Here is a 55,044-nt window from a genome sequence, read left to right as displayed (position 1 = left end):
CCGGGGCAGCGCCCTGTCCTGGGTCCTCACCCTCGCCCACCGCCGCGCGGTCGACCGGGTGCGCAGCGCCCGTGCCGCGGGCGAGCGGGAGCAGCGCGAGGCGATGCGCGCGGGGTTCCCCGCCTTCGACCAGGTGACCGAGGAGGTCGAGGCCGGACTGGAGCGCGAGTGGGTGCGCCGCTGCCTGGACCGGCTCACCGCACTCCAGCGTCAGTCCGTCACCCTCGCCTATTACGACGGCTATACGTACCGTGAGGTGGCCGAGCGGCTCTCGCTGCCGCTGGGCACGGTCAAGACCCGTATGCGCGACGGACTCACCCAGCTGCGCAAGTGCCTGGGAGGTGTCGCATGAGTGTCCTCGGCAAGCTCTTCCACCGCGAGGATCTGCACTCGCTCGCCGCCCCCTATGCGCTGGACGCGCTCGAACCTGGTGAGCGGCGCCGCTTCGAGAAACACCTCGCGGACTGCGGCCGCTGTGCCGCCGAGGTGCGGGCGCTGTCCGAGGACGCCGTGCGCCTCGCCTGGTCCACCGCCGCCCCGCCGCCGGCCGCGATGCGCGACCGGGTCCTGGCCGCCGTACGCACGACCCGGCAGGAGCCCGGCCCCGCGCGCGAGCGCACCCCCCAACTGCCGCCGCACGTCTGGGGCACGCAGCCCCCGCCGGCACGCACCCGTACGCCCCGGGCGCGCCCCCTCTTCGTTCCGTTCGCCACGGCGACGGCCGCGGCTGCCCTCGTCGTCGCCGGGCTGTTCGCGGTCCAGGCCGACCGGACCCAGGGCAGGCTCGACGCCGAGCGGGCGCAGGCGCGTGAGATCGCCCACGTTCTGGCGGCCTCCGACGCCCGCGCGACCAGCAGCAAGGACGCGCAGGGCCGAAGTATCGGAGTGATCGCCTCCGCATCCGAGGGGCGGGCTGTCGTCACGCTCAGCGGATACGGAGAACTGCCCGGCGGACGCGTGCATCAGCTCTGGCTCATGCGCCCCCATGCGCAACCGCGCTCCCTCGGGCTCTTCGAGGGTGACACGCCCTTGGTGGCGGCCGGCCTGGGCAAGTCCTCGACGTCACTCGCAGTGACCGTCGAACCCGACGGAGGGTCAGCTCGGCCCACAACTCAGCCAGTTGTCCAACTCGCCCTGAAATCAGTTGGATTCGGAGAGTAATCGTCAACCCCTTTACGGGGAAGGTGAATCCTGTGACCGCGATACACGCGTGCCCGGTTGGGGCGATAGGGTTACCCTGCCCGGGCCGGGTGGACTCGTACGGGTGGGGAGTGACATGGAGCAGATAACAGTGCGCAGCAGGGCGAGGGTCCCTGCGATCACCTGCGGGAGCAGCGCGACCAGTTCGCGCCTCGACCGCCATCTGTCGGTGCTGGCGGGTCCCGCCATACCGCAGCAGAAGACGGCCGAGGCGACCTCGCTGATGCGTGAGCTGACCGCGCGTGAGCCCGCCAAGCGCAGTGACCGGGGCACGCGGATGCGCCACGTCTCCCTGTTCGCGCCGCTGCGTCGGCTGCGTCGCTCGCTGTTCGGCGGCAACAGGCACTGAGGGCCCGCGCTCAGGCCGCCACACCGTCCCGGCGCAGGGCTGCGATCTGGTCGTCCGTCATCCCCACGGCACGCAGCAGCGCCTCGGTGTGCTGACCGAGCGCGGGCACGTCCCCCATCCGTGCGTCGTCCCCGCCCGGCATGGTGATGGGGGGCAGCAGCGCACGCAGCGGCCCCACCGGCGATCCCACCTGCCGCCACCGCTCCCGGGCCGCCAGCTGCGGATGCTCCGCCAACTCGTGCACATCCCTCAGGCGCGCGCACGCGATGCCCGCGCCCTCCAGCCTGGCCAGCGCCTCGTCGGCCTCCAGCGCGCCCAGCGCCTTGCCGACCAGCTCATCGGTGCGCCGTCGGTTCTCGACCCGCGCCGCGTTCGTCGCGAACGCCGGGTCCGTCCCCAGCTCGGGCCGTCCCATGACCTGCTCGGCCAGCCGCCGCCATTCCCGGTCGTTCTGCACCGACAGCAGCACCCGCCCTCCGTCCCCCGTCTCATAGGCGTCGTACGGCGCGATGACGGCGTGCGCGAGGCCGGTGCGCGCCGGGGGAGTTCCCCCGTGCATCGCATGGTGCAGGGGGTGGCCCATCCATTCGGCGAGGGACTCCAGCATCGACACCTCGACCGGGCCGCCCCGCCCGGTCGTCCCGCGCCGCACCAGCGCGGCCAGCACACCGGAGAAGGCGTACATGGCCGCCGCGATGTCCGCCGCCGGGATCCCCGCCTTGACCGGTTGCTCCGGCGTCCCGGTCACCGACACCAGCCCCGCCTCGCACTGCACGAGCATGTCGTAGGCCCGCTTGTCCGCGTACGGCCCGGACGCCCCGTACCCCGAGATGTCCACGGCGACCAGCCGCGGGTGCGCGGCGCACAGCGTGGCCGCGTCGAGCCCGAGCCGGGCGGCGGCCCCCTGGGCGAGGTTCTGCACGAACACGTCCGCGTCCGCGACCAGCCGCCGCACGGCGTCCAGGCCGCGCGGGTCCTTGAGGTCGAGGGCGATGGACTCCTTGCCCCGGTTGCACCACACGAAGTGCGAGGCGAGACCGCCGGCGGCGGTGTCGTAGCCGCGCGCGAAGTCGCCGCCGTCGATCCGCTCGACCTTGATGACGCGGGCGCCCAGGTCGGCGAGCTGCCGGGTCGCGAAAGGCGCGGCCACGGCCTGCTCGACGGCGACGACGGTGATGCCCTCCAGGGGCAGGGGGAGTCGGTCCATGGGGTGGATCATGACTCGGGCGCGCTGTCTTTGTCAGTAGCCGTCCACCACATGTGACCTGGTGCTCAGTGTCCGCCGTGCGTGTAGCGGCGGACCGCGAGCGGCAGGAAGACCGCGGTCAGCACGTCGCACCGGGCGAGCGACCCGGCGACCGGGTGGGCCACTGGCCAGGCGGCGCCGTCCGGGACGGGCGCGTTGCCGAAGAGGTCCCGCAGGGCCGTGGTGACCGCGCTGATCGGGTTCCACTCGGCGAGCGTGCGCAGCCGGCCCGGCAGATTGCCGGTGGGGATGTAGGCGTTGGACAGCAGTGGCAGCACGAAGGACGAGGCGCCGAGCCGGCCTGCGGCGTCCTCGCTGCGGGTGAGCAGTCCGAGGAAGATCCCGATGCTCGTGCAGGCGAACCGGAAGAACAGCAGCAGGCCCACCGCGCCCACCGCCCCGGCCGCGGGCCCCTCGACCCGCCGGCCCACCGCGAGCCCCACCAGCAGCGGCACGGTCCCCACCGCCGTCACGACCAGGTCCGCCACCGCCTGCCCGAGCGGCACGGCCGCCCGGCTCACCGGCATCGTGCGGAAGCGGCTGTTGCGCCCTGCCCGGACAATCCGGGCAGGGCCGTGCCGGGGACGGCCGGGTCGTGGTCGCGGGTGTCCCTCGGCCGGTAGGCCATGGCCGACCGGCATGCTCGATGCCGCGCCCGGCCGCACAGGGGGTCCGGACGTGCCGATCGTCGCCCCTCGGGGCCAGACCGAGAGCAAGCGCATCAGGCCCGCCCGGGACTCCACCCGGCCCCGCCGCACGAAGGACGCCGAGGACATCGCGCCGCTGCAGGCGGCTCTCCGCGAGCGCTAGAGCAGCGTGAACTGGCCCTCCGGGCCCTCCTCGTGGTGGTCCAGGACCGAGGCGGGTCTGCGGGAGGGCTCCGGGGGCGGGAGTATGCCGGCCTTGTGCAACGACGTGGCTGTGAGCGGGGCCGTGATGCGCAACTGCTCGGCCTGTGGGGAGTGGTGTTCCGCCAGTAGTGCCAGGACCGTGATGAGCTCCAGCAGTTCCGACGTCCACGGCTGCGGCCAGGTCGTCGGGCGGATCGCGGTCAGGGTGCCCGGCTCGGGAGGCGTGGTGCGGGTCGTGAACCACTGCTCCAGGACCCGGACCCCGGCCACCTCGAAGTCCCAGGCCTCGGGCGGCACGGGGGAGATACGGCCCTCGTCGAGGTGGAGGGTCTCCTCGTCGCGGTCGTAGTGCAGGGTGAGGGGGAGGGAGGGGAGCGGTGCGCGGACGTACGGGCGGCGGCCGCCGGGGAGTTTGGGGCGCTCGCCGTCCCGCCGCATCAGCCAGAGCAGCCGGCGGCCCGACTCCACGCCCCGCGACCAGAGTTCGGCGTCCTCGGTGAGGGGCACCGTGAGGTCCGGGCGTACCGTCGCCATGACCCACGCGAGGACGTCCAGTGGAGTGGGGGACAGGTCCAGCCGGGAATTCAGGTGCTCCAGCAGGCCCGGCGCCAGATTGGGTTCCGTGCCGCCGGGGCGGCGGTACAGCGGGCGGATGCGGCCGGGGCGCAGGACGGGCAGCAGCGACGTCGCCAGCAGCGGCGGGCCCGGGGTGTCGGCGGGCGACTCCACGGCGAACACCTGGTGCTCGTCCGCCACCCGCCACAGCTCCGGGCGGGCCGTGTCCAGCAGTCGGTGGTCCGGGATCAGCCACTGCTCGTCGAAGGGGGCCGCCAGGACACGCACCGGCTCCGGGCACGGCCCGGACGCGCGCACCAGCTTCTCCGTGCCGCTGGACTGTCCCGGCAGCTGACTCACCGCCGAGTGCAGCGTGCGCGAGCGCGTGGGCTCGAACAGGGCCTCCCGGTCGGGGCCGTCGGCCTTGAGCAGGGCGTCCCAGCGGGCCTTCAGACAGGCCGCGTCGGGCGCCGTCGGCCAGGCGCGGCCCGGCCGCAGGGGTGCGACGGACCACGGCATGAGGTCCGCGAGCAGCGGAGCGTCGTCGCGCGTCACGCTGGGCATCGTACGACCTGCCGGTCCGGGGCGGGTCAGGTGGCGTCCAAGGTCACCGTGAAGGAGAAGCGGTCCCCCCGGTAGTGGATCACCGCCACGTCGAGGACACGGCCGTCGGCGTCGTACGTCACACCCGTGTAGTGCAGGATCGGGCTGAGCAGCGGGACTTGGAGCAGCCGCGCGGTGTCCGGGTCGGCCAGGCGGGCCTCGACCGTGTCCGTGATGCGGCTGATGTCCGCCCCGACGACATCCCGCAGCACCTTGGTCATCGGCCAGCGGACCAGGTCGTCCAGGTCGATGCGCGCGGCCAGTTCGGGACGGATGTGGTTGCGCGCGTGGTTGGTCGGCTCGCCGGTCTTCTCGTCGCTGCGCAGCCGGTGGTACGACGCCACCTCGGCCAGATCCGGGAAGTACTCGGCGAGTTCGGTCGGCACGGGCCCCGTTCCGTGGTCCAGCAGCTCGGTCGTCATACCGGACTGCTGGGCGACGATCGCGTCCACCGAGCCCAGCAGACGCACGGGTGCGCCCCGCTGGACACCGGGCTCGATGAACGTGCCGCGCCGCCGGTGCCGGCTGATCAGCCCCTCGTCCTCCAGCTCCTTCAGCGCCTGCCGCATGGTCAGCACACTGACGCCGTAGTGCTCCGCCAGCTGCTCCTCCGTGGGCAGGCGCAGCGGGTCCCGGGGCGAGCGGCCGAGTATCGAGGCGCGCAGCGACTGCGACACCTGATACCAGAGCGGTAGCTTGCGGTTCAGGACGATCGAGTCCGGAGCGAAGGAGGTCACGGGGTCATCCGTACCTGGAGTGAATCTTCAGTGCAAGGGGCGGAAGTGCCGCTCAAGGCCCTGCCACACGTCGTCGTACCGCTGCTGGAGGTGGTCCGCCCGGGTCGCGTGGGGCGTGAGCGTCACCGGCCAGCGCGTCTCGAACATGAACGCGAGCCCGTCGTCGACCTTCTGCGGCCGCAGCTCGGCCGCGCTCGCCCGGTCGAAGGTCTCCCGGTCCGGTCCGTGCGCCGACATCATGTTGTGCAGCGAACCCCCGCCCGGTACGAAGCCCTCCGCCTTCGCGTCGTACGCGCCCTCGATGAGCCCCATGTACTCGCTCATCACGTTCCGGTGGAAGTACGGCGGCCGGAACGTGTCCTCGCCCACCAGCCAGCGCGGCGCGAAGACCACGAAGTCGACGCCGGCCAGGCCCGGGGTGTCGGACGGGGAGGTGAGGACCGTGAAGATGGACGGGTCGGGGTGGTCGTACGAGATCGTGCCGATCACATTGAAACGGCGCAGGTCATACACGTACGGGACATAGTTCCCGTGCCAGGCGACCACGTCGAGCGGCGAGTGGTCGTACGTGGCCGTCCAGAGGTTGCCGCAGAACTTGTTCACCACCTCCACCGGGCCCTCGACGTCCTCGTAGGCGGCCACCGGCGCCCTGAAGTCCCGGGCGTTGGCGAGCCCGTTGGCGCCGATCGGGCCGAGGTCGGGCAGCCGGAAGGCCGCGCCGTAGTTCTCGCACACATAGCCCCGGGCGGAGGCGTCAAGCAGCTCCACCCGGAAGCGCACCCCGCGCGGGATCAGTGCCACATGGCCCGGCTCCGCATGCAGCAGCCCGAACTCCGTGTGCAGCAGCAGCCCGCCGCGCTCCGGGACGATCAGCAACTCCCCGTCGGCGTTGCTGAAGACGCGCTCCATCGAGGCGTTGGCGTGGAACAGGTGCACGGCCATGCCGGCGCGCTGGGTCGCGTCGCCGTTGCCGCCCAGGGTCCACAAGCCCGCGAGGAAGTCCGTCCCGGCCGGCGGCTCGGGCAGCGGGTTCCAGCGCAGGCGGTTCGGGTCCGGCTCGGTCTCGGCGAAGGGGCCCGTGCGGAGCGCGCCGTTGTCGGTGCGGGTGAACGCGGGGTGCGCGGCCGAGGGGTGGATGCGGTACAGCCAGGAGCGGCGGTTGTACGCCCTGGGCTCGGTGAAGGCCGTACCGCTGAGCTGTTCCGCGTACAGCCCGAGCGGTGCCCGCTGGGGCGAGTTGCGGCCCTCCGGCAGGGCGCCCGGCACCGCCTCCGAGGCGTGCTCGTTGCCGAATCCGGAGAGATAAACCAGTCCTTCGGCGGTCTTCCGTGCGTCCCCGCTCATGATCGCTCCCTTGCGAACCCGATTCCTATGTAACACCGTAGGATTGCGGTTTCGTCGGCGCAAGAGGGTCTTGGTCCTCCACCCCGGGACCGACCGGAACCAGACCTCAGGGGGATCCGGTGGCCCGAACGGTGTTCTAGTCTCCCCGCCATGTCATGGACGCGTGGATTTCGGGCCGCCCTCGCGGTCTGCGTCCTGCTGCTGGTCGCAACGGCGGGTTGCGGAACGGGCGAGGCGCACGAAGGCAAGGACGGGGGGTCGCCCTCGCCGGTGGGCCGAGTCCTCGACGCGACGGACGGCCAAGGGCGGCACTATCGCGAGGTCGACAAGAAAGGGGCGCCCGACGTCGACGTCGAGGTGGCCCCCGACGCCGCCGGCAACTGGGACGTCCGGCTGACCGTCCGCAACTTCCGCTTCTCACCGGCCGGCGCGCAGGCCGAGCCGACGGCCGGACGCGGCCTCGCGTACCTCTTCGTGGACGGCGGCCTGGTCACCCGGCTGCGCGCTCCCGAGTACCGCCTCGCCCCCCGTCTCGTCCCGCACGGCACCCATCACGTCACGGCCCGCCTGTACGCGGACGACGGCACGGTGTGGGCCGTGCGCGGAAAGCCGGTGGAGAGCACGGCCGACATCACGGCGTCGGGGGCGGAGGCGGGGACAGCGAAGGCGAAGGAGACGGAAGCGACGCCGACCGCGAGCGGTGCGACGGGCACGCCGGCGCGATGAGTGCAACGGCCACCTTCCTCCGTACTCAGGGGCGAGGTTCACCGGACCCCGGCGGAAAGGCATCATGAAGCCCGTGCCCCATGCGACATCGCTTCGCCGAGCGCCCGTCCAGCGGCGCAGTGCCGAACGGCTGACCAGGATCCTCGACGCCTGCGCCGACCTCCTCGACGAGGTCGGCTACGACGCCCTGAGCACCCGGGCCGTGGCGCTGCGCGCCGGTGTGCCCATCGGCTCGGTCTACCGCTTCTTCGGCAACAAACGGCAGATGGTCGACGCGCTCGCCCAGCGCAACCTGGAGCGGTACACCGAGCGCGTCACCGAGCGGCTCGGGGACGGGGGGAGCGGTGACTGGCGGGCGGCCATGGACGCCGTGCTCGACGAGTACCTGGCCATGAAGCGCACCGCACCCGGCTTCTCCCTCGTCGACTTCGGCAACCAGATCCCGGTCGGGGCCCGGCACGCCGAGCCCAACCACCGTGTCGCCGACCGCCTCACCGAGTTGCTCTCCGGCTACCTCGGCCGCACCCCCGACGACGATCTGCGCCGCACTTTCCTGATCGCCGTGGAGACCGCCGACACGCTGGTCCACCTCGCCTTCCGGGTGGATCCGCAGGGCGACGAGGCGATCATCGCGGAGACCCGGGAGCTGCTGCGGGCCTACCTGGCGCGCATGCTGGACTGAACCGTCCCTTTCCGGACCCATTCCCGAGAGGCCTCCCCATTGGGCATACCGGTCGGTATGCTCGGCCTGTCCGTGCGCCACCGCAGCCGCGCCGCCGCCACCCGGGAGGACCCGTGTCCCGCACCGCCCTGCGAATCTGCCCCCTGTGCGAGGCCACCTGCGGGCTGACCCTCACCATCGAGGGCACCCGAGTCACCGGCGCCCGCGGCGACCGCGACGACGTCTTCAGCAAGGGGTTCATCTGCCCCAAGGGCGCCTCCTTCGGTGCCGTCGACGGCGACCCGGACCGGCTGCGCGCACCCCTCGTCCGCAAGGACGGCGAACTGCGCGAGGCCACCTGGGAGGAGGCCTTCGACGCGGTGGCCGCGGGCCTGCGGCCGGTCGTCGAGCGGTACGGGCCCGACGCGGTCGGCATCGTCCTGGGCAACCCCAATGTGCACACCATGGCCGGCGCCCTCTACCCGACGGTCCTGCTCGGCGCCCTGCGCACCCGCAGCCTGTTCACCGCCTCCACGGTCGACCAGATGCCCAAGCACGTCTCCAGCGGGCTCCTGTACGGCGACGCCAACGCCATCCCCGTGCCCGACCTGGACCACACCGACCATCTGCTCCTCATCGGCGCCAACCCCCTGGAGTCCAACGGGAGTCTGTGCACCGCCCCCGACTTCCCCGGCAAGCTCAAGGCGCTCAGGGCCCGCGGCGGCACCCTCACCGTCATCGACCCGCGCCGCACCCGCACCGCCAAACTCGCCGACCGGCACCTCGCGATCCGCCCCGGCACCGACGCGCTGCTGCTCGCGGCGATGGCGCACGTGCTCTTCGAGGAAGGACTCGTCGAGCTCGGCGAGCTCGCCCCGCATGTGCAAGGGCTGGACGAACTCCGGGACGTGATGCGGGACTTCACCCCGCAGGCCGCGGCGGAGGCCTGTGGCGTCGACGCGGACACGATCCGCGCCCTCGCCCGTGAACTCGCCGCCGCCCCCACCGCCGCCGTGTACGCCCGTATAGGCAGCTGCACGGTCCCGCACGGCACCCTCGCCAGCTGGCTCGTCGACGTCCTCAACATCCTCACCGGCAACCTCGACCGGCCCGGCGGCGCCCTCTTCCCGCAGGCCGCCACCGACAAGACCCCCCGGCCCGCCGGACCCGGCCACGGCTTCGCCCTCGGCCGCTGGCACTCCCGGGTGCGCCGGCACCCCGAGGCGAAGGGCGAACTGCCGCTCTCCGCGCTCGCCGAGGAGATCGACACCGCCACCGAGGAGGGCGAGCCGGTCCGCGCCCTCATCTCCATCGCCGCCAACCCCGTGCTCTCCGCCCCGGACGGCAACCGGCTCGACAAGGCCCTGGACTCCCTCGACTTCATGGTCAGCGTCGACCCGTATCTGAACGAGACCTCGCGCCACGCCCACGTCGTGCTGCCCCCGCCGCCGCCCTCGCAGAGCCCGCACCACGACTTCGCCTTCAACACCCTCGCCGTGCGCAACCAGGTCCGCTACACCCGCCCCGCCGTCCCGCTGGAGCCCGGCCGGATGGCCGAGTCCGAGATCCTGGCCCGGCTGATCCTGGCGGCAAGTGGCATGCACGGTGCCGACCCGTCCGCCGTCGACACGATGGTGATCGACCAGACCCTCGGCAAGGCGGTGCGCGAGGAGCACTCTCCCGTGCACGGCCGGGACCCGAAGGAGCTGGCCGCGCAGCTCACCGGCGAGACCGGTCCCGAGCGCCGGCTCGACATGATGCTGCGCCTCGGCCCCTACGGCGACGGCTTCGGCGTACGGCCCGACGGGCTGACCCTGCAACAGCTGCTGGACCACCCGCACGGCATCGACCTCGGCCCGCTGGGCCCGCGGCTGCCGCAGCCGCTGAAGACCAGGAGCGGCAAGGTGGAGCTGCTTCCGCAGCCGATCGCGGACGACCTTCCCCGGCTGCGGGAGGCGCTGGCCCAGCGCCCCGACGGGCTCGTCCTCGTCGGCCGCCGCCATCTGCGCTCCAACAACAGCTGGATGCACAACGTGCCCGCCCTCACCGGCGGCACCAACCGCTGCACCCTGCACATCCACCCCGAGGACGCGGACCGCCTGGGAGTGCGCGACGGGGCGGACGTACGGGTGAAGGGGGCCGGGGGAGAAGTGGTGGCCCCCGCCGAGGTCACCGACGGCGTCCGGCCCGGCGTGGTGAGCCTGCCGCACGGCTGGGGCCACGACCGCCCCGGCACCCGGATGAACCACGCGGTCCTGGCACCCGGAGTCAACGTCAACCAGCTTCTCGACGGCAGCCTGCTGGATCCGCTGTCGGGCAACGCGGTCCTCAACGGAGTGCCGGTCGAACTCACCGCGACGTCGTGACCCGACGTCTTTGAGCCGGCGGGGTGATGTCCGAGGGGGCGCGCGGCGCCGTTCCCGTGTGGCGCGGGGCGGATGTGAAAGTGAGTCAGATGATGAGAGGCGTATGAAAAGCATCTGACGGAGGGCCGGCCATGTCGACTTCGTCCCTGCCCAGCAGAGCGGCCGCATGGACGGCGCTCACCGTCGCGGGAACCGTCCTCCTCGGCGCGCCGGCCGACGCCGCTCCCGGTGACGACGGGGACGTCGAGATCCATGTGCTGGGCACGGCCGTCGCCACGTACCTCGACGGCCCGAAGGCCTGCAGCCTCTACCTCGACGCGGTCGACTTCGACGAGGCCGAGGGGATCGACTGGACGATCGAGCCGCAGCCCGCGAGGCGGGGGGCCGTCACCCTCTCCAGTTCCCTGGCGCTCGTCGACGGTGCCGGAACCTCCGACAATCTGCTGCTGCCCGCCGCGCAGTACAAGCTGACCTGGACCGTCGCCCAGGGCAAGGGTGCGGGCGGGCGCAAGGTCTTCAAGGCCGACTGCCCGAACGCGCCCGGCGGCGCTCCCAGCAGCAGCCCGAGCGGCACACCGGGTGATGGCAGCGGCGGGCCGGGCGGCGGGCCGGGGGGCGGTAACGGCGGTCCGAAGGGCGGCTCGCCCGCCGACGGCTCCGGACCGGCCCGCGACAACCCCTTCAGCCCGGTCGCGGGTTCCGCCGCCGTGGGGCTGGCCGCGGTCGGCGGGGCGGCCTGGTTCAGGCTCCGGCGCCGCACCCGCGAGCCGCACACGACGCCCGGCACCCGCTGAATCACGCCGTCCGTTTCCCTCCCCACCTGGCGTAATCCGGGTATTCGGGCGCGTGTCTTCCCCCGGCCGCACACATTCCGTTAACTTCCGTGACTCACAGGCCCCGTTCGACCCGCGCGAGGCCTTCCACCACGGAGCACCGGCACCAGCGCTCTGGACAGCCCCCGGGGGCAGCAGCCATGACACGCGCCATCTCCCTGCACGACGTGAGCAAGTCCTACACGCGAGGCGTCCGCGTCGTGGACCGGCTGTCGCTGGACATCGCGCCGGGGGAGTTCCTCGTCCTGCTCGGACCCTCCGGCTGCGGCAAGTCCACCGTCCTGCGCATGATCGCCGGACTGGAGGAGATGGACGAGGGCGAACTGCTGCTGGACGGCGAGTACGCCAACGATCTGCAGCCGTCCGCCCGGGACATCGCGATGGTCTTCCAGAACTTCGCCCTCTACCCCAGCATGACCGGCCGGGACAACATCGGCTTCCCGCTGCGCATCGAGGCCCCCGGCGCGGACCCGCGCCCCCGGGTGGACGCCACCGCCCGGCTGCTCGGCATCGAGGACCTCCTCGACCGCTATCCCAGCCAGCTTTCCGGCGGCGAACGCCAGCGGGTCGCCATGGGCCGGGCCATCGCCCGCCATCCCTCCGCCTTCCTGATGGACGAGCCGCTGTCCAACATCGACGCCAAGCTCCGCAACCATCTGAGGGCCGAAATCTCCCAGCTCACCCGCGAGTTGGGGGTCACCACGGTGTACGTCACCCATGACCAGGCCGAGGCCATGTCGCTCGGCGACCGGGTCGCCGTACTGCGCGGCGGAGTGCTTCAGCAGGTCGGCGAACCCCGCACGGTGTACGCGCTCCCGCGCAATGTCTTCGTCGCCGCCTTCATCGGCATCCCGCGCATCAATCTGCTGCGGGGACTCGTCCGTGCGCCGCTGGACGGGGCGATGACGATCAGCCTCGGTAAGCAGGCCCTGCGGCTGCCCGAACCGCTCAGCACGGACCACCGGTTGCTGCGGGTGCAGCAGGGCCGCGAGGTGATCGTGGGTCTGCGTTCGGAGGCCGTCCGCATCGCCAAGCCCGCCTCCGCCCGGCCCGGCGAGGTGCCCATCAGCGGGCTGGTGGAGCACGTGGAGTTCCAGGGGCACGAGGTCCTCGTCCACTTCAACACCGGTTCCCGCCCGGCCGTCGTACCGGAGTTGGAGGCCCCGCGCCCGGCCGTCCGCCCCTCGCGGCGCCGCCGTCGTGAGGGTCCGACGGTTCTGGAGCGGCTCAGGGAGCGGGCCGGCGCGCTGCGCGCCGGGCCGGTGGTGGTCCTGGAGGACCCGGCGGACGCCGAGCCCGGACCGGTGCCTGCGGAGGGCCGGCAGCCCGGCGACCTGGTCGTGCGCACCACCCCCGACATCCGGCTCCGCCACGGCATGCAGGTCCCGCTCCTCGTCGACATCGCCCATCTCTTCGTCTTCGACCAGCACGGCGAACGCATCTGCCCGTCCCCGGCGCGGCTGCCCGACCTGGAGGAGTGGGCCCACTAGGGATGGGGCATGCGCAAGCGACTCACCCCCACCCGGGCCGCCCTCACCACGGCCGGTCTCCTGCTGGCCGCCGCCCCGACCGCCCACGCCACCCTCGCCGGCGCCGATGCCCACGCTCCGGCGCGCGGAAAGCCGTACATCGAGACCCGGCTCCTGTTCGGCACCGCGCGCCCGGACGGCGGCCCGGCCGTCACCGACCGGCAGTTCATGGCCTTCGTGGACAAGGAGGTCACCCCGGACTTCCCGGACGGGCTCACCGTGCGGGACGTGCGCGGGCAGTGGCGGGACGCGCACGGCACGATCGAGCGCGAGCGGTCGTACGAACTGGTCCTGCTGTATCCGGTGGGGCGGGCCGACGCGAACGACCGGAGCATCGAGGAGATCCGGCGGGCCTACGAGAAGGCTTTCGGTCAGGAGTCGGTGGGCCGGGTGGACGAAGGGGCTCGGGTCGACTTCTGATATCCCGGAGCGTCCGGTCACGTCTGGCGCTGGAAAACTAACATCGCTAGTTTGTGGGTCGGACGACGCAGCCCCGCCGGGAGGAAGCAGCATGAAGTCACACGACGGCCTGTACATCGACGGCGCCTGGCGCCCCGCCGCCGGCCGGGACGTGATCGAGGTCGTGAACCCGGTCGACGAGCAGGTCATCGGCCGGGTCCCGGCCGGTACCGCCGAGGACGTCGACACCGCCGTACGGGCCGCCCGCGCCGCCCTCCCGGCCTGGGCCGCGACCCCGCCGGCCGAGCGGGCCGCACGGCTGACCGCCCTGCGGGACCTGCTCGTGGCCCGCAAGGACGAGATCGCCGAGACGGTCACCGCGGAGCTGGGCGCACCGCTCCCGTTCTCGCAGACGGTCCACGCGGGCGTGCCGATCGCGGTCGCGGGCTCCTACGCCGAACTCGCCGCGACGCACGCCTTCGAGGAGAGGGTCGGCAACTCGACCGTCCACCACGAACCCGTGGGCGTGGTCGGCGCGATCACCCCCTGGAACTACCCCCTCCACCAGATCGTCGCCAAGGTCGCCCCGGCTCTCGCCGCGGGCTGCACCATCGTGCTGAAGCCGGCCGAGGACACCCCGCTCACCGCCCAGCTCTTCGCGGAGGCGGTTCATGAAGCGGGCGTACCCGCGGGCGTGTTCAACCTGGTCACCGGCCTCGGTCCGGTCGCCGGACAGGCCCTCGCCGAGCACCCGGACGTCGACCTGGTCTCCTTCACCGGCTCCACGGCGGTCGGCCGGAAGATCGGCGCGGTGGCGGGCGCCGCCGTCAAGAAGGTCGCCCTCGAACTCGGCGGCAAGTCCGCCAACGTCATCCTGCCCAGCGCCGACCTCGCCAAGGCGGTGAACGTCGGCGTCGCCAACGTCATGTCCAACTCCGGCCAGACGTGCAGCGCCTGGACCCGCATGCTGGTGCACACCGACCGGTACGAGGAGGCGGTGGAGCTTGCCGCGGCGGCCGCCGCCAAGTACGGCGACCGCATCGGCCCGGTCGTCAGCGCCAAGCAGCGGACCCGGGTGCGCGGTTACATCGAGCAGGGCCTCGCCGAGGGCGCGCGTCTGGTGGCGGGCGGCGCCGAATCCCCGCGCGGGACCGGTTACTTCGTCAGCCCCACCGTGTTCGCGGACGTCACCCCCGAGATGACGATCGCGCAGGAGGAGATCTTCGGCCCGGTCCTCACGATCCTCCGCTACGCGGACGAGGAGGACGCCCTGCGCATCGCCAACGGCACGGTCTACGGCCTCGCGGGCGCCGTCTGGGCCGGCGACGAGGCGGAGGCGGTGGCCTTCGCCCTCCGCATGGACACCGGCCAGGTCGACATCAACGGCGGCCGCTTCAACCCCTCCGCCCCCTTCGGCGGTTACAAGCGGTCCGGCGTGGGCCGGGAACTCGGCGCGCATGGACTCGCCGAGTACCTCCAGACCAAGTCCCTCCAGTTCTAAGGGAGTTCCGAGTCATGGCCGTACGTGCCGCCGTCCTGCCCGCCATCGGCGCCCCGCTGGAGATCACCGAGGTCGAACTGCCCGACCCGGGCCCCGGACAGGTCCGGGTCCGCCTCGCCGCCGCCGGTGTCTGCCACTCCGACCTGTCCCTGTCCGACGGCACCATGCGGGTGCCGGTCCCGGCCGTGCTCGGGCACGAGGGCGCGGGCACCGTCGTCGCCGTGGGCGAAGGGGTCGCTCACGTATCCCCAGGCTCCCAGGTCGTCCTGAACTGGGCTCCCTCGTGCGGCAGTTGCCACGCCTGCTCGCTCGGCGAGGTCTGGCTGTGCGGCAACGCGCTCAACGGCGCCGCCGACGTCTACGCCCGCACCGTCGACGGCACCGACCTCCATCCCGGCCTCAACGTCGCCGCGTTCGCCGAGGAGACGGTGGTCGCCGCCTCCTGCGTGCTGCCCCTGCCGGAGGGCGTGCCGCTCGCGGACGCCGCCCTCCTCGGCTGCGCCGTCCTCACCGGCTACGGCGCCGTCCACCACTCGGCGCGGGTTCGGCCGGGTGAGACGGTCGCGGTGTTCGGCGTGGGCGGAGTCGGCCTCGCCACCCTCCAGGCGGCCCGGATCGCGGGCGCCGCGCGGATCGTCGCGGTCGACGTCTCTCCGGCCAAGGAGGAACTGGCCCGCGCGGCCGGCGCCACCGACTTCGTCGTCGCCTCCGAGAACACGCCCAGGGAGATCCGCGCCCTCACCGGCAAGCAGGGCGTCGACGTCGCCGTGGAGTGCGTGGGCCGCGCGGTCAGCATCCGGGCCGCCTGGGATGCCACCCGCCGCGGCGGCCGGACGACCGTGGTCGGCATCGGCGGCAAGGACCAGCAGGTCACCTTCAACGCCCTGGAGATCTTCCACTGGGGCCGGACCCTGTCCGGCTGTGTGTACGGCAACTCCGACCCGGCCCGGGACCTCCCCGTGCTCGCCGAGCACGTACGGGCGGGCCGACTGGACCTGGGCACGCTGGTGACGGAACGGATCGGACTCGACGGAATCCCGGCCGCGTTCGAGAACATGCTGGCCGGAAAGGGCGGACGGGCGCTGATCGTGTTCTGACGCGGCGGTCGGCTGTTCGTGCTCCGACGAGGCGGTCGGCCGTTCGTGTTCCGACGAGGCGCTCAGGAGACGCTCTCGGGCCGCGGCTCCGCTGCCGCGGTCCGGGACGTCCGGGCGCGCGGCCTGGACCGCGACACCGCCACACCCGCCAGACACAGCACACCGCCCGCCAGGGTGAGCAGCCCCGGCACCTCGCCGAGCGCCAGCCAGGACATCGGCACGACCAGCGCGGGAACGGCGTACGTGGTCGCGCCCATCCGGCTCGCGGTCGTCCGGGCGAGGGCGTAGGCCCAGGTCGTGAAGGCCAGCGCGGTCGGAAAGACGCCCAGATACATCATGTTGAGCGTCGCGGAGAGCGGTGCGTGGGCGGCCTCGTGCACCAACTGCCCTGCGAACGGCAGACACACCACGGCTCCGACCAGACACCCGAAGGCCGTCACCTGGAGCGCGCTCGCGCGGGCGAGGGCGGGCTTCTGGGCGACCACACCGGCGGCGTACGCCACCGCCGCGAGCAGGCACAGCACCACGCCCAGCAGCGAGGAACCGTCCCCGCCCGACATCGACAGCCCCACCGTCACCGCGCCGCCGAACGACACGGCCATCCCCGCCAGCAGCCGCGGCGGCATCGGATCGCCGAGCAGCCGGGCGCCGAGCAGGGCGATGAGCAGCGGGCCGACGTTCACCACCAGGGCCGCGGTGCCGGCGTCTACCTGCTGCTCGCCCCAGTTCAGGACGACCATGTAGAAGCCGAACCACAGCAGCCCGGATATCGCGATCCCACGCCACGCCGATCTCGGCGGCCACCCTTCCCGCCGTACGACACAGAACACCCCGAGCGCCAGCGCCCCGGCCAGCAGCCGTCCGAGCGCCAGTGCGCCCGGCGAGTACGCGTCCCCCGCACTGCGGATCGACACGAAGGCGGAGGCCCACAGCACGACGCTGACGGTGGCCGCACCGGCGGCGAGCAACTGGGGGCGGGGTGCGGAGGCGTTCATCATGCTCCAGAGGCTAGGAGGGGGGAGGGACGGGGGCTCGCGAATTTCGGACGGGCAATCGAGCGCGGAGTCATGTCGGCCGACCCCCGTAGCCGGACTCAGCACAAAGCCCCCCGCTCGATCCCGAGCAACTCGGACAGCGCCCGCTCCCCCGACGGAGTCACCTTCACCGCGCGCTCGGAGCCGATCCGTACGCACCACCCCGTGTCCAGGGCATGGCGGCACAGCGCCGCGCCCGCGACCCCCGCGAGGTGGGGCCGGCGTTCGGTCCAGTCGAGGCAGGCCCGGGCCAGGGGGCGGCGCCCGCCGCGGTCGAGGGTGATGCCGGCCGAACCGAACCAGTCGAGGCCCGCCTGAGTGAGCGCGAACCCGGTGTCCTGGCTGAGCAGCCCGCGCCCGGTCAGCGCGTCCGTGAGCGCGATGCCGAGCCGCCCGGCGAGGTGGTCGTAGCAGGTGCGGCCGCGCGCCATGGCGGAGCCCGCGGTGGACTCCCGCAGGGTGCGCGGGCGCCGGGCCACGGGCGCAACATGCGTGGCCAGGTCCTCGATCAGCTGTGCCGCCCGGGCGTCGGCCAGCCGTACGTACCGGTGCCGCCCCTGCCGCTCCTCGGTGAGCAGTCCGCCCGCGACCAGCCTGCCCAGGTGCTCGCTCAGCGTGGACGCGGTGACGCCCGCGTGCCGGGCCAGCTCACCGGCCGTCCAGGCCCGCCCGTCCAGCAGCGCCAGCAGACACGCGGCCCGCGTCTCGTCCGCGATCAGCGCGGCCAGCGCCGCGAGTCCGCGGGCCTGCGGATCCTTGGTGGTCATGCACCCCAGGATGCGGCACCGACACTTCGGTGGCTGCCGAAGTGTCGTTACGCGGTCGGCCCGACCTGCGCGTACTGCTGGGCCAGCCCGTCCAGCAGCGCCGTCAGACCCGTCTCGAAGGCGCGCTCGTCGATCTTCTCCTGCTGCTCGGCGAGGAGGTGGGCCTGCCCGAGGTGCGGGTAGTCGGCGGGGTCGTACGCGCTCTCGTCGTCCACGAAGCCCCCGGCGAACGAGCCGAGCGCGGAGCCCATGATGAAGTACCGCATCAGCGCGCCGATGGACGTGGCCTGCGCGGGCGGCCAGCCGGCGCCGACCATCCCGCCGTAGACGGCGTCGGCGAGCCGCAGCCCGGCGGGGCGGCGGCCGGGCCCGGTGGCCAGGACCGGGACGATGTGCGGGTGGTCGCGCAGGGCGGACCGGTAGGAGACGGCCCAGTCGTGCAGCGCGGTCCGCCAGTCCCGGCCGTCCTCGAACATCGACAGATCGACCTGGGCGCTGACCGAGTCCGCGACCGCCTCCAGGATCTCGTCCTTGGTGCGGAAGTGGTTGTAGAGCGAGGGCCCGCTCACCCCCAGCTCGGCGGCGAGCCGGCGCGTGGAGACGGCCGCCAGGCCCTCCGCGTCCACGAGCTCGCGTGCCGTCTCGATGATCCGGTCGGTGCTGAGGAGGGGCTTGCGCGGTCGGGCCATGGCGCACATAGTAGGGCTGCACCTTGAAACTAGCAGTGCTAATTTAAATGTACGGCTTTCAAGGTCCGTCGTGCCTTCCGTCAACCGTGGGGTGATCTCGTCGTGAACCTGGAGCTCAGCGAGGAGCAGACCGCAGTCCGGCAGCTCGCCCGGGACTTCGTCGAGCGGGAGATCGTCCCCAATGTGGTGGCCTGGGACCGGGCCGAGGAGGTCGACCGGGGCATCGTGAAGAAGCTCGGCGAGGTCGGCTTCCTCGGGCTGACCGTCGACGAGGAGTACGGCGGCTCGGGCGGCGACCACCTCGCGTACTGCCTGGTCACGGAGGAGCTGGGGCGGGGCGACTCCTCGGCCCGGGGGATCGTTTCCGTCTCCCTCGGCCTTGTCGCGAAGTCCGTCGCGGCCTGGGGGAGCGAGGAGCAGAAGCGCCGCTGGCTGCCCGGCCTCACGTCCGGCGAGTACGTCGGCTGCTTCGGGCTGACCGAGCCGGGCACCGGATCCGACGCGGGCAACCTGTCCACCCGGGCCGTGCGCGACGGCGAGGACTATGTCATCAACGGCACCAAGATGTTCATCACGAACGGCACCTGGGCCGATGTCGTGCTCCTCTTCGCCCGCTCCACGGACGCCCCCGGCCACAAGGGCGTCTCGGCCTTCCTCGTGCCCACCGACACCCCGGGCCTGACCCGGCACACCATCCACGGCAAGCTCGGCCTGCGCGGCCAGACCACCGCCGAACTGGTCCTTGAGGACGTACGGGTCCCGGCCTCGGCGATGCTGGGCGAGGAGGGCAAGGGCTTCACGGTCGCCATGTCCGCGCTCGCCAAGGGCCGCATGTCGGTCGCCGCGGGCAGCGTCGGCATAGCGCAGGCCGCCCTGGACGCGGCCGTGCGGTACGCCGGTGAGCGCGAGCAGTTCGGCAAGCCCATCGCCCGTCACCAGCTGGTGCAGGAGCTGATCAGCGACATCGCGGTCGACGTGGACGCGGCCCGGCTGCTGACCTGGCGGGTCGCCGATCTGATCGACCGTGGCCTGCCCTTCGCCGTCGAGTCCTCCAAGGCCAAGCTCTTCGCCTCCGAGGCGGCCGTCCGCGCCGCGAACAACGCCTTGCAGGTCTTCGGCGGCTACGGCTACATCGACGAGTACCCGGCGGGCAAACTGCTGCGCGACGCCCGGGTGATGACCCTCTACGAGGGCACCAGCCAGATCCAGAAGCTGCTCATCGGGCGGGCGCTGACGGGAGTTTCGGCGTTCTAGTTCTGAGTACCGCTCTGAGTACGTCGGCGGATGTGCCGGGGGCCGCGCCCGAAGAGGCTGTCCCCATGAGTGACACACCGGTCAAGCAGCAGAGTACGGCCGCGTTCTACGGGCAGGCCGTCGCCTCCTTCGCCATCGCCATGGCGGCCACGTCCATCGGCATCTACCGGCTGGACACCGACGCCTGGGTCCGGGCCTTCCTGGCCATCGCGGTCCTGTACCTGGTGACCTGCCTTCACCCTGGCCAAGGTGATCAGGGACCGTCAGGAGGCCGGCCAGATCGTGAGCCGGGTCGACCAGGCACGGCTGGAGAAGCTCCTCGCCGACCACGATCCCTTCGAGAAGATCTGAGCAGGCACTCTAAGCGACCGCTCACCTTCGGCGGTATGGTGTAGCTCCTGTCACCGAGAGGGGCGAACGAGCGATGAGTACGGCCGAGGAGACGACCGGCGGCGAGGTCGAGCCGTGGGAAGAGGTCACCCCTGAGGCGGCCCGGCGCCTGCTCGTCGCGGCCGTGGAGGCCTTCGCCGAGCGGGGCTACCACGCGACGACGACCCGCGACATCGCGGGCCGCGCGGGCATGAGCCCGGCCGCGCTCTACATCCACTACAAGACCAAGGAGGAGCTGCTCCACCGGATCAGCCGGATCGGCCATGACAGGGCCCTGGACATCCTCCGTACGGCGGCCCGGCGCGAGGGCAGCGCGACGGAGCGGCTCGCCGACGCCGTGAGCTCCTTCGTCCGCTGGCACGCCGGGCGGCGCACCACCGCCCGTGTGGTGCAGTACGAGCTGGAGGCGCTCGGGCCGGACGCCCGTGCCGAGATCCTCGCGCTGCGCCGCCAGGTCGACGCCGAGGTGCGCGGCATCATCGAGGAGGGTGTCGAGGCCGGCGAGTTCGATGTGCTGGACCTCCACGGCACCACCCTCGCGGTGCTGTCGCTGTGCATCGACGTGGCCCGCTGGTTCAACGTGGAGGGTCCCCGGACACCCGAGGAGGTCGGCGCGCTCTACGCCGACCTCGTCCTGCGGATGGTCGGGGCGAAGTAGGCCCCGGCCCGTCGGGCGCCGAGGGCCGGATGCCGAGCGTCAGACGTAGTAGCGGGAGACCGACTCCGCGACGCAGACCGGCTTGTCCCCGCCCTCGCGTTCCACGCTGAAGGCGACGGTCACCTGGACGCCGCCGGTGACGTCCTCGACGCCGGTGATCTTCGCGGTGGCGCGCAGCCGGGAGCCGACCGGGACGGGCGAGGGGAAGCGGACCTTGTTCGTCCCGTAGTTGACGCCCATCTTCACGCCCTCGACCGAGATCAGCTGCGGTCCGAACAGCGGCAGCAGCGACAGGGTCAGATAGCCGTGCGCGATGGTCGTCCCGAACGGTCCCGCGGCCGCCTTCTCCGGGTCGACGTGGATCCACTGGTGGTCGCCGGTGGCCTCCGCGAAGAGGTCGATCCGCTTCTGGTCGACCTCCAGCCAGTCGGTGTATCCCAGCTGCTCGCCCACGGCCGCCTTCAGCTCGTCGGGGGAGGTGAAGATCCTCGGTTCTGCCATGTTCCCGGCCTCTCGCGTCGCGGAATCACAATCCCTAAGCAACTGCTTAGCATGGTCGGCGGCGGAACCGATGTCAACGGACGGCGCGGATGATCGGTGGGTAGGCTCTGAGAGGTGCCCCAGATTCCCGAGAAGATCCACGAGCTGACCGTCGGCCAGCTGTCCGCGCGCAGCGGCGCCGCCGTCTCCGCCCTGCATTTCTACGAGTCCAAGGGCCTGATCAGCAGCCGGCGCACCACCGGCAACCAGCGCCGCTACACCCGTGACACCCTGCGCCGCGTCGCCTTCGTGCGGGCCGCACAGCGGGTCGGCATCCCCCTCGCCACGATCCGCGAGGCCCTCGCCGAGCTCCCCGAGGAACGCACGCCCACCCGTGAGGACTGGGCGCGCCTCTCGGAGGCGTGGCGCTCCGAGCTCGACGAGCGCATCAAGCAGCTGAATCGTCTCCGCGACCACCTCACCGACTGCATCGGCTGCGGCTGTCTGTCCCTCGACACCTGCGTCCTGTCCAACCCCGACGACGCGTTCGGCGAACGGGGACCAGGCTCACGCCTGCTGCTGGAACGCCGCTGAGCCCGCCTGCATAAGCTGCGGGCAGTCGTGCCTCCCCCAAGCTCTTCGAGCAGAGGGGACCCCCAGGCGGCACGGGTGGGCGATGGGGGTCCCCTGCTCGAACGTAGTTGAGAGCTTGGGGGAGGAACCCCGCAAGCGCGGGCGAGCGCACCCACCTCCGCCCAGCCACAGCGCAGTGCAACTGTGCGACCCGCCCAGCGCGGCTCACTCGTACTCGGTCCCGCCCTTCCGGGTCAGATAGGCCGGACTGACCGCCTTCGCGATCGCCCGGCCGCCGGTCACGGGGCTGTACCGCTCGACGGCGGTCCGTACGACCACACCCTCCCGGAGGTGGAGCCCACGCCCGGAGACGGTCTCCCGCCCACTGGCGAACTCCAGCACCCGATCGATGTCGTACGGCCCCTCGTACAGCCGTGGCACCAGCGGCAGTTCCCCCTCCAGCGACTCCACCGCGTCCAGCCAGCGCACGGCACCGTCGATCTCCGCGGACACGTCGAACACCGCGTACCCGAGCGTCTCCCGGCGCCCGTCGGCCCCGTACGTCAGGTCCTGCACCCCCGCTCCGTACACCTCCCCGAAGATCCCGACGCGCCGCGCCCCGAGCCGCTCCGCGAGTCGCGCGGCCGCCTCGGCGACCCCGTGACCCCGGATCGCCCGCCAGTACAGGTTCCGCGGATCCTCTTTCAGCGCGAGGGACTTGGCGCCGAAGCCCTTGGAGGACGCGAACACCCGGCCCTCGTCGGCGACATACGTCAGCAGGCACGCCGAACCGTGCAGCTTCTCGGTCAGGACCACATCCTCGCCCGCGGTGAATATCCCGGGGTAGCGCTGGATGTTCTCGATGTCGACCCAGGGCAGCAGATCCGGCGCGGACTCGACGTCGCCGTTCATGGTCGGCGGGATCGGCGGCACCCACTTGGTGATGCCGAGCGCTTCCGCGAAGTCGGTGCCGTCGGCCGCGGCCCGCGCCAGGTCGACGTCCGCGAGCGCCTTCGGCCGGCACACGATGCCCTGCGACAGCTCCCCGCGCAGCCGCACCGCCTTGACCCGGTCCGCGTTGCCGCCCGCCAGCCGTCCGGTCAGCCCCAGCTCCTCGATCAGCCCGGCCGGGAGCACGGACTGCTCGGGGATGTAGACGGCGGCCTCACCGGTGCGATACGCGCCCTTGGCCACGACCGCCCGGTACAGGCCCACCTGGGCCAGTTCGAGCGCATCGGCGTTGGGATGCTCATGGACGGTCAGCACTTCGGCGGTGACGCGCAGCGTCGACATGTCGGACTCCTCGGACGTGGTTCCTCAGGCGTGTTTCATCGCCTCCCACTGTCCGGACGGGAAACGGATGGAGCGACCGGTTTACCCGCTGCTAGAGTCGCGCCGCCCCGCGGCCGGCGACCGGTACTGGACCAGCGCCTCAGTCACCAACTGGGCGTTGGACATGGCTGGTTGACCGTCCGGCAGGAGCAGCGTGTCCTCCAGGCCCATCCGTGTGGCCAGCCCGAGCCGCCCTGCCAGCCGCAGTACGGGCCAGGCGCCGCCCTCTTCGCCGTGCAGCAGCACGGGGCGGCCGTGGGCGTCGCCCAGCTCGGACAACAGCGCGCATGCGGACGCCTCCGCCGTGGCCGCCTCCGTGTCCGTCACCTCCGCGAGGACCCGCAGCACCTTCGGGCCGAGCGGCGAGGCGGCGAAGCGGGCCGCTCCGTCCGTGCCGGACCAGATGCCCGCCTCCACCCCGATGCCCAGGGCGATCAACTGCTCGGCGATCTCTTCGGCGCCCGGTTCATGCCAGTTGACCGAGGCGTGGTCGGGCAGCGGTACGGACCAGCCGCGTACCTGCTTGAGGCGGGTGGCCGGATCGGGCTCCGCCCAGGCACCCGTGGTCACTCCGATTGGCACCGGCACCCGTGCCCGTACGGCCTCCAGGGTTGCCGCGACCATGCGTGGGGAGAGACTGTCCCGTCCGCACGGTGTTCGCGGATGCACATGAATGTCTGTGGCTCCGGCCGCGACTGCCTGCGCCGCGGACTGTGCGAGCGCTGCCGGTGACAGAGGGACACACGCGCCATCGGCGCCCTCCCGGCGCCCGTTGAGACACACCTGTACGATGTCACGGTCCCCTTCGGTAGGGGGTGCGGCATCCCCGGCGCACCCCCGGCATGCCTCAGGCCGACACGAGCAGCCTGCCGCGCCTGGCGTAGGCCAGCGCCTCGGGGGTGAGTACGGGCCGGGGTACCAGAATCCCGCAGTCCGCGCAGACCGGACCCGCCGAGGGTTCGTGGTCCAGGTCGTACTTCCAGATGAGGCGCTCCCCGTCGCACACCGGGCAGGACGAGCCCGGTTCGCGTTCCAGGGCGGCGATCAGCCGTCGCAGCACCTCGGCCAGTGGTTCATGGGGGTGGACACGCGGGTCGTCGCACCAGGCGACACCGAAGCCGCCCCAGGTCAGCCGGTGCCAGTCGTCCACGCTGCCCGGCCGACGCAGCCCGCCGTGCTTCTCCTTCTTGCGGCGCTCGGCGAACTCGACCTCATAGGCGAGCCAGACCGCCCGCGCTTCCTCCAGTTCATCCAACGCGGCCACGAGACGCGCCGGATCGGGGGACCGGTCCTCGGGGCCGAACCCGGCCCGCGAGCACAGATGGTCCCAGGTCGCCCTGTGTCCGTAAGGAGCGAACCTCTCCAGGCACTTGCGCAGTGAGTAGCGCCGCAGCGCCAGGTCGCACCGCGGATCTCGCACCTGTCTCGCCAGACTCCGGAAACCGGCCATCGCCCTGCACCTCCGTCACACCTGCACCTGTTCTTCGGTCACTTCGGCGTCGCCGTAGGGACTTCACTCGACGTCGCCGAATAGACGTATCGACACACGATTCGGCTCCATTCGATTTCCGATGCCGTCCATAAGGCGGCCCGGGTTGACCCGCCGGGGCAACGCCTCGGGTGACTTTAAAAAGTGACGCATGTTCATCTTCAATCTCGGGGATACCGGCGGTAACGTCCCGCCAACACCCGTTCCCCAGGAGCTGCCATGGCACGGCGCACCCCACGCAACGCGTTGTTCACCAGACTGAGAACTCCCCGCAGGCTCACCGGGTTCCTGAAAACGGCATCCGTATGCGCGCTGATCGCGGGTCTGCTCTCCCCGCTGACCCAGGCGACCGCCACCGCGGCCACGGCCTCCAACGACTACTGCGGCGGCCAGTGCTCGGACATCCTGCCGCCCGGTGAGAACGGCAACGCGACCCTCGCCCAGATCCTCCTCAACCAGATCTTCGGCACCCAGCCCGACCATGCCGAGGACCAGCTCGGCCCCTATGCCAACCTGGCCACGGGCTACTCCGGGCTCACCGACGCGAAGATCAACACGTTCTTCAACGACGCGTCGTTCGGGGTCGCTTCCGACCAAGTCGCGTCCACCGAGAAGCCGGCCAACCGCGGCGACGTGACGATCGTCCGCGACAAGAAGGCCGGTGTGCCGCACATCACCGGTACCACCAGATACGGCACGGAGTTCGGCGCCGGGTATGCCGCCGCTGAGGACCGGCTGTGGCTGATGGACGTCTTCCGGCACGTCGGGCGCGGCCAGCTGACCACGTTCGCCGGCGGCGCGCCCGCCAACCAGGGCCTTGAGCAGGAGTTCTACCGCAACGCCCCCTACACAGAGGCCGACCTGCAGGCCCAGATCGACAACGCCGTCGCCAACAACGGCGCACGCGGCCGGCAGGCCCTCTCCGACGCCAATGCCTACCTGGACGGCATCAACGCCTATATCGACGCCTCGGACAGCGGCCGTTACTTTCCGGGCGAATACGTACTGACGGGACACAAGGACTCGATCACCAACGCAGGCACCATCGACCACTTCAAGATCACCGACCTGGTGGCGCTGGGCTCGGTCATCGGCTCGCTCTTCGGCTCGGGCGGAGGCGGTGAGGTCAACAACGCGATCTCCCTGATCGCCGCCCAGTCCAAGTACGGCGTGGAGGAGGGCACCAAGGTCTGGGAGTCCTTCCGCGAGCGCAACGACCCCGAGGCCGTTCTGACCGTCCACAACGGCGAGAGCTTCCCGTATGCGACCAAGCCGGACAGCCCCCAGGGCGAGGCGCTGCCCGACGCCGGTTCGGTGAACCAGGAACCGCTGGTGTACGACCGTACGGGCAGCGCGGGCACAACGAGCGCGACCAGCGCCTCGGCGACGGCGGCGGCCACGACCCTGAGCTCCGCCAAGCGCGGTATGTCCAACGCCCTCGTGGTGAGCGGCAAGTACACCGCGAGCGGCCACCCGGTCGCCGTCTTCGGACCGCAGACCGGCTACTTCGCCCCGCAGCTGCTCATGCTCCAGGAGATCCAGGGCCCGGGCATCAGCGCCCGCGGCGCCTCCTTCGCGGGGCTGAGCATGTATGTCGAACTCGGCCGGGGCCAGGACTACTCCTGGAGCGCGACGACCTCCGGTCAGGACATCATCGACAGCTACGCCGTCGAGCTGTGCCAGGACGACTACCACTACCTGTACCACGGCACCTGCACGGCCATGGACAAGGTCGAACAGAAGAACGCGTGGAAGCCGACGACCGCCGACGGGACCGCGGCGGGGTCGTACACGATGCGGGTGTGGCGGACGAAATACGGACCGGTGGAGTACCGGGCGACCGTCGGCGGCAAGAAGGTCGCCTACACCACCCTGCGCTCCTCCTACATGCACGAGGCCGACTCGATCATCGGCTTCCAGATGCTGAACGACCCCGACTATGTCAAGGGCCCCAAGGACTTCCAGAGCGCGGCGCAGCACATCAACTACACCTTCAACTGGTTCTACGCCGACTCCCAGCACACCGCGTACTACAACAGCGGTGACAACCCGGTGCGGGCGAGCGGTGTGGACGCCGAGTTCCCGGTGTGGGGGCAGGCGGCCTACGAGTGGAAGAACTGGAACCCGGCCACCAACACGGCCGACTACACCCCGGCCTCCGCGCACCCCAACTCCGTCGACCAGGACTACTACGTCTCCTGGAACAACAAGCAGGCCAAGGACTACACGACCGCGCCCTGGGGCGACGGGTCGGTGCATCGCGGCAACCTGCTGGAGGACCGGGTGAAGAAGCTGGTCGCGGCCGGCGGGGTGACGCGGACGTCCCTGGTGAAGGCGATGGCGGACGCGGCCCTTGCCGACCTGCGGGCCGAGGATGTGCTGCCGAAGCTGCTGAAGGTCGTCAACAGCTCGCCGGTGACCGACTCCACGGCCGCCGCTGCGGTGAGCAAGCTGCAGGCGTGGGTGACAGCGGGCGCCAAGCGCACGGAGACGTCGGCAGGTTCGAAGACCTACGCCAACGCGGACGCGATCCGGATCCTGGACGCGTGGTGGCCGCTGCTGGTGAAGGCCGAGTTCGAACCCGGCCTGGGCAGCGACCTGTACACCGCCCTCTCCGACAACCTGCCGATCGACGAGGCCCCGTCGGCCGGACACGGCCCGACCGGCTCGCACGCCGGCAGCTCCTTCCAGTACGGCTGGTGGAGCTATGTCGACAAGGACATCCGGGCGGTGCTCGGTGAGCCCGTGCAGGGCGGCCTGGAGCAGAAGTACTGCGGCGCGGGGAACTTGAGCTCCTGCCGGGACATCCTGATCAGCACGCTCAAGTCGGCGGCCGGCCTCACTGCGGCCCAGGTCTACCCCGGCGACGACCAGTGCTCGGCGGGCGACCAGTGGTGCGCCGACTCGATCGTCCAGCGCACCCTGGGCGGCATCAAACACGGCAAGATCAGCTGGCAGAACCGCCCGACCTTCCAGCAGGTAGTGGAGTACACCTCACACCGGTGACACCCGCACGGCGGCGGGTCAGGCGATACGGCCCGCCGCGTACCGGTCTCCGACCAGGGCCTTGGCCTCTGTGCCCGGCCGCTTCCGCACGGGTCGGGGCGGGCGCGGCCTGGAACGACCGGTGATGCCCGTCCGGGGGCAGGTCACGTGATGCGGCCCGCCGCACACCCGTCCCCGTCCGGAGCCTTCGTCTCTGCCGTCGGCCGCTCCACCTCGCAAGGCCGAGCGGGTGCCCGCACGGGGCGGGGCGGACGCGGCCTGGATCGATCGGTGATGCCCGTCCGGCGGCGGGTCAGGCGATACGGCCCGCCGCCAGTACCACCCTCGCCAGTTCGGGGTGTGCGATGTCGCTGTGTGCGCCGGCCGGTGGGCCTCCGTGTCTGACGACGGCTGCCGCGTCGATGTTCACGCAGCCCGATGAGGGCAGCGGTCCGTGCAGGGCCGTGGCGAGGTCCAGGGCGTGGGTGCCCGGTACCGCCTGCACCCCGTCGTGGCCCATCGCGCCCCACTTGGGGCCGAGCGACCGGCCGAGGTCGAAGCCCGCGAAGGATTCGTCGTCGTCCGCCATCCGGGAGGCGAGTGGGTAGAGGGTGCCCAGCGCCGAGTCGAAGTGGGAGTAGCAGCACACCAGGGGGCCGTCGATCCGGTTCTGCTGGCCCTGCAGCACCCCGCCCGCGCGCGGGTCGTGCGGCAGCCGGGCCGCGAACGCGTAGTGCGAGAAGGCCCCTTGGAACAGTGTCACGGACTTCACCGTGTGCACGCCCTCGGGCAGCCCGCGCAGCGCGAACGACACCAGCCGCCCGCCGAAGCTGTGCCCCACCAGATGCACCCGCAGATCCGGCGCCGCACCGGCCAACTGTCCGATCACCCGCCCGAGTCCACGTTCCCCGACGGTGCCTGCCCGCCGCTTCATCGCGTAGTACGTCGCCTGCCGCAGCAGCTCCCGCGCTCCGTTCCAGGGGTTGGGCAGCGAGAACTCCGCCGTGGCGCCGCCGGAGCGGAGGTATGCCAGCGCCTCGGCGAAGTCGTCGCAGACCGTCGCCGTGTCCCCGGTGAACAGCACGGGCTCGCTCTGCGGCACGCCCTCCGCGAGGGTGTCCGCCGCGAACAGCGGCTGCGGTCCGCCCGGCACCACCTCGACCAGCAGCCGTACCAGCCGTCCGAACTCCTCCAGTTCGGACTGGTCGCCGGGCTGCTGGTCCAGCATCCGGGCGATCTGGTCGACCACCGTCGCCCGGCCCGGAAAGGTCTCCAGGAGAGCGTGCCGGGTGTCCTGGTCCAGCGCCGGGCGCGGCGCCGCCTCGGTCTCCGTGGCCACCACGGACTTGGGGAAGTTGGGGATCGGCTCGTCGCAGAACCGCATCGACGGCCAGATCACACCCACGTAGCCGAGTTTCGCCTTGGGGGCCAGATTCGGGACGGGCGCGAAGAACTGGTGGTACAGACCCGTCGCGCCCGACCGGTCGTTGTTCCAGCCGTGCGCGAAGACGATCAGATCACGGACGGCACGGGCCGGGACCTCGGCCAGCAGCCGGTCCCGTTCGCGGCCGTCCACGTCTCCGTCCGCGTCGAAGGTCAGCTCCCAGTAGGGAGTCACGCTCATCCCAGGATCCGCCATGACAGGCCCCCTCGTCCCCCGAAGTGGTGCGATGTGCGCGCATCGTCCCGCCGGGGGGCAAGAATGGCCATACGTCGCGGCTCACCTGTACAGCAGATATTCCTTTCGAATCCGCCGGAACGCCGCCAGCTCGTCCTGCCAGCCGGCGACCACCTCCTCCGCACTCGCGCCCGCGTCGATCGTCGTGCGCACCCGGGTGGACCCCGTGAGCTTGTCGATCCAGTTGTCGGACCGCCAACCGAAGCCGCTCCAGACCTTCTTGGAGGTCACCAGGAGCGCGATCCCGGTACGCACCGGGTCGTACGCGTCCCGGTCGTGCACATGGATCTGCACACCCCCGATCGTCTTGCCCTGGAACTTGGAGAAGGTGGGAGCGAAGTACGCCTCCCTGAACCGCACGCCCGGCAGCCCGAGTTCGTTCGCCGCGGCCGCCCAGCGCCCGTCGACGCCCTCCGCGCCCAGCAGTTCGAAGGGCCGCGTCGTGCCCCGCCCCTCGGAGAGGTTGGTCCCCTCGAAAAGACACGTCCCCGAGTAGACGAGAGCGGTGTCGGGCGTCGGCATGTTCGGGCTCGGCGGCACCCAGGGCAGCCCGGCGGCGTCGTAGAAGTCGGACCGCTTCCAGCCCGTCATCAGTACGGTCTCCAGCGCGACCGGCGCGCTCAGGAACTCCCCGTTGAACAGGCGCGCCAGCTCGGCCACCGTCATCCCGTGCGCCTGCGCGATCGGCTCACGCCCGACGAAGCTCGCGAACTCCTTGTGCAGCACCGGCCCTTGGGCGGACCGCCCGGTCACCGGGTTCGGCCGGTCGAGCACCACGAACCGCTTTCCCGCGAGCTGCGCCGCCTCCATGCAGTCGTACAGGGTCCAGATGTAGGTGTAGAAGCGCGCACCCGCGTCCTGGATGTCGAAGACGACCGTGTCGACGCCGGAGGCGGTGAAGACGTCCGCCAGCGGCCGGCCGCTCTTGAGGTAGGTGTCGTAGACCGGCAGCCCGGTCGCCGGGTCGTCGTAGCGCCCCTCGGAGCCGCCTGCCTGCGCGGTGCCGCGAAAGCCGTGCTCGGGGCCGAAGACGGCGGTCAGCCGCACGCGCGCGTCGGCATGCATCACATCCACGATGTGGTGTACGTCCTTGGCGACGCCGGTCGGGTTGGTGACGATGCCGATGCGCTGTCCTGCCAGCAGGGCGTACCCGTCGGCGGCGAGGCGTTCGAACCCGGTGCGCAGCCGCCCGTGGCGCTCGGCTCCGGCCGGCGTCGGTGCGGGCGGTACGGCCACCGCCGTGGCCGATGCCAGGAGACCTCGTCTTGACAGGCGCATGGTTGACCTCCGTAAGTGGGGCGGGTGCGGGCCGTCAGCGGTCCCTGAAGGTGTTCCAGTCACCCTTCCGCTTACACATACCGACTGGTTAGTCTGGCTCGGCAGAGCCGAGTCGCGTCGCTTCGAAGGAGACCGATGGTGGAAGCCGTGCAGGACGCGGGAGTGGTCGTCACCGGAGCGGGCCGGGGCATCGGGGCCGCGCTGGCCCGCCGGTTCGCCGCCGAGGGCGCCCGGGTCGTCGTCAACGACCTGGACGCGGCCAAGGCCGAGGCCGTCGCCGACGAGATTGGCCAGATCGCGGTCCCCGGCGACGCCTCCGCGATCATCGGCGCGGCCCGCGAGGCACTCGGCGGCACGGTCGACATCTACTGCGCCAACGCGGGCCTCGCCTCCGGCGGCTCCGAGGCGGCCGAGGAGTCGGTCTGGGCACGGGCCTGGGACGTCAACGTCATGGCGCATGTACGCGCCGCCCACGAACTCCTCCCGGCCTGGCTGGAACGCGGCAGCGGCCGCTTCGTCTCCACGGTCTCCGCCGCCGGCCTGCTCACCATGATCGGCGCCGCCCCCTACAGCGTCACCAAGCACGGCGCCTACTCCTTCGCCGAGTGGCTGTCGCTGACGTACCGCCATCGCGGCCTCAAGGTCCACGCGATCTGCCCGCAGGGCGTCCGCACCGATATGCTCGCCGCCACCGGCAGCGCGGGCGACCTGGTCCTCCAGCCCACCGCGATCGAGCCGGAGGACGTCGCGGACGCCCTCTTCAAGGGCATCGAGGACGACCGCTTCCTGATCCTGCCGCACCCCGAGGTCGCCGGGTACTACCAGGCGCGGGCCACCGACCCCGACCACTGGCTGACGAACATGAACCACATCCAGCAGAAGTGGGAGGCGACCAGGTGACCGAATCCCGCTATGCGGCCAAGCCCTGGCTGAGCCTCCTGAGCGACGTCCAGCGCGCCCCCGTCGCCCCGGCCGACTCGCTGGTGCACGCGCTGCGCCGCGCGGTCGGCGAGGCCCCGGACCGCGCCTTCCTGGCCTACTTCGACGGCCGTCTCAGCTACCGCGAGGTCGACGAGCTGAGCGACTCGGTCGCCGGTCATCTCGCCGCCCGCGGCCTGGAGCGCGGCGACCGGGTCGCCGTCCTGCTGCAGAACTCCCCGCACTTCGTGCTCGCCGTCCTGGGCGCCTGGAAGGCGGGAGCCACCGTCGTCCCGGTCAACCCGATGTACAAGTCGGCGGAGGTCGCCCATGTCCTGCGGGACGGCGAGGTGGCCGCGCTGATCTGCTCCGACCGGGCCTGGGAGTCGTATCTGCGCGAGACGGCCGCCGCGTCGCCGGTGCGCATCGTGCTCACCGGCTGCGAGCTGGACTTCCAGACCCGCGACGACGCGCGCGTGCTGACCTTCGAGCGGCTGCCCCCGGCCGCCGACGCCGACGACCTCGTCACCGTCGCCCGGCAGGGCGGCACGGCACCCGAGGGACGGGACCCCGGCCCCGCCGACATCGCCCTGATCAGCTACACCTCGGGCACCAGCGGCACCCCCAAGGGCGCCACCAACACGCACGGCAACATCATGTTCAGCGCCGAGCGGCAGCGCACCGGCCTGGCCCTGCCCGAGGGGCCGGTCTACTACGCCCTCGCGCCCCTGTTCCACATCACCGGGATGGTCTGCCAGTTCGGCGCCTGCCTCAACAGCGCGGGCACGCTGGTGCTCGCCTACCGCTTCGAGCCCGGCCTGGTCCTGGACATGTTCGCCGAGCACCGCCCGCACTACACGGTCGGCCCGTCCACCGCCTACATGGCGCTCGCCGCCCACCCGGACAGCACCCCGGAGCACTTCGCCTCCTTCGTGAACCTCTCCTCGGGCGGCGCCCCGGTGCCGCCCGCCCTGGTCGAGAAGTTCCGGGCCGGCTTCGGCCCGTACATCCGCACCGGCTACGGGCTCACCGAGTGCAGCGGGCCCTGCGCCTCCGTGCCGCCGGGCCTCGAGGCGCCCGTGGACCCGGTCTCCGGGACCCTGGCCGTGGGCGTGCCGGGCCCGGACTCGGTCGTCCGCATCGTCGACGACCAGGGCGCCGAGGTCCCCTTCGGCGAACAGGGCGAGATCGTCGTACGCGGCCCGCAGGTCGTGCCCGGCTACTGGCGGCGGCCCGAGGCGACCGCCGAGACCTTCCCGGACGGCGAGTTGCGCACCGGCGACATCGGGTTCATGGACGAACAGGGCTGGGTGTACGTCGTCGACCGCAAGAAGGACATGATCAACGCGTCCGGCTTCAAGGTGTGGCCGCGCGAGGTCGAGGACGTGCTGTACACGCACCCGGCGGTGCGCGAGGCGGCCGTCGTCGGGGTGCCGGACGGGTACCGCGGGGAGACCGTCAAGGCCTACATCAGCCTCCGTCCGGGTGCCGAAACCGACCCCGACGCACTTGCCGTCTACTGCAAGGAGAGACTGGCGGCCTACAAATACCCGCGTCAGGTGGAGATCCTGCCCGACTTGCCCAAGACCGCAAGTGGGAAGATCCTCCGTCGGGAACTTCGTTCCCGAGCGCACGAAAGCCGGTGAGGCATGACGGAAAGGCAGGTGGCGGCAGTGGCCAGGACGACGGACGGGGACGGGGCTCCTGTTCCGCAGCGGCTCCTTGCCGCCGCCACCCGGCTCTTCGCCGAGCAGGGCTACGACCGCACCTCGGTGCAGGAGATCGTCGAGGCGGCGGGCGTCACCAAGGGGGCGCTGTACCACTACTTCGGGTCCAAGGACGACCTGCTGCACGAGGTGTACGCGCGCGTGCTGCGCGTCCAGCAGGAGCGGCTCGACGCCTTCGCGGGCGCGGACGAACCGGTGGAGAAGCGGCTGCGCGCCGCCGCGGCGGACGTGGTCGTCACGACGATCGAGAACCTCGACGACGCGATGATCTTCTTCCGCTCGATGCACCATCTGAGCCCTGAGAAGAACAAGCAGGTGCGCGCCGAGCGCCGGCGCTACCACGAACGCTTCCGTGCGCTCATCGAGGAGGGCCAGCAGGAGGGCGTCTTCTCCAAGGCGACCCCGGCCGACCTCGTCGTCGACTACCACTTCGGCTCGGTCCACCACCTGTCGACCTGGTACCGCCCCAACGGCCCCCTGACCCCCCAGGAGGTCGCCGACCACCTGGCGGACCTCCTGCTGCGCGCGCTGCGGCCGTAGCGGTCGACGAGGACAGACGAGGACAGACGAGGACAACGGCGAGCACGCACGAGCACATCAGCGAGCACACATGAGGGGCGGCCGCCACGGGCGGCCGCCACGGGCGGCCGCCCCTCACCTGTTGGTCACAGGTACGTCTTGCTCAGAGGTACTTCTTCAGCTCGCGGCGTGCCAGTGAGCGCTGGTGGACCTCGTCCGGGCCGTCGGCGATCATCAGGGTGCGGGCCGCCGCGTACAGCTCGGCCAGCGGGAAGTCCTGACTGACGCCGCCCGCGCCGTGCAGCTGGATCGCGCGGTCGATGATGTCGACGACCGTACGGGGCGTGGCGATCTTGATGGCCTGGATCTCCGTGTGGGCGCCCCTGTTGCCGACCGTGTCCATCAGCCAGGCCGTCTTCAGGACCAGCAGCCGCAGCTGTTCGACCGCGACCCGGGCGTCCGCGATCCAGTTGTGGACCACGCCCTGCTGGGCCAGCGCCTTGCCGAAGGCGGTGCGGGACACGGCCCGGCGGCACATCAGCTCGATCGCCCGCTCGGCCATGCCGATCAGCCGCATGCAGTGGTGGATGCGGCCCGGACCGAGGCGCGCCTGGGCGATCGCGAAGCCGCCGCCCTCCTCGCCGATCAGGTTGGACACCGGCACGCGCGCGTGATCGAAGACGACCTCGGCGTGGCCGCCGTGCGAGTGGTCCTCGTAGCCGAAGACCTGCATCGCCCGCTCGACGGTGACACCCGGGGTGTCGCGCGGGACCAGGACCATGGACTGCTGACGGCGGATGTCCGGCCCGTCGGGGTCGGTCTTGCCCATCACGATGAAGATCTTGCAGTCCGGGTTCATCGCCCCGGAGATGTACCACTTGCGCCCGGTGATGACGTACTCGTCGCCGTCCCGCTCTATGAGCGTGGTGATGTTGGTGGCGTCCGAGGAGGCCACCTCCGGCTCGGTCATCGCGAACGCCGAGCGGATCTCACCCGCCAGCAGCGGCTCCAGCCACTGCTTCTTCTGCCGCTCGTCACCGAACTGCGCGAGCACCTCCATGTTGCCGGTGTCGGGCGCGGCGCAGTTGGTGGCGGTGGGCGCCAGGTGCGGCGAGCGGCCGGTGATCTCGGCCAGCGGGGCGTACTGGAGGTTGGTGAGTCCCGCGCCGTGCTCGTCCGGGAGGAAGAGGTTCCACAGGCCCTGCCTGCGCGCCTCCGCCTTCAGCTCCTCCACCACGGCGGGCGTGTCCCAGGGCGACGCCAGCCGCGCGCGCTGCTCCTCCGCCACCGCCTCCGCCGGGTAGACGTACTCGTCCATGAAAGCGAGCAGCTTGCCGCGCAGCTCCTCGGTGCGCGCGTCGAACGCGAAGTCCATGCCGGTCAGCCTTCCTGAAGAGTGGTCAGTCCGTGGTCGATGAAGACGGGCACGAGGTCGCCGATGCGGTCGAAGCCGCGCCCGACCGTCTGGCCCAGCGTGTAGCGGTAGTGGATGCCCTCCAGGATCACGGCGAGCTTGAACCAGGCGAAGGCCGTGTACCAGGAGACGGCGGAGACGTCCCGCCCGGAACGCGTGGCGTAGCGCTCGATCAGCTCGGCCGGAGTGGGGTGCCCGGCGGCCTCGGCGGTGGTGGAGACGGGCGATCCGGGCATGCTCAGCGGCATGCTGTACATCACCAGCAGGCCCAGGTCGGTGAGCGGATCGCCGAGGGTCGACATCTCCCAGTCGAGGATCGCCTTGATCCTGTCGTCGGACCCGATGAGGACGTTGTCGAGCCGGTAGTCGCCATGCACCACGGCGGGCGCGGGGGAGTGCGGCAGCTGCCGTCCGAGCGCCGCGTGCAGCTCGTCGATGCCGGCCAGCTCGCGGTTGCGGGAGGCGTCCAGCTGCTTGCCCCAGCGGCGCAGCTGGCGGTCCAGGAAGCCCTCGGGACGGCCGAAGTCCGCCAGGCCCACCTCGGCGGGGTCCACCGCGTGCAGCTCGACCAGGGTGTCGACCAGGGAGAGCACCGCGTTGCGGGTGCGCTCGGGACCCAGCGGCGCGAGCTGGTCGGCGGTGCGGTACGGCGTGCCCTCGACGAACTCCATGACGTAGAAGGGCGCCCCGAGCACCTCCTCGTCCTCGCACAGCAGCACCGGACGCGGCACCGGCACATTCGTCGGGTGCAGCGCGCTGATCACCCGGTACTCGCGCTTCATGTCGTGCGCGGTGGCCAGGACGTGGCCGAGCGGGGGACGCCGTACGACCCACTTCGACGTGCCGTCGGAGAGCGCGTAGGTGAGGTTCGACCGTCCGCCCTCGATCAGCCGGCCTGTCAGGGGGCCGTCCACCAGACCGGGCCGTTCACGGTCGAGCAGGCCGCGCAGCCGGTCCAGGTCGAGTCCGGGCGGGTGGTCGGGGCTCATACATCGCTCCTACGAACGGATTTACAGGACCCGACTCATGATGCCGACCGGTCGGTATGCCGTCCAGTGGGGGAGCCAAAAGTGATCGGTGCCACGATAGGCGGACGGCTCCCGGCGCAGGACGCGTGGGAGCCGCCGACCGTCGGATTCCGGCCCCTCAGTGGTCGTCCCAGTGGCCGTCGTGCTCGGCGTGCCGGTGGCCGTCGTGCAGATAGTCGACATGGTCGCCGTGTCGCACACGCCCGTGTCCGCAGCCCGCGCCGTGCTGGTGGTCGTGATCCTCGTGTGTGACGTGCCCGGTGGGCTCGCACTCGTCCCAGTGCTCGTCGTGCTCGCGGTGCAGATGCCCGTCGTGCGCGTAGTCGAGGTGGTCGCCGTGCGGAACGGCTGTGTGCCCGCAGCCCGGGCCGTGGACGTGGGTGCCGTGGGCGGTGTGTTCCTGGTGAAGGGTGGTCATGGGTGCTCACCTTCGGTGGTACGGGGTGATGACGTCGGTGGTATGAGGTGATGACGTCGGACAGGCTGCCACGCGAACGGCACATATCGGGGCATCCCGGTTGCGTGGCGCCCGACTACCCCAGAGGGTCGGTGCCATGAAGGGCATCAGCTACAGCCGGTACGGCGGACCCGAGGTGCTCGAGTACGGCGACGTGCGCGACCCGAAGGTCGGTCCCGACTCGGTGCTGGTGAAGGTGCGCGCGGCGGCCGTCAACCCCGTCGACTGGAAGTGCCGCGAGGGCCACCTGGACGGCGTCCTGGACACCGTCTTCCCGGTGATCCCCGGCTGGGACGTCTCCGGGGTCGTCGTGCAGCCCGGCGTCGCCGTCACGGAGTTCACCGTCGGCGACGAGGTCGTCGGCTACGTCCGGGAGGACTTCCTCTCCCGCGGCACCTTCGCCGAGTACGTCGCCGCGCCGGTGCGCACCCTCGCCCGCAAGCCGCGCAACGTGTCCTTCGAGGAGGCGGCCGGACTGCCGCTGGCCGGGCTCACCGCCTACCAGTCGCTCGTCAAGGTCCTGGAGGTCAAGCGGGGCGAGACCGTCCTGGTGCACGCGGCCGCGGGCGGGGTCGGCTCGATGGCCGTCCAGATCGCGGCCCGCCTCGGCGCCCGGGTCATCGGTACGGCGAGCGAGCACAACCACGACTTCGTGCGCGGCCTGGGCGGCGAACCGGTCGTCTACGGCGGTGGCCTGGCCGAGCGGGTGCGCGGGCTGGCGCCCGAGGGGGTGGACGCGGCGCTCGACACCATCGGCGGCGACACGTTGCGGATCTCGGCCAACCTGCTCGCGCCCGAGGGCCGCCTGGTGTCGATCGCCGACCCCGAGGTGCTGAGCTACGGCGGCCGCTACCACTTCGTGCGCCCCGACGCGGCGGACCTGCGCAAGCTGTCCGAGCTGGTCGAACAGGGGGCGGTGACCGTGCATGTGTCCGAGACCCTGCCGCTGGAGCGGGCGGCGGACGCCCACCGCATGAACCAGGAGGGCCGGACCCGCGGCAAGATCGTGGTGACGGTGGACTGGGAGGCGGAGGCGGAGGCGTAAGGGACCCGCCTAGAAGACGAGCACCGCCGCGCACACCGCCGTCGCCACGATGCACAGCACCGCCACCGTGGCCTCCGGAGGTGTCAGGGCCGCGGGACGGCCGGAGGCCGCGAGGGCGCGGATACGGCGATGGGCGGCCCAGACGAAGCCCAGCCAGAGGGCACCGCACAGGGCGCACACGACGAGCGCGGTGGCCGTCACCCCGCCGTGCACGGCGTTCCGCAGCGCGAGCACGGCGGCGACGGCGTACGACAGCGTCGTACGGCGCCAGGCGAGCCTCGTCCGCTCCGGCTGCAGCCCCGGGTCCCGGTCGGTACTCACCCCTCCCACCCGACGAGTACGACGACGACCATCGCCACCGCCACCACCGCGATGACCAGGCTCAGCAGCGCCGGGAAGCGCGACACCGGCAGATCCTCGCCCCTGCGCATGGCACGCTCGCAGCGCACCCAGTGGTTGACCGCGCGCAGCGAGCACAGCACCCCGGCCCCCAGCAGCGCGAGCGCCAGCCCGACGCGCCAGCCCCAGCGCAGGTCCGGCAGGAACTGGTCCACGGCGAACCCGCCGCCGATCAGCGCGAGCGCGGTCCGCAGCCAGGCCAGGAAGGTGCGCTCGTTGGCCAGGGAGAACCGGTAGTCCGGGGTGCTGCCCTCTTCCCGAACCAGGTCCGGCGCGAACCACAGGCGGACGTTCCGCAGGAATTCGATCACGGCCAGGACCCTATCGAGCTGTGTCCCCGGCCGTCCGGTAGGTCTTGAGCCGCTCATGGGCCGACACCCCGTCCGGCACCCACTCCCACTCCCCGAGGCGCCGTTCCAGCTCTTCCTCGGTGAGGAAGTCGTGCCAGGCGACCTCCTCCACCTGCGGCCGTACCGGAAGGTCGCAGCGCACCTCGTACACCGCGGACCACCAGGTCCGGCCCGCCTCGTCGGCGTACAGGAACTTGAAGAGGAAGGTCGGGCGCGGGAGGCCGGACACCCCCAGTTCCTCCTCGGCCTCGCGCAGGGCCGCGTCGTCGTAGGACTCGCCCGCGCCGACGACTCCGCCGACGAACATGTCGTACAGGGAGGGGAAGACCAGCTTGGTCGGTGTGCGGCGGTGCACGAAGATCCGGCCCTCACGGTCACGGACCTGGATGAAGGCGCAGCGGTGGCGCAGCTTGCGGGCGTACGCCTCGCCGCGCGGGTACTGCCCGATGACCTGGTCCTTCTCGTCGACGATGTCGAGGATCTCGTCAGCAGCGCTCATGGGCCCATCCAATCAGGGGCCGCGACCCGGCCGGGCCGGGCGGTGGGGGTCAGTGCGGCTGCAGGTCCCGGGCCGTGCTCTCCTCCGCCGTGCCGCGCGGCATCGCCGGGTGCAGGCCGAGCAGGACGATGCCCACCACCACGGCCGCGAGGCCCGCCGCCTCCCAGGCCAGTGCCCCGGTGTCGGTGCGCAACCGGTCGCCGAGGAAGCCCACTCCGCACAGGATCCCGGCGAGCGGCTGGGCGGCGGTCAGGGCGGGCAGCGACATGCGCAGCGGCGCGGTCTCGAACGCGCTCTGCACCAGGATCAGCCCGGTGACACCGAGCACGAGCACACCGTACGGCTGCCAGCCGGTGAGTACGTCGGTGAGGCCGCCCGCGCCGAAGCGCTGCCCGCTCACCCGGGTCAGCGCGTCCTGTACGCCGTACAGCAGGCCGGCCGCGAGGGCCAGCAGCACCGGGGCCCAGGTCAGCCGGGAGCGCTTGGCGTAGGTGGTCAGGATCAGTGCCGAGCCCAGCATGATGCCGATGATCAGCCAGTGGCGGAACGGGCTGTCGACGGCGGTGCCGCTGCGCGGCTGCCCCGCGAGGATGAACATCGTCACGCCGCCCGCGAGCAGTGCGAGGCCCGTCGCGCCCTGGTGGCTGAGCTTGTGCTTGGTCTGGTGCCGGGAGAGGGCGAAGGCGAACAGGAGGTTGGTCGCCAGCAGCGGCTCCACGAGGGAGATCTCACCCTTGCCGAGTGCGACCGCACCCAGGATCATGCCGGCCACCATCAGCCCGATGCCGCCCAGCCAGCGCGGCACCTTCATCAGGTCGAGCAGCAGACGGGGCGAGAGGAAGTCGCTGAGCGGTGCCTGCTGGGCGGCGTTCTGCTGGAGCACGAACCCGAAGCCCAGGCAACAGGCCGCGCTCACGGCGAGAATCAGAACCAGAACCGACACGCTGCGTACCTCGATCATCCGGCCGGGCCACGGTGTGCGTCAGTGGCCGACTGTAGCGCTCCCGGGACGCCGTTGCCCCTGGGAGTGCCCGGAACCGGGCGGTTGAATCGGTCACGATGCCCAGTCGATCAAGGCGGGATCGCGGGCGGCGGCGGGACCGTACGGCCATGGTCCGACGCCCGGAGGGGCGACGCTATGGCGTACGCCACACGGGTGACCTGAGGCGCAGCGCTCACGGGCGGCCGCGACCGCCTCAAGTTCCGCTTTCGCAAAGGTAGTTGAAGGCAGTATTAGCCGGTTCGGCTTGACGCAAAGTGTTGGCTGAGGGTTTGCTGTGCGTGATCGGTCGATGGCAGTCCGAGAACCAGGAAGTCCAGCGGTGCCCCCACCCCCATACCCGCCTCTGCTCGGCCCCGGCCGTGAACGCACGGCCCATGCGTTCGACGGCGCCCTCGGCGACTCCGAACTGGTCGTCGCGCGCACCGCTCTGGTCCAGGGCCGTCGGCAGGCGGTCCGCTCGTTGCTGCTGCACACCGGCGACGACTGGGACCGCCGCGGACACCGGATCACCGTCCTTGCCCGGGAGCCCTACGCCGCCGCCTGGGCCCGCGACTGGCTGTTCGCCGAGCCCGGCTCCGCCGACGCCTCCGTACTGCTCGCTCTGAGCCTGGTGCGGCGCGCCCGGTGCCGCAAGGAGGACCCCACCGCGGCCCGCGAGGCCTGCCGTGCCGCGGCCGCACTCGCGCCCGCCGACCCGACCCCGTGGCTCGGCCTGCTCCGGCTGGAGCGCGCCGGGAAGGAGGCGGACCGGATCTTCGCCGAGGTGTGCCGGCGCCACCCCGACCACCACCACGCCCATCATCTGATGGCCGCCCGCCTCGCCGAGCGGCAGGCCGAGGACGGCCCGGACCCACGGCACGAGGTGTACGACTTCGCCGACCGCGCGGCCGAGCGGGCACCCGCCGACTCCCCGCTCGCCGTCCTGCCGGTCGTCGCGCACACCGAGCGCTACCGGGCCCTGGCCGCGACCGGACGCGCGCCCGCCGACCCGGCCGCCTCCGGGCACTGGACGGGGCGACGGGCCCGGCGTGTGCTGCGGGCCGCCTTCCAGTGGTGGCTGGAGTGGGAGCACGACGACCACCCGCGCCGCCATGTCGACCTGAACTTCCTCGCCCACGCCATGTCCTGCGCGGGCCGGGGCGCCGAGGCCGCCGCGCTGTTCCGGGGCATCGGCCGGCACGTCACTCCCGCGCCCTGGTCGTATCCGGACCGGGACCCGTGCGCCGCCTTCCGCGCGGCACGGGCCCGCGCGCTCGGCACGGCCCAGGACACCGTCTCCCGGCAGGGCGCCTTCCGGGACGTGTACCTGCATTTCTGAGACGTGTGTGCGTACGAGACGCGCGTAAGAAGTGATTACGGAAGTCTGACCTGTGCCCGCGTTCCCTGGTCCCGCCGGGGCCCGGAGTGCTCGAATGAATACGTGAACTCCGAACAACCCGAGGAGCGGCCGCGGCAACCCGAGCGGCGGGCGTCCGAGGAGGGCCGGCCGATAGGCCGCCGCGTGCTGCTCGGCACCATCGGCCTGGGCGCACTCGGCGTGGTCACCGCCCCCACCCTGCAGCGCGGCATGGAGGCCTTCCTCGGCACCGTGTCCGGCAAGGACCCCACGGGCCTGACGGGCCTGCTGCCGAACGGCGGCGGGTTCCGCTACTACTCGGTCGCCGCGTCCGTGCCGCACAAGGGCCCCGTGAACTACCGCCTCACGATCGACGGACTCGTGGACCACCCGCGTAGCTACACCCTCGCCGACCTGCGCGCCCTGCCCCAGACCCGGCTGGTCAAGGACGTCCAGTGCGTCACCGGCTGGCGGGTCCCGGGCACCCCCTTCGAGGGCGTACGGCTCTCGGACCTGCTGGACGCGGCGGGCGTGCGCGGCAGCGGCAAGGCGATCCGCTTCACCTGCTTCGACGGCGTCTACAGCGAGAGCCTCACCCTCGAACAGGCCCGCCGCGCCGATGTGCTGGTCGCCCTGCGCATGCAGGACAAGGACATCGGCCACGACCACGGCGGACCCGTCCGCCTCTACGTCGCCCCCATGTACTTCTACAAGTCCGCCAAATGGCTCTCCGGCATCACCGTGACGGACCACGTCCAGCCGGGCTACTGGGAGAAGCTCGGCTACGACGTCGACGCCTGGGTGGGCCGCTCGAACGGACGGACCGATGAGCCTACGAGCTGAGACGCCGGCCCCGCCGGACTCCCGCGTCCGCCGCTTCACTCCGGCCGAGCGCTGGATCCACCGCACCACGGCCGCCCTGATGGGCATCGTCGTGCTGACCGCGGCCTTCCTCTACATCCCGCAGCTCGCCGTCCTGGTCGGCCGCCGCGAACTGGTCGTCCGCATCCACGAGTGCGCGGGCCTGGCCCTGCCCGTGCCGGTCCTGCTCGGCCTCGCCTCCCGTGCCTTCCGCACCGACCTGGGCTTCCTCAACCGGTTCGGCCCGCACGACCGGCTCTGGCTGCGGGCGGCCCTGGTCCGCGACAAGCGGCGCTCCTCCCGCCCGGCCGGCAAGTTCAACGCCGGGCAGAAGGTGTACGCCGCGTGGATCGCCGGCGCCACGGTGGTGATGCTCGCCACGGGCCTGATGATGTGGTTCACCCATCTCACCCCGCTCATGTGGCGCACCTCGGCGACCTTCGTCCACGACTGGCTGGCCCTCACCATCGGCGTTGTCCTCGCGGGCCACATCGGCATGGCCCTGGCCGACCCGGAGGCCCGCCGTGGGTTGCGCACCGGCAGGGTGAGCCGGGAGTGGGCGAAGCGGGAGCATCCGCTGTGGCGGCCCTGAACACGGTCGCCGAGCGGCGGCTCCGGACGCGGTGATCGGCCACCGTCAGACCGGTTCGTCGCTCTTCAGGACCGTGGCCAGGCGTGCCGGCCCTGCTGTCCCGTGACCGGCGGCGACGGCCCGGCCGGCGGCGCGCTTGGCCGCGCTCAGTGCGCCGGTGTCGAGGCCGCGGTCGGCGGCCGCTTCGACGAGATGTCCGAGTGTCGTCGCGGCCGCCCCGATCGTGGAACGTTCCCCGGGGAAGTCGCCCGCCTCCAGCTGCCCGGCGAACCGGGTGACCATCTCGGGCAGCAGCCCGCCGACGCCCGCCGCGAAGGGTTCCGGCTCCCGCGGCGCGACCCCCTCCGCCGAGCCGAGGGCGGAGGCGTGCGCGACACCGTGCACCGCGGTGGCGAACAGATCGAGCAGCGCGACCTCGTGAGCCGCCGCCCGCCCGGGATCCTCGCCGACGTGGACCTGGGTGCCCCCGAGCGCGGCCATGGTGTCCCGCACGGCCTCGTGCACGTCGGGCGCCCCGCTGTACAGCACCGCGGCCGACGGGGTGCCCATGGCCGGGGTCGGGGTGAGGATCGCGCCGTCCAGGTAGCGGATGCCGTGCCCGGCGGCCCACTGCGCCAGGGCGCGCGCCTGAGCGGGCCGCCCGCTGGAGAGGTTGACCAGGACGCGTCCGGTCCAGTCGGCCGGCGGCGGGTCGAGGACGGCCCGTACGGCGGCGTAGTCCAGGAGACAGGCGACGATCACCCGCCCGCCCCGCACCGCCTCCGCGACCCCGCCGGCGACGACGGCTCCCCGTTCGGGGAGGTCGCCGGTCCGGCCGGGCGTGCGGTTCCACACGGTCAGCGGATGACCGGTCGTCAGGAAGGCGGAGGCCAGAGCCCGGCCCATGGGGCCGAGGCCGAGGACGGAGACAGGCGTCTAGGCGGTCGTATTCGTCATGCCGCGACGCTAGACATTCACGTTGACGTGAGAGTCAAGTCCCTGCTCGACTCGGCCCCATGAGAATCGGTGAGCTCTCCCGGCGCACCGGCGTGAGCCCGCGTGCCCTGCGCTACTACGAGGAGCAGGGTCTGCTGGCACCGCAGCGGCGGCCCAGCGGATACCGCGAGTACGAGGAGCGGGACGTCACGACGGTGCGGCGTGTCCAGGTCCTGCTCTCCGCGGGCCTCGGCACCGCCGCCATCGCGGAGATCGTGCCCTGCGTCGACGACCCCGATGTCGTCCTGGCCGGCAGGTGCCCCGAGCTCGTGGACGGCATCGCCAGGGAGCGGGCCAGGATCACGGCGGCGATCGACGACCTGACCGCCGCCCGCGACATCCTCGACTCCTTGGTGGGCCGCCCCCTGTAGGCCGGCGGATCCGGTGCGGCTCCTAGATCACGAGTGACAGGAGGAGGACCAGACCGCCCGCGACCACCGAGATGATGCACTCCATGACCGACCAGGTCTTCAGGTTCTGGCCGACGCTGAGGCCGAAGTACTCCTTCACCAGCCAGAATCCGGCGTCGTTGACATGGCTGAGGAAGAGCGATCCGGCGCCGATGGCCAGGACCAGCAGGGCCGCGTGGGTCGTCGACATGTCGGCGGCCAGCGGGGCCACGAGACCCGCCGCCGAGACGGTCGCCACCGTGGCCGAACCCGTCGCCAGCCGGATCGCCACCGCGATCAGCCAGGCCAGCAGCAGGGCCGGTATCGACCAGTCCTTGGAGATGTCCAGGATCATCTGACCGACACCGCTGTCGATCAGCGTCTGCTTGAAGCCGCCGCCCGCGCCGACGATGAGCAGGATGCCCGCGATGGGAGCGAGACCCTTCTCGACCGTCCGCGAGATCCGCTCCTTGCTGAACCCGGCCGGCCGGCCCAACGTGAACATGCCGACGATCACGGCCGTGAGCAGGGCGATCAGCGGCGAGCCGATGACGTCGAAGACGCGCTGCACCAGGTGTGTCGGATCGTCGACCACGATGTCCACCAGCGCCTTGGCCAGCATCAGGACGACCGGCAGCAGGATCGTGGCGAGGGTGACGCCGAAGCCGGGGCGCTTCTCCAGCTCCTCGGAGGGGCGCTGCGGGATCATGCGCTCCGGGGCCGGCACGTCCACCCACCGGGCAGCGACCTTGGAGAACAGCGGACCGGCGATGATCACGGTGGGTATCGCGACGAGGACGCCGAGCGCGAGCGTGACGCCCAGGTTGGCCTTGACCGCGTCGATCGCGACCAGCGGCCCGGGATGCGGCGGCACCAGGCCGTGCATCACGGACAGGCCCGCGAGCGCCGGGATGCCGATGCGCATCAGGGAGTAGTTGCCGCGCTTGGCGACCATCAGGACCACCGGGATCAGCAGCACGATGCCGACCTCGAAGAACAGTGGCAGACCGATCACGGAGGCGATCAGCACCATCGCCCACGGCATCGCCCGGCCACCCGCCCTGGCGAGGATCGTGTCGACGATCTGGTCCGCGCCGCCCGAGTCGGCGAGCAGCTTGCCGAGGATCGCGCCCAGCGCGATGAGCACACCGACGCCGGCGACCGTGGTGCCGAGCCCGGTGGTGAAACTGACGATCGCCTTGTCGAGCGGCGCCCCGGCGAACGCGCCCAGCGCCAGCGACCCGATGGTCAGCGCCAGGAAGGCATGGAGTTTGAACTTGGTGATGAGCAGGACGATGACGGCGATACCGGCCAGCACGGCGATGCCCAGCTGGGCGTGGCCGGCCGAGGTGATCGGCTCGACGGTGTCCGCTGCCAGCATCTCGACGCTGAGTCTGGTCACGGGGTTCCCTTGCAGATACGGGGGACGGGGGAGGGGTGTTGCTGCGGTGGGGGGTGCTGCCGCGGTGCGGCGGAGGTGCTGCCGCGGGGTGTTACCGCGGTGCGTCGGGAAGTGCGTCCAGCGCCTTGGCGGCCCGCTCGGTGATCTCCTCCGGGGACCCGGAGACATCCACGGCGACGCCCGCCTCGTCCGGCTGGAGCGGCTGGAGCGTGGCGAACTGGGAGTCCAGCAGCGCGGCCGGCATGAAGTGCCCCTGCCGGTGGGACATCCGGTCCTCGATGAGCTTCCGGTCGCCCGTGAGATGCACGAACACGATGCCGGGTGCCGTCGCCCTGAGCCGGTCGCGGTACGACCGCTTCAGCGCCGAGCTGCTGACCACCCCGCCGAGCCCGCGCCGCCCGTCCGCCCAGGCGCCGATGGCGTCGAGCCACGGCCACCTGTCCTCGTCGCCGAGCGGGATCCCGGCCGACATCTTGTCGATGTTGGCCTGCGGGTGGAAGTCGTCGCCCTCGGCGTACGGGACGCCGAGCCGGGCGGCGAGCAGGGGACCGATCGTGGTCTTGCCCGTGCCGGCGACGCCCATCACCACGACGACGTGCGGGGTACGCATCACTGCCTCGCTGTCTTCCTCGACAAGCGACGCCGGCGTCCGACATCCGGCGTCGGCCTCACTGAAACGCATTAGGTACGACGAATTCAAGAGTGTGTGATGTATAAGTCTGACTTTTTATCTCAGTGATCCACTCTGTACGCTGAGTGCATGAGCACACCGGGCCGGGGTCTGCACGGCCATGTACTGGACTCCCTCGGCCCCGCCATCACTGCCGGCGAGTACCCGCCGGGCAGCGTTCTGCGGACGGACGAGATGGCACAGCACTTCGAGGTGTCACGGTCGGTGATGCGCGAGGCGGTGCGTGTCCTGGAGTCCATGCACCTGGTCGAGTCCCGCCGCCGGGTGGGCGTGACGGTCCGCCCCAAGGCCGAGTGGAACGTCTACGACCCGCAGGTCATCCGCTGGCGTCTGGCGGGCGCCGACCGCCCGCACCAGTTGCGCTCGCTGACGGTGCTGCGCTCGGCGGTCGAACCGGTCGCGGCGGGCCTCGCGGCGAAGAACGCGACGGCGGAGCAGTGCGCCGAGCTCACCGAGTGCGCGCTCGGCATGGTGGCCAACTCACGCGGCCACAGGCTGGAGGGCTACCTCGTCCACGACATCGCCTTCCACCGGGTCATCCTCGCCGCCTCCGGCAACGAGATGTTCGCCCGCCTCGGGGACGTCGTCGCCGAGGTCCTCACGGGCCGTACCCACCACGAGATCATGTTCGAGGACCCCGACCCGGCCGCCGTCACCCTGCACGTCCAGGTCGCGGAGGCGGTGCGCGCGGGCGACGCGGCCCGCGCCGAACAGCTGACCCGGGAGATCACCACGGGCGCCCTCCAGGAACTGGACATCCTCGCGCCGTAGGGCCTACTCGCCGAGGAACTCCCCGTCGACATACACCCACACCCCGTCGACCCGCTCGAACCGGCTCCGCTCGTGCAGCGAGCCACCCCGGTAGGACGCCCGGAACGTCACGGTCCCGGTGCTGTGGAAGGCCGACCCCTCCGTCGCGCCCAGCACCTCGAGCCCGGTCCACATCATCGCCGGGTCGAGCTCCAACCGCGCCGGCCGGGTACGCGGATGCCACGTCCGCAGCAGATACCCACGGTCCCCCTTCACGAAGGCGCTGTACCGCGACCGCATCAGCGCCTCGGCGGTCGGCGCGGCCGCCCCACCGCAGTGATACCGCCCGCAGCACGTCTCATACGGCTCGGACCGACCACAGGGGCAGACGGACACGGACTTCACAGGACGGGCGGCACGTCGGGACACGGCCCCTATTGTGCCGTGTCGGAGAGCGGCAGACCGGCACGGGCCTCGGGGCCCTCCGGACGGGTCCCCAGCCGTGCACAGGCCACGATGCCCGGGTGTCCGGCTCCCGCCGGGGACGTGTCCTCCTGTGCGGGCGCCGCCTCGATGAACTGCACCAGAAGGGCGCCGGTGACCCGGGTGCCGATCTGTCGCACGAACGGGGCCGGGAGCACCCATTCGACACCCTGGTACAGCACGTCGTCGAGCATGCGGTGGGTCCGTTCGACGTACCATCCGGCCTCTGGGAGCTGCGGGGCACTGCGCAGCCGCAGATGCGTCGTGGCCGCGGCCAGGTGGCCGAGCATGGGAAGCCCGGTCACGGCCTCGCCCGCGACATCCAGCATCGGCCTCAGCGCCTGTACGTCCTCGGCCAGAGCTGTGCGCCACTCCTGCTCCTTCTGCACCGGCGGCAGGTGATATACGACGGCCTGGACGTCCTTGCACCGCCATCCGGCGACGGAAGGGAACAACAGCGTCACGCGCGTGTCCACCTGCATGTCACCCGTGTACCCGAAGGTCCACACGTACAGATACGCCGGGCATTCCGCGGCCGGTTCGGCCTCCGGGCTGAACAGCCTCCCCAGCGGCACCGGCACCGGTGCGGTCTCCCCCAAGACCTCGAGCCAGAACGTGCCGGAGTCGTCGGACCCCCGAGCCCACTGGGACACCATGACTGCTCAACCCCCCTGCGACAGCAACCCTGTTGGAGCGCACCCCAGCTCAGGCCGAGTCCGTCGTCCCCCGTGGTGCGGCCGGCGTCGGTAGCGGCGGCAGTGGCCCCCGGTGCAGCCAGGCCTCGAACAGGCCGTCCAGTGGTTCGTCCGCGAAGCGGGCCACGTGCGTGGTGAACATCGGCGTGGACACCACCCCGTTGCGGTGCAGCCGTACCCAGCTGCGCAGCATCAGGAAGAACGCGTCGTCGCCCAGCGCGCAGCGCACCGCGTGGATCGCCAGGCCGCCGCGCTCGTAGAGCCGGTCGTCGAACATCGACTTGCGGCCCGGGTCGGCCAGCCGGAGGTCCTGCGGCAGCGTGGACAGCAACCGGTGTGCCGTCGCGGCGAGTTGCTGCGTGCTGCGGCCGCCCGAGCGCTCCGACCACAGCCATTCCGCGTACTTGGCGAAGCCCTCGTTCAGCCAGATGTGCCGCCAGTCCGCGATGGACAGGCAGTTGCCGAACCACTGGTGCGCCAGCTCGTGCGCGATCAGCCGCTCCGAACCCCGCGCCCCGTCCACGTGGTTGGCGCCGAACAACGACAACCCCTGTGCCTCGACGGGCACATCGAGCTCCTCCTCGGTCACCGCGACCGCGTACTCGTCGAACGGGTACGGCCCGAACAGCTCCTGGAACAACTCCATCATCGCGGGCTGCCGCGCGAAGTCCCGCGAGAACTCCGGGAGCAACTGCGCCGGGATGTGCCCGTGCTGCGGAACCCCGCCCGGACCCGGGTCGCCCAGCAGCACCGTCTGGTACTTGCCGATCGCCAGCCCGACCAGATAGCTCGACGTGGGCGCGGACTGCTCGTACACCCAGGTGGTCGTCGAGGCCTTCGTCGTACGGGTCAGCAGACGCCCGCCCGCGACCACCGAGTACGCCGACGGCGTGGTCACCGAGATGAGATACGACGCCTTGTCGGCGGGCCGGTCGTTGCACGGGTACCAGGACGGCGCTCCGATCGGCTGGCTCGCCACCAGCGCCCCGTCGTCCAGCTCCTCCCAGCCGATCCCGCCCCAGGGGCTGGGCACCGGCCTGGGGTTGCCCGACCAGTGCACCTCGACGGTGAAGGCGGCCCCGGCCCGCAACGGCTTCGCCGGACGGATCCGCAGCCGGCCCGCGCGGTGCGTGTAGTGCGGCTGCCGGCCGTCCACCCGCACCCGGCCGATCTTGAAGTCGGCCAGGTTCAACTGGAATTCGGTGAGCGTCGAGCGCCCCGCGATGGCGTTGATCCGGACCGTCCCCGCCAGCCGGTTGGGGCCGGGACGGTAGTCCAGCGTGAGTTCGTAGCGATGCACCCGGTAGCGGGGATCACCGTTGTCCGGGAAGTACGGGTCCCGGCCCACTGACTGCTGAACTGCCACTGCCGCGTTCGCTCCCTGCACTGTGCCGCCACTCCGCTCCACCGGTGCACCGCCCACCGGCGCCGAGTGGCCCGCGTTCAGGGCCGCCATGCCTCGATCGGGTTGCCGAGCCAGCGGGTGTCGTCCGGGACGGACTCCGCGGCCATGACGAGCGACGCGGGACCCAGCGTCGTACGGGCCCCGACCGTGCTGCCGGGCAGCACGATCCCGCCAGGGCCCAGCGTGGCGCCCTCACGGAGAACAACAGTATCCGTCCGCAAGATCCGGTCGTGGAAGAGGTGCGTCTGGAGCACACAGCCACGGTTCACGGTGGCGGCGTCCTCCAGGGTCACCAGGTCCGTCTCCGGCAGCCAGTAGCTCTCCACCCACACGCCCCTGCCGACCCGGGCGCCGAGCCCCCGCAGCCATGCCGTCATCAGCGGAGTGCCCGGCACCGACCCGGCCAGCCACGGCACGGCCACGACCTCGACGAACGTGTCCGCCAGCTCGTTGCGCCACACGAAGGAGCTCCACAGCGGATGCTCCCCGCTGCGGTGCCGCCCCACCAGCAGCCACTTCGCCACGATCGACACGACCGCCGCCGTCGCCCCGGCCGCGAGCAGCACGAGACCCGACAGCAGCGGGGCCCACGCCCCCAGCGCGCACAGCGCCGCCACCGTCAGCACGGCCAGCGCCGCCGAGCAGAACACCGGCACGATCCGGCACAGCTCCACCAGCCCGCGCCCCCACAGCAGCCGGGCCGGCGGGTCGTACGTACGGCTCTGGTCGCCGTCGTTCGCGCTGCGCGGCAGCTTCACCGGCGGCAGCCCGAGGTACGAGGTGCCCTTCTTGGCCTTCTTCGGCGTCGCCGACAGCACGCCGACCAGACCGCCGTCCGGCACGCTCCGCCCCGGCGCGGTCATCCCGGAGTTCCCGAGGAACGCCCGCCGCCCGATCTCCGCGCGCCCGATCCGCACCCAGCCACCGCCGAGCTCGTACGGCGCCGTCAGCGTGTCGTCCGCCAGGAAGGCCCCGTCGCCGACGGTGGTCAGGCTCGGCAGGGCGAGCACGGTGGACACCTCGGCGCCCCGACCGATCCGCATCCCGAGCAGCCGCAGCCACACCGGCGTCACCAGGCCCGCGTACAGCGGGAACAGCGTCTCCCGGGACCGGTCCATCAGCTGAGTGACGGTCCACGCCTGCCAGCCGATCCGGCTGTGCGTCGGATGCGTGCCCTCGCGCAGACCCACACTGAGCAGCCGTACGGCGAGCAGGATCTTCAGCGCGTACACCAGCCCGTAGGCCAGCGTGGCCGGGACGAGCGCGAGCGCGGCTCCCCGCAGGGCCTGGCCGAGTCCCGCCCCGGGCGTCACGAACACACCGGCGACCAGCAGCGCCGCCACCGCCGCCGACACCGGCAGGGCGCTCAGCGCTACGCCCGTCACGCCGTACATCACCCGCCAGTACGTGCCCCGCTGCGGCCGCTCCTTGGGCCAGTTGCGCTTGGCCTTGCCGAGCTTGACCGCGGGCGCGCCGGCCCACCGCTGACCGGTGGGAATCTGCCCGGTGACGGCCGAACCGGGCGCCACCTCGGCCCGCTTGCCGACCCGCGCGCCCGGGAAGAGCATGCTGCGCGTCCCGACGACGGCGTGCGCACCCACCTTCACCGGCCCGATCTCCAGCCGGTCCCCGTCCAGCCAGTACCCGGACAGGTCCACCTCGGACTCCACGGCGGCACCCCGCCCCAGCTTGAGCATGCCGGTGACCGGGGGCAGCGAGTGCAGATCCACGTCCTGGCCGACCTTGGCGCCCAGCGCCCGCGCGTACCGTTCCAGCCACGATCCGGTCAGCGTGATCGCCCCGCTGAACTCGGCCAGCCGCTCGGCGGCCCACAGCCGCAGATGCACGCTCCCGCCGCGCGGATACCGGCCGGGCCGCACGCCCCGCAGCAGCAGCCGCGCCCCGCCCGCGGCGAGCGCGAGCCGTCCGGGCGGGCTGAAGAACAGCACGGCGCCCGCCGCGATCAGCCACCAGGGTGCGGTCGGCAGCCAGGAGTAGCCGGGCAGCAGGTTCCCGAGCGCGGCCAGGGCCACTGTCCAGCGCAGCCCGAGCAGGGTGTACAGGGGGACGAGCAGGAGAAGCTGGATGATCTGGGCGCGCACCGGGACCGGCGCGACCGTCCGCCGCGCGCTGTCGTCGTGCGCGGACGCCTCCAGGCGCCGGGCCAGCTTGCGCAGGGTGGGCTGCTGGTAGATGTCGAGGACGGCGGCGCTCGGGTAGCGGGTGCGCAGCCGGGTGGTGAGCTGGGCGGCGGCCAGGCTGCCGCCGCCGATTGCGAAGAAGTCGTCACCGGCGCTGCTCACCGGGATGCCGAGGACTTCCGTCCACTGCTCGGCGAGCCAGGCCTCGGTGCCGTAGAGCTGCTCGGCCTTCCCGCCGGTCTCCAGGCCCTCCAGGGGCCACGGCAGGGCGTCCCGGTCGACCTTCCCGGACGTCCGGGTCGGCAGTTCACCGACCGGCGCGAGCAGCGGCACCAGGGCGGCGGGCAGCTCGGCCCGGAGCTTCTCGACGGCGGCCGCGTGGTCCCAGCCGTCCTGGGTGACGACATAGCCGACAAGGAGCTGGTTGCCGCCGCGGGCGGTGCGCACGGCGGCCGCGGCCCCCGCGACGCCCGGGAGCGCCTGGAGCGCGGCGTCCACCTCACCGAGCTCGAGACGGCGCCCGCCGAGCTTGATCTGCTCGTCGGCCCGCCCCAGGAAGATCAGCCCTTCGGGATCGGCCCTGACCAGGTCACCGCTGCGGTACGCGCGCTCCCAGCCCAGCGACTGGAGCGGCGCGTACTTCTCCGCGTCCTTCTCGGCGTCGAGATACCGCGCGAGCCCGACCCCGCCGATGACCAGCTGCCCGCTGCCGCCCATGGGCACGGGCTCCCCGGCCTCGTCGACGACCGCCAGTTCCCAGCCGCCCAGCGGCAGCCCGATCCGCACCGGCTCCTCACCGGTCATCAGCGCCGCACACGCCACGACGGTCGCCTCGGTGGGCCCGTAGGTGTTCCACACCTCGCGCCCCTCCGTGACCAGCCGCTGCACCAGCTCGGGCGGGCAGGCCTCACCGCCGAAGATCAGCAGACGTACGTCGTTGAGGGTCTCCGGCTCCCACAGCGCGGCCAGCGTCGGCACCGTGGACACGAGGGTGATCTCCTGCTCGACCAGCCAGGGACCGAGGTCGGCACCGCTTCTGACCTGCGAGCGGGGCACGGGCACCAGACAGGCGCCGTACCGCCAGGCCAGCCACATCTCCTCGCAGGACGCGTCGAAGGCGACCGACAGCCCCGCCATGACCCGGTCCCCGGGCCCGATGGGCTCCTCGACGAGGAACAGGGCCGCCTCGGCGTCCACGAACGCGGCGGCGCTGCGGTGCGTGACGGCAACGCCCTTGGGCTTGCCGGTGGACCCGGAGGTGAAGATGATCCAGGCGTCGTGCTCGATGCCGGGGCGGGCGGCCGGGACCTCCGACGTGCCGTCGACACTGATCCGGTGCCCGGCCCCGATCACGGCCCGCACCTGCGCCTCCCCGAACACCAGCTCGGCCCGCTCGTCGGGGTCCTCGGCGTCGACGGGAACGTAGGCGGCACCGGCCGCGAGCACGGCCAGGACGGCGACGTACAGCTCATTGGTCCCGGACGGCACCCGCACGCCCACCCGGTCCCCGAGCCCGACGCCCGCGTCCGCGAGCCGCAGCCGCAGTCGCTCCACCTCGACGGCCAGGGCCCGGTAGGTGAAGCGCGTCGTCCCGTCGTCCAGGGCGAGCTCGTCCGGGTACGACCGTACGGATGCGTCGAACACGTCGACGAGCGTCCGCGGCGAGGCGGCCGCTCCCGCGGAGAAGCGTGCCGTGTCGCCGAACTGCTCGCGGATTTCCTCGTCGAGCAGGCCGAGGGCGCTGCCCTCCTGAATGGCTGCCATCCGGTCCTCGCGTCTAGTTCCCGGAAGCCTCCGGGGCGCTGGCGGGCCCGCAGGTCTGCCTGGGGTTGTCCGGCTCCAGCTCGGTAACAAGCCGGAAATATTAGTACGACGCTATGCTCCACCCCTTCGTCCGGCCACTTGGGGCAGCCGTCCGGGGGAGGCCGTGGGCGCGGGCGCACGCCTGTGACCTGGAGATCCGTGGGGGAGACGAGAGATGGCCCACATCCGTGCAGACGGCATGCAGAACTGGCGCCACGCACCGCCCAGTTGACCGGCCGTGGGGTGCGCCCGTGCGGATGACGGACCGTCAGGAACCGTCGGAGGGAAAGCCCGAGGGCCCCTGCTGAGCAGAGGCCCTCACTGGTGTCCGAGGGGGGACTTGAACCCCCACGCCCGATAAAGGGCACTAGCACCTCAAGCTAGCGCGTCTGCCATTCCGCCACCCGGACAAGGTGTCTGTCGTGCGGGGTTTCCCTCGCGGCGACGAAGGAAACATTACCAGGCTTTCGGGGGGGCCGATCACGCCCCGTCCCCGGGCCCGTGGCAGCGTGAACGGCCTGTGACGGACCGGGTCCGGTCTTGGGGCGGACGCGGGGGAGAGGGAGGATGAGAGGGACCGACCAGCAGTGACAGTGGGAGGAATCGGCGTGAGCGAGACGGACACGGCCAGAGGCGTCACCGGCGAGGACGAGGTCGTGGACCTCTGCCGCGAGCTGATCCAGATCGACACCAGCAACTACGGAGACCACTCCGGCCCCGGCGAGCGCAAGGCCGCCGAGTACGTGGCCGAGAAGCTCGCCGAGGTGGGTCTCGAACCGAGGATCTTCGAGTCGCACCCGGGGCGTGCCTCGACCGTGGCCCGTATCGAGGGCGAGGACCCGTCGCGGCCCGCGCTGCTGATCCACGGCCACCTCGACGTCGTACCGGCCAATGCCGACGACTGGACCCACCACCCGTTCTCCGGCGAGGTCACGGACGGATGCGTGTGGGGGCGCGGTGCCGTCGACATGAAGGACATGGACGCCATGACGCTCGCCGTGGTGCGCGACCGGCTGCGCGGCGGGCGTCGGCCGCCCCGGGACATCGTGCTCGCCTTCCTCGCGGACGAGGAGGCGGGCGGCACGTACGGCGCCCGGTGGCTGGTCGACAACCATCCCGACCTCTTCGACGGCGTCACCGAGGCCATCAGCGAGGTCGGCGGGTTCTCGTTCACCGTGAACGAGCAGCGGCGCCTCTATCTGATCCAGACGGCCGAGAAGGGCATGCACTGGATGAAGCTGACCGTGGCCGGCACGGCCGGGCACGGGTCGATGATCCACCGGGACAACGCGATCACCGAGCTGTCCGAGGCGGTCGCGCGCGTGGGGCGGCACAAGTTCCCGGTGCGGGTCACCAAGACGACCCGTGCCTTCCTCGACGAACTCGGCGACGCGCTCGGCACCGAGCTCGACCCGGAGGACATGGAGTCGACCCTCGCCAAGCTGGGCGGCATCGCCAAGCTCATCGGCGCGACCCTGAGCAACACGGCCAACCCCACGCAGCTGAACGCCGGCTACAAGGTCAACGTCATCCCGGGCGAGGCCACCGCCAATATCGA

At 71.8% G+C, this 55,044-nt stretch carries 53 protein-coding genes, 1 tRNA gene and 3 pseudogenes (2 of these 57 running past the window's edge); 27 read left to right on the top strand and 30 right to left on the bottom strand.

Annotated features, from left to right (window positions below):
- The 3 genes from ACZ4EG_RS22680 to ACZ4EG_RS22670 all read left to right on the top strand — a co-directional run.
- Positions 1 to 352 carry the 3' portion of a sigma-70 family RNA polymerase sigma factor gene (locus ACZ4EG_RS22680; RefSeq protein ID WP_390712236.1) on the top strand. 191 nt of this gene lie to the left of the window's left edge, so the window shows 352 of its 543 coding nt (coding positions 192-543); the start codon falls outside the window, past its left edge; its stop codon occupies positions 350 to 352.
- Positions 349 to 1,161 carry an anti-sigma factor gene (locus tag ACZ4EG_RS22675; protein ID WP_467791832.1) on the top strand — a complete coding sequence of 271 codons (813 nt, stop codon included), beginning with the start codon at positions 349 to 351 and terminating at the stop codon, positions 1,159 to 1,161. Before ACZ4EG_RS22680 ends, ACZ4EG_RS22675 begins: the two co-directional genes overlap by 4 nt.
- Before the next feature lie 115 nt (positions 1,162 to 1,276).
- Positions 1,277 to 1,549, top strand: coding sequence for a hypothetical protein (locus tag ACZ4EG_RS22670; protein ID WP_363296613.1), 273 nt, complete (start codon positions 1,277 to 1,279; stop codon positions 1,547 to 1,549).
- Between the two features lie 10 nt (positions 1,550 to 1,559).
- On the opposite strand, the gene ACZ4EG_RS22665 is transcribed toward ACZ4EG_RS22670, so the two are convergent.
- Positions 1,560 to 2,756 carry a CaiB/BaiF CoA transferase family protein gene (locus tag ACZ4EG_RS22665; RefSeq protein ID WP_453549940.1) on the bottom strand — a complete coding sequence of 399 codons (1,197 nt, stop codon included), beginning with the start codon at positions 2,754 to 2,756 and terminating at the stop codon, positions 1,560 to 1,562.
- A 65-nt stretch (positions 2,757 to 2,821) separates the two neighbouring features.
- Positions 2,822 to 3,340 (bottom strand): annotated as a pseudogene (locus ACZ4EG_RS22660) (ABC transporter permease); the annotation flags it as partial.
- Positions 3,341 to 3,473: 133 nt separating this feature from the next.
- On the opposite strand from ACZ4EG_RS22660, the gene ACZ4EG_RS22655 reads away from it, so the two are divergent.
- Complete coding sequence (locus tag ACZ4EG_RS22655; protein ID WP_467791831.1) at positions 3,474 to 3,605, top strand: hypothetical protein; 132 nt, start codon at positions 3,474 to 3,476, stop codon at positions 3,603 to 3,605.
- Here the strand turns inward: ACZ4EG_RS22655 and ACZ4EG_RS22650 are convergent.
- From ACZ4EG_RS22650 to hmgA, 3 genes are read right to left on the bottom strand one after another with little or no spacing between them, the layout of a single operon-like run.
- Positions 3,602 to 4,765 carry a type ISP restriction/modification enzyme gene (locus ACZ4EG_RS22650; RefSeq protein WP_467791830.1) on the bottom strand — a complete coding sequence of 388 codons (1,164 nt, stop codon included), beginning with the start codon at positions 4,763 to 4,765 and terminating at the stop codon, positions 3,602 to 3,604. The genes ACZ4EG_RS22655 and ACZ4EG_RS22650 overlap by 4 nt on opposite strands.
- Positions 4,766 to 4,791: 26 nt before the next feature.
- Positions 4,792 to 5,541, bottom strand: coding sequence for a GntR family transcriptional regulator (locus ACZ4EG_RS22645; RefSeq protein ID WP_467791829.1), 750 nt, complete (start codon positions 5,539 to 5,541; stop codon positions 4,792 to 4,794).
- A 27-nt stretch (positions 5,542 to 5,568) separates the two neighbouring features.
- Positions 5,569 to 6,885: a homogentisate 1,2-dioxygenase gene (hmgA, locus tag ACZ4EG_RS22640; protein WP_467791828.1), complete on the bottom strand. Its 1,317-nt coding sequence runs from the start codon at positions 6,883 to 6,885 to the stop codon at positions 5,569 to 5,571.
- Positions 6,886 to 7,035: 150 nt separating this feature from the next.
- Here hmgA and ACZ4EG_RS22635 point away from each other — a divergent pair, with 150 nt between their 5' ends.
- The 8 genes from ACZ4EG_RS22635 (at position 7,036) to ACZ4EG_RS22600 (ending at position 15,997) form a co-directional block, all read left to right on the top strand.
- Positions 7,036 to 7,611, top strand: a complete 576-nt coding sequence (locus ACZ4EG_RS22635) for a hypothetical protein (protein WP_467791827.1) — start codon at positions 7,036 to 7,038, stop codon at positions 7,609 to 7,611.
- A gap of 64 nt (positions 7,612 to 7,675) precedes the next feature.
- Positions 7,676 to 8,293, top strand: coding sequence for a TetR/AcrR family transcriptional regulator (locus tag ACZ4EG_RS22630; protein ID WP_453549925.1), 618 nt, complete (start codon positions 7,676 to 7,678; stop codon positions 8,291 to 8,293).
- A 113-nt stretch (positions 8,294 to 8,406) separates the two neighbouring features.
- Positions 8,407 to 10,638 (top strand): molybdopterin oxidoreductase family protein, encoded by a 2,232-nt coding sequence (locus tag ACZ4EG_RS22625; RefSeq protein ID WP_467791826.1) that lies wholly within the window; start codon positions 8,407 to 8,409, stop codon positions 10,636 to 10,638.
- Positions 10,639 to 10,769: 131 nt separating this feature from the next.
- A complete protein-coding gene (locus ACZ4EG_RS22620; RefSeq protein WP_467791825.1) occupies positions 10,770 to 11,432 on the top strand; it encodes a hypothetical protein in 663 nt (220 codons plus the stop codon).
- 179 nt (positions 11,433 to 11,611) lie between these two features.
- Positions 11,612 to 12,961, top strand: a complete 1,350-nt coding sequence (locus ACZ4EG_RS22615) for an ABC transporter ATP-binding protein (RefSeq protein WP_453549918.1) — start codon at positions 11,612 to 11,614, stop codon at positions 12,959 to 12,961.
- A 9-nt stretch (positions 12,962 to 12,970) separates the two neighbouring features.
- On the top strand, positions 12,971 to 13,420 hold the full coding sequence (locus ACZ4EG_RS22610; RefSeq protein ID WP_467791824.1) for a DUF3574 domain-containing protein: 450 nt from the start codon (positions 12,971 to 12,973) through the stop codon (positions 13,418 to 13,420).
- 91 nt (positions 13,421 to 13,511) lie between these two features.
- Positions 13,512 to 14,900 carry an aldehyde dehydrogenase family protein gene (locus ACZ4EG_RS22605; protein ID WP_467791823.1) on the top strand — a complete coding sequence of 463 codons (1,389 nt, stop codon included), beginning with the start codon at positions 13,512 to 13,514 and terminating at the stop codon, positions 14,898 to 14,900.
- Positions 14,901 to 14,914: 14 nt separating this feature from the next.
- Positions 14,915 to 15,997 carry a zinc-binding dehydrogenase gene (locus tag ACZ4EG_RS22600; protein WP_453549909.1) on the top strand — a complete coding sequence of 361 codons (1,083 nt, stop codon included), beginning with the start codon at positions 14,915 to 14,917 and terminating at the stop codon, positions 15,995 to 15,997.
- Positions 15,998 to 16,059: 62 nt separating this feature from the next.
- On the opposite strand, the gene ACZ4EG_RS22595 is transcribed toward ACZ4EG_RS22600, so the two are convergent.
- From ACZ4EG_RS22595 to ACZ4EG_RS22585, 3 genes are all read right to left on the bottom strand, one after another.
- Entirely contained in the window at positions 16,060 to 16,995 is a 936-nt protein-coding gene (locus tag ACZ4EG_RS22595; RefSeq protein ID WP_467791822.1) for a DMT family transporter, read from the bottom strand.
- Positions 16,996 to 17,090: 95 nt separating this feature from the next.
- The gene (locus tag ACZ4EG_RS22590; protein WP_453549904.1) at positions 17,091 to 17,798 is read right to left on the bottom strand and encodes an ArsR/SmtB family transcription factor; all 708 of its coding nucleotides are present in this window, start codon (positions 17,796 to 17,798) and stop codon (positions 17,091 to 17,093) included.
- A gap of 47 nt (positions 17,799 to 17,845) precedes the next feature.
- Positions 17,846 to 18,487 (bottom strand): TetR/AcrR family transcriptional regulator, encoded by a 642-nt coding sequence (locus ACZ4EG_RS22585; protein WP_390712257.1) that lies wholly within the window; start codon positions 18,485 to 18,487, stop codon positions 17,846 to 17,848.
- 102 nt (positions 18,488 to 18,589) lie between these two features.
- Here ACZ4EG_RS22585 and ACZ4EG_RS22580 point away from each other — a divergent pair, with 102 nt between their 5' ends.
- From ACZ4EG_RS22580 to ACZ4EG_RS22570, 3 genes and pseudogenes are all read left to right on the top strand, one after another.
- The gene (locus ACZ4EG_RS22580; protein WP_467791821.1) at positions 18,590 to 19,741 is read left to right on the top strand and encodes an acyl-CoA dehydrogenase family protein; all 1,152 of its coding nucleotides are present in this window, start codon (positions 18,590 to 18,592) and stop codon (positions 19,739 to 19,741) included.
- A gap of 65 nt (positions 19,742 to 19,806) precedes the next feature.
- A pseudogene (locus ACZ4EG_RS22575) lies at positions 19,807 to 20,092 on the top strand (YiaA/YiaB family inner membrane protein).
- A gap of 73 nt (positions 20,093 to 20,165) precedes the next feature.
- Positions 20,166 to 20,789, top strand: coding sequence for a TetR/AcrR family transcriptional regulator (locus ACZ4EG_RS22570; RefSeq protein ID WP_390712259.1), 624 nt, complete (start codon positions 20,166 to 20,168; stop codon positions 20,787 to 20,789).
- Positions 20,790 to 20,828: 39 nt separating this feature from the next.
- On the opposite strand, the gene ACZ4EG_RS22565 is transcribed toward ACZ4EG_RS22570, so the two are convergent.
- Complete coding sequence (locus ACZ4EG_RS22565) at positions 20,829 to 21,290, bottom strand: MaoC family dehydratase (RefSeq protein ID WP_453549897.1); 462 nt, start codon at positions 21,288 to 21,290, stop codon at positions 20,829 to 20,831.
- Positions 21,291 to 21,404: 114 nt separating this feature from the next.
- On the opposite strand from ACZ4EG_RS22565, the gene soxR reads away from it, so the two are divergent.
- Positions 21,405 to 21,863: a redox-sensitive transcriptional activator SoxR gene (soxR, locus tag ACZ4EG_RS22560; protein WP_363296631.1), complete on the top strand. Its 459-nt coding sequence runs from the start codon at positions 21,405 to 21,407 to the stop codon at positions 21,861 to 21,863.
- A gap of 204 nt (positions 21,864 to 22,067) precedes the next feature.
- On the opposite strand, the gene ACZ4EG_RS22555 is transcribed toward soxR, so the two are convergent.
- The 3 genes from ACZ4EG_RS22555 to ACZ4EG_RS22545 form a co-directional block, all read right to left on the bottom strand.
- Positions 22,068 to 23,135, bottom strand: a complete 1,068-nt coding sequence (locus ACZ4EG_RS22555; RefSeq protein WP_467791820.1) for an RNA ligase (ATP) — start codon at positions 23,133 to 23,135, stop codon at positions 22,068 to 22,070.
- Between the two features lie 81 nt (positions 23,136 to 23,216).
- Positions 23,217 to 23,966 (bottom strand): 3-keto-5-aminohexanoate cleavage protein, encoded by a 750-nt coding sequence (locus tag ACZ4EG_RS22550; protein WP_467791881.1) that lies wholly within the window; start codon positions 23,964 to 23,966, stop codon positions 23,217 to 23,219.
- A gap of 55 nt (positions 23,967 to 24,021) precedes the next feature.
- A complete protein-coding gene (locus ACZ4EG_RS22545) occupies positions 24,022 to 24,624 on the bottom strand; it encodes a hypothetical protein (protein ID WP_363296633.1) in 603 nt (200 codons plus the stop codon).
- Between the two features lie 258 nt (positions 24,625 to 24,882).
- On the opposite strand from ACZ4EG_RS22545, the gene ACZ4EG_RS22540 reads away from it, so the two are divergent.
- Positions 24,883 to 27,669 carry a penicillin acylase family protein gene (locus ACZ4EG_RS22540; protein WP_467791819.1) on the top strand — a complete coding sequence of 929 codons (2,787 nt, stop codon included), beginning with the start codon at positions 24,883 to 24,885 and terminating at the stop codon, positions 27,667 to 27,669.
- 292 nt (positions 27,670 to 27,961) lie between these two features.
- Here the strand turns inward: ACZ4EG_RS22540 and ACZ4EG_RS22535 are convergent, their stop codons facing one another.
- Complete coding sequence (locus ACZ4EG_RS22535) at positions 27,962 to 29,287, bottom strand: serine-threonine protein kinase (RefSeq protein ID WP_467791818.1); 1,326 nt, start codon at positions 29,285 to 29,287, stop codon at positions 27,962 to 27,964.
- 81 nt (positions 29,288 to 29,368) lie between these two features.
- On the bottom strand, positions 29,369 to 30,604 hold the full coding sequence (locus tag ACZ4EG_RS22530; RefSeq protein ID WP_467791817.1) for an exo-beta-N-acetylmuramidase NamZ family protein: 1,236 nt from the start codon (positions 30,602 to 30,604) through the stop codon (positions 29,369 to 29,371).
- Positions 30,605 to 30,739: 135 nt separating this feature from the next.
- On the opposite strand from ACZ4EG_RS22530, the gene ACZ4EG_RS22525 reads away from it, so the two are divergent.
- From ACZ4EG_RS22525 to ACZ4EG_RS22515, 3 genes are read left to right on the top strand one after another with little or no spacing between them, the layout of a single operon-like run.
- A complete protein-coding gene (locus ACZ4EG_RS22525; RefSeq protein ID WP_467791816.1) occupies positions 30,740 to 31,504 on the top strand; it encodes an SDR family oxidoreductase in 765 nt (254 codons plus the stop codon).
- Positions 31,501 to 33,168, top strand: a complete 1,668-nt coding sequence (locus ACZ4EG_RS22520; protein ID WP_467791815.1) for a class I adenylate-forming enzyme family protein — start codon at positions 31,501 to 31,503, stop codon at positions 33,166 to 33,168. Before ACZ4EG_RS22525 ends, ACZ4EG_RS22520 begins: the two co-directional genes overlap by 4 nt.
- A gap of 27 nt (positions 33,169 to 33,195) precedes the next feature.
- On the top strand, positions 33,196 to 33,789 hold the full coding sequence (locus ACZ4EG_RS22515; protein WP_453549878.1) for a TetR/AcrR family transcriptional regulator: 594 nt from the start codon (positions 33,196 to 33,198) through the stop codon (positions 33,787 to 33,789).
- Positions 33,790 to 33,931: 142 nt separating this feature from the next.
- Here ACZ4EG_RS22515 and ACZ4EG_RS22510 read toward each other — a convergent pair whose 3' ends face one another.
- The 3 genes from ACZ4EG_RS22510 to ACZ4EG_RS22500 all read right to left on the bottom strand — a co-directional run bounded on the left by ACZ4EG_RS22510 (position 33,932) and on the right by ACZ4EG_RS22500 (position 36,628).
- On the bottom strand, positions 33,932 to 35,143 hold the full coding sequence (locus ACZ4EG_RS22510) for an acyl-CoA dehydrogenase family protein (protein WP_390711025.1): 1,212 nt from the start codon (positions 35,141 to 35,143) through the stop codon (positions 33,932 to 33,934).
- A gap of 5 nt (positions 35,144 to 35,148) precedes the next feature.
- Entirely contained in the window at positions 35,149 to 36,171 is a 1,023-nt protein-coding gene (locus ACZ4EG_RS22505; RefSeq protein ID WP_467791814.1) for a phosphotransferase family protein, read from the bottom strand.
- 157 nt (positions 36,172 to 36,328) lie between these two features.
- Positions 36,329 to 36,628, bottom strand: coding sequence for a hypothetical protein (locus ACZ4EG_RS22500; RefSeq protein ID WP_390711023.1), 300 nt, complete (start codon positions 36,626 to 36,628; stop codon positions 36,329 to 36,331).
- Positions 36,629 to 36,764: 136 nt separating this feature from the next.
- Here ACZ4EG_RS22500 and ACZ4EG_RS22495 point away from each other — a divergent pair, with 136 nt between their 5' ends.
- Entirely contained in the window at positions 36,765 to 37,712 is a 948-nt protein-coding gene (locus ACZ4EG_RS22495; RefSeq protein WP_467791813.1) for an NADP-dependent oxidoreductase, read from the top strand.
- Between the two features lie 9 nt (positions 37,713 to 37,721).
- Here ACZ4EG_RS22495 and ACZ4EG_RS22490 read toward each other — a convergent pair whose 3' ends face one another.
- From ACZ4EG_RS22490 to ACZ4EG_RS22475, 4 genes are read right to left on the bottom strand one after another with little or no spacing between them, the layout of a single operon-like run.
- Positions 37,722 to 38,033, bottom strand: coding sequence for a DUF202 domain-containing protein (locus ACZ4EG_RS22490; protein WP_453549870.1), 312 nt, complete (start codon positions 38,031 to 38,033; stop codon positions 37,722 to 37,724).
- Positions 38,030 to 38,422, bottom strand: coding sequence for a YidH family protein (locus tag ACZ4EG_RS22485; RefSeq protein WP_453549868.1), 393 nt, complete (start codon positions 38,420 to 38,422; stop codon positions 38,030 to 38,032). The genes ACZ4EG_RS22490 and ACZ4EG_RS22485 overlap by 4 nt, the downstream gene beginning before the upstream one ends.
- Positions 38,423 to 38,432: 10 nt before the next feature.
- Positions 38,433 to 38,960, bottom strand: a complete 528-nt coding sequence (locus ACZ4EG_RS22480) for an NUDIX hydrolase (RefSeq protein ID WP_467791812.1) — start codon at positions 38,958 to 38,960, stop codon at positions 38,433 to 38,435.
- Between the two features lie 49 nt (positions 38,961 to 39,009).
- Positions 39,010 to 39,903 (bottom strand): DMT family transporter, encoded by an 894-nt coding sequence (locus tag ACZ4EG_RS22475; RefSeq protein WP_467791811.1) that lies wholly within the window; start codon positions 39,901 to 39,903, stop codon positions 39,010 to 39,012.
- A 349-nt stretch (positions 39,904 to 40,252) separates the two neighbouring features.
- Between ACZ4EG_RS22475 and ACZ4EG_RS22470 the strand changes: the two genes are divergently transcribed.
- The 3 genes from ACZ4EG_RS22470 (at position 40,253) to ACZ4EG_RS22460 (ending at position 42,752) form a co-directional block, all read left to right on the top strand.
- A complete protein-coding gene (locus tag ACZ4EG_RS22470; protein ID WP_467791810.1) occupies positions 40,253 to 41,281 on the top strand; it encodes a hypothetical protein in 1,029 nt (342 codons plus the stop codon).
- A 102-nt stretch (positions 41,282 to 41,383) separates the two neighbouring features.
- Positions 41,384 to 42,142, top strand: a complete 759-nt coding sequence (locus tag ACZ4EG_RS22465) for a molybdopterin-dependent oxidoreductase (protein WP_453549857.1) — start codon at positions 41,384 to 41,386, stop codon at positions 42,140 to 42,142.
- Positions 42,126 to 42,752 carry a cytochrome b/b6 domain-containing protein gene (locus ACZ4EG_RS22460; RefSeq protein ID WP_467791809.1) on the top strand — a complete coding sequence of 209 codons (627 nt, stop codon included), beginning with the start codon at positions 42,126 to 42,128 and terminating at the stop codon, positions 42,750 to 42,752. The genes ACZ4EG_RS22465 and ACZ4EG_RS22460 overlap by 17 nt, the downstream gene beginning before the upstream one ends.
- A gap of 45 nt (positions 42,753 to 42,797) precedes the next feature.
- Here the strand turns inward: ACZ4EG_RS22460 and ACZ4EG_RS22455 are convergent, their stop codons facing one another.
- Both ACZ4EG_RS22455 and ACZ4EG_RS22450 read right to left on the bottom strand, forming a co-directional pair.
- A complete protein-coding gene (locus ACZ4EG_RS22455; protein ID WP_467791880.1) occupies positions 42,798 to 43,232 on the bottom strand; it encodes an imine reductase family protein in 435 nt (144 codons plus the stop codon).
- Positions 43,209 to 43,649 (bottom strand): annotated as a pseudogene (locus ACZ4EG_RS22450) (NAD(P)-dependent oxidoreductase); the annotation flags it as partial. The pseudogene ACZ4EG_RS22450 and the gene ACZ4EG_RS22455, both read right to left, overlap by 24 nt.
- 98 nt (positions 43,650 to 43,747) lie before the next feature.
- Between ACZ4EG_RS22450 and ACZ4EG_RS22445 the strand changes: the two are divergent.
- Positions 43,748 to 44,098, top strand: coding sequence for a MerR family transcriptional regulator (locus tag ACZ4EG_RS22445; RefSeq protein WP_467791808.1), 351 nt, complete (start codon positions 43,748 to 43,750; stop codon positions 44,096 to 44,098).
- A 22-nt stretch (positions 44,099 to 44,120) separates the two neighbouring features.
- Here the strand turns inward: ACZ4EG_RS22445 and ACZ4EG_RS22440 are convergent, their stop codons facing one another.
- Both ACZ4EG_RS22440 and ACZ4EG_RS22435 read right to left on the bottom strand, forming a co-directional pair.
- A complete protein-coding gene (locus tag ACZ4EG_RS22440; RefSeq protein ID WP_390731535.1) occupies positions 44,121 to 45,518 on the bottom strand; it encodes a GntP family permease in 1,398 nt (465 codons plus the stop codon).
- 91 nt (positions 45,519 to 45,609) lie between these two features.
- Complete coding sequence (locus ACZ4EG_RS22435) at positions 45,610 to 46,128, bottom strand: gluconokinase (RefSeq protein WP_453549846.1); 519 nt, start codon at positions 46,126 to 46,128, stop codon at positions 45,610 to 45,612.
- A 150-nt stretch (positions 46,129 to 46,278) separates the two neighbouring features.
- Between ACZ4EG_RS22435 and ACZ4EG_RS22430 the strand changes: the two genes are divergently transcribed.
- Positions 46,279 to 46,980: a FadR/GntR family transcriptional regulator gene (locus ACZ4EG_RS22430; RefSeq protein WP_363296655.1), complete on the top strand. Its 702-nt coding sequence runs from the start codon at positions 46,279 to 46,281 to the stop codon at positions 46,978 to 46,980.
- Between the two features lie 3 nt (positions 46,981 to 46,983).
- On the opposite strand, the gene ACZ4EG_RS22425 is transcribed toward ACZ4EG_RS22430, so the two are convergent.
- The 5 genes from ACZ4EG_RS22425 to ACZ4EG_RS22405 all read right to left on the bottom strand — a co-directional run bounded on the left by ACZ4EG_RS22425 (position 46,984) and on the right by ACZ4EG_RS22405 (position 53,896).
- Positions 46,984 to 47,355 carry a YchJ family protein gene (locus tag ACZ4EG_RS22425; RefSeq protein WP_467791879.1) on the bottom strand — a complete coding sequence of 124 codons (372 nt, stop codon included), beginning with the start codon at positions 47,353 to 47,355 and terminating at the stop codon, positions 46,984 to 46,986.
- Positions 47,356 to 47,393: 38 nt separating this feature from the next.
- Positions 47,394 to 48,098, bottom strand: coding sequence for a hypothetical protein (locus ACZ4EG_RS22420; protein WP_467791807.1), 705 nt, complete (start codon positions 48,096 to 48,098; stop codon positions 47,394 to 47,396).
- 49 nt (positions 48,099 to 48,147) lie between these two features.
- Positions 48,148 to 49,503 (bottom strand): M1 family metallopeptidase, encoded by a 1,356-nt coding sequence (locus ACZ4EG_RS22415; RefSeq protein WP_467791806.1) that lies wholly within the window; start codon positions 49,501 to 49,503, stop codon positions 48,148 to 48,150.
- Between the two features lie 77 nt (positions 49,504 to 49,580).
- Positions 49,581 to 53,447 carry a Pls/PosA family non-ribosomal peptide synthetase gene (locus ACZ4EG_RS22410; protein WP_467791805.1) on the bottom strand — a complete coding sequence of 1,289 codons (3,867 nt, stop codon included), beginning with the start codon at positions 53,445 to 53,447 and terminating at the stop codon, positions 49,581 to 49,583.
- Between the two features lie 361 nt (positions 53,448 to 53,808).
- A tRNA-Leu gene (locus tag ACZ4EG_RS22405) sits at positions 53,809 to 53,896 on the bottom strand.
- Positions 53,897 to 54,094: 198 nt separating this feature from the next.
- On the opposite strand from ACZ4EG_RS22405, the gene ACZ4EG_RS22400 reads away from it, so the two are divergent.
- A protein-coding gene (locus ACZ4EG_RS22400) for a M20/M25/M40 family metallo-hydrolase (protein ID WP_453549830.1) crosses the window boundary here: on the top strand, positions 54,095 to 55,044 show its 5' portion. Its footprint extends 376 nt past the window's final position; the window shows 950 of its 1,326 coding nt (coding positions 1-950); the start codon lies at positions 54,095 to 54,097; the stop codon falls past the right edge of the window.

It is taken from the genome of Streptomyces sp. NPDC025638 (assembly GCF_055558775.1).
Note: the sequence above shows the minus strand (reverse complement) of the source record. Positions and strands in the feature narration are given on the sequence as shown.

Excerpts from the sequence above, each read along its gene's own strand:
- ACZ4EG_RS22495 (WP_467791813.1), top strand. The coding sequence starts at position 36,765 with ATGAAGGGCATCAGCTACAGCCGGTACGGCGGACCCGAGGTGCTCGAG.
- ACZ4EG_RS22545 (WP_363296633.1), bottom strand. The coding sequence starts at position 24,624 with ATGGCCGGTTTCCGGAGTCTGGCGAGACAGGTGCGAGATCCGCGGTGC.
- ACZ4EG_RS22505 (WP_467791814.1), bottom strand. The coding sequence starts at position 36,171 with ATGAGCCCCGACCACCCGCCCGGACTCGACCTGGACCGGCTGCGCGGC.
- ACZ4EG_RS22675 (WP_467791832.1), top strand. The coding sequence starts at position 349 with ATGAGTGTCCTCGGCAAGCTCTTCCACCGCGAGGATCTGCACTCGCTC.
- ACZ4EG_RS22665 (WP_453549940.1), bottom strand. The coding sequence starts at position 2,756 with ATGGACCGACTCCCCCTGCCCCTGGAGGGCATCACCGTCGTCGCCGTC.
- ACZ4EG_RS22445 (WP_467791808.1), top strand. The coding sequence starts at position 43,748 with ATGAGAATCGGTGAGCTCTCCCGGCGCACCGGCGTGAGCCCGCGTGCC.
- ACZ4EG_RS22585 (WP_390712257.1), bottom strand. The coding sequence starts at position 18,487 with ATGGCCCGACCGCGCAAGCCCCTCCTCAGCACCGACCGGATCATCGAG.
- ACZ4EG_RS22590 (WP_453549904.1), bottom strand. The coding sequence starts at position 17,798 with ATGACCACCAAGGATCCGCAGGCCCGCGGACTCGCGGCGCTGGCCGCG.
- ACZ4EG_RS22610 (WP_467791824.1), top strand. The coding sequence starts at position 12,971 with ATGCGCAAGCGACTCACCCCCACCCGGGCCGCCCTCACCACGGCCGGT.
- ACZ4EG_RS22530 (WP_467791817.1), bottom strand. The coding sequence starts at position 30,604 with ATGCGCCTGTCAAGACGAGGTCTCCTGGCATCGGCCACGGCGGTGGCC.
- ACZ4EG_RS22540 (WP_467791819.1), top strand. The coding sequence starts at position 24,883 with ATGGCACGGCGCACCCCACGCAACGCGTTGTTCACCAGACTGAGAACT.
- ACZ4EG_RS22650 (WP_467791830.1), bottom strand. The coding sequence starts at position 4,765 with ATGCCCAGCGTGACGCGCGACGACGCTCCGCTGCTCGCGGACCTCATG.
- ACZ4EG_RS22535 (WP_467791818.1), bottom strand. The coding sequence starts at position 29,287 with ATGGCGGATCCTGGGATGAGCGTGACTCCCTACTGGGAGCTGACCTTC.
- ACZ4EG_RS22480 (WP_467791812.1), bottom strand. The coding sequence starts at position 38,960 with ATGAGCGCTGCTGACGAGATCCTCGACATCGTCGACGAGAAGGACCAG.
- ACZ4EG_RS22470 (WP_467791810.1), top strand. The coding sequence starts at position 40,253 with ATGGCAGTCCGAGAACCAGGAAGTCCAGCGGTGCCCCCACCCCCATAC.
- ACZ4EG_RS22630 (WP_453549925.1), top strand. The coding sequence starts at position 7,676 with ATGAAGCCCGTGCCCCATGCGACATCGCTTCGCCGAGCGCCCGTCCAG.
- ACZ4EG_RS22455 (WP_467791880.1), bottom strand. The coding sequence starts at position 43,232 with ATGGCCGCGCTCGGGGGCACCCAGGTCCACGTCGGCGAGGATCCCGGG.
- ACZ4EG_RS22460 (WP_467791809.1), top strand. The coding sequence starts at position 42,126 with ATGAGCCTACGAGCTGAGACGCCGGCCCCGCCGGACTCCCGCGTCCGC.
- ACZ4EG_RS22635 (WP_467791827.1), top strand. The coding sequence starts at position 7,036 with ATGTCATGGACGCGTGGATTTCGGGCCGCCCTCGCGGTCTGCGTCCTG.
- hmgA (WP_467791828.1), bottom strand. The coding sequence starts at position 6,885 with ATGAGCGGGGACGCACGGAAGACCGCCGAAGGACTGGTTTATCTCTCC.
- ACZ4EG_RS22510 (WP_390711025.1), bottom strand. The coding sequence starts at position 35,143 with ATGGACTTCGCGTTCGACGCGCGCACCGAGGAGCTGCGCGGCAAGCTG.
- ACZ4EG_RS22605 (WP_467791823.1), top strand. The coding sequence starts at position 13,512 with ATGAAGTCACACGACGGCCTGTACATCGACGGCGCCTGGCGCCCCGCC.
- ACZ4EG_RS22525 (WP_467791816.1), top strand. The coding sequence starts at position 30,740 with ATGGTGGAAGCCGTGCAGGACGCGGGAGTGGTCGTCACCGGAGCGGGC.
- ACZ4EG_RS22420 (WP_467791807.1), bottom strand. The coding sequence starts at position 48,098 with ATGGTGTCCCAGTGGGCTCGGGGGTCCGACGACTCCGGCACGTTCTGG.
- ACZ4EG_RS22410 (WP_467791805.1), bottom strand. The coding sequence starts at position 53,447 with ATGGCAGCCATTCAGGAGGGCAGCGCCCTCGGCCTGCTCGACGAGGAA.
- ACZ4EG_RS22555 (WP_467791820.1), bottom strand. The coding sequence starts at position 23,135 with ATGTCGACGCTGCGCGTCACCGCCGAAGTGCTGACCGTCCATGAGCAT.
- ACZ4EG_RS22600 (WP_453549909.1), top strand. The coding sequence starts at position 14,915 with ATGGCCGTACGTGCCGCCGTCCTGCCCGCCATCGGCGCCCCGCTGGAG.
- ACZ4EG_RS22620 (WP_467791825.1), top strand. The coding sequence starts at position 10,770 with ATGTCGACTTCGTCCCTGCCCAGCAGAGCGGCCGCATGGACGGCGCTC.
- ACZ4EG_RS22430 (WP_363296655.1), top strand. The coding sequence starts at position 46,279 with ATGAGCACACCGGGCCGGGGTCTGCACGGCCATGTACTGGACTCCCTC.
- ACZ4EG_RS22500 (WP_390711023.1), bottom strand. The coding sequence starts at position 36,628 with ATGACCACCCTTCACCAGGAACACACCGCCCACGGCACCCACGTCCAC.
- ACZ4EG_RS22435 (WP_453549846.1), bottom strand. The coding sequence starts at position 46,128 with ATGCGTACCCCGCACGTCGTCGTGGTGATGGGCGTCGCCGGCACGGGC.
- ACZ4EG_RS22615 (WP_453549918.1), top strand. The coding sequence starts at position 11,612 with ATGACACGCGCCATCTCCCTGCACGACGTGAGCAAGTCCTACACGCGA.
- ACZ4EG_RS22595 (WP_467791822.1), bottom strand. The coding sequence starts at position 16,995 with ATGATGAACGCCTCCGCACCCCGCCCCCAGTTGCTCGCCGCCGGTGCG.
- ACZ4EG_RS22670 (WP_363296613.1), top strand. The coding sequence starts at position 1,277 with ATGGAGCAGATAACAGTGCGCAGCAGGGCGAGGGTCCCTGCGATCACC.
- ACZ4EG_RS22565 (WP_453549897.1), bottom strand. The coding sequence starts at position 21,290 with ATGGCAGAACCGAGGATCTTCACCTCCCCCGACGAGCTGAAGGCGGCC.
- ACZ4EG_RS22570 (WP_390712259.1), top strand. The coding sequence starts at position 20,166 with ATGAGTACGGCCGAGGAGACGACCGGCGGCGAGGTCGAGCCGTGGGAA.